Raw genomic sequence first — 54,598 nt, 5'->3', positions numbered from 1 at the left:
AATATCCGCTGATGATCCCGGTCGCTTCCGCGCCGTTCTCCAGCTCGGTCGCCCCGGTTCGTCCCGGCGCCTACATGTCGGCGCGCCAGCTTCTCGAACTGATGATCACCCGGTCCAACAACTACGCGACCGATGCGCTTCTCAAGGTCGTCGGCGGCCCGTCCGCCGTCAATGCCTGGGTCCGCCGCGCCGGGATCGACGACTGGCACCTCGATCATGACATCGCCACGATGGTCCGCGACGATGGCGCGATCAATCCCGCCAAAGTGGTCGACAAGCGTGACAGCGCCACCCCGCTCGCCATGGTCCAGCTGCTGACCGGCATCTACCAGGGCAAGTGGCTGACCCCCGAAAGCCGCGACGTGCTGATGGGCGCGATGGGCCGCTGCCTCACCGGCCGCAACCGCATCCGCGCTGGATTGCCCAGCGGCGTGAACGTCTCGCACAAGACCGGTTCACTCAGCAACACGTCGAGCGACGTAGGCATTATCGAGACTGCTGACGGGCGCGCCTATGCCGTGGCCATCTACGTCACCGGTCAAGGCAACCGCCCCGCCCGCGAGGCCCGGATCGCCAGCATCACGCGCACGATCTACGAAGGCTACCTCGCCGACGCCGGAAGCTACAGCCGCACGGCCTCCGCCCAGCGCTGATCCGCAGGCTCCAAAAACGAAAAGCCCCGCCGGAGACGATCCGGCGGGGCTTTTCGTTTGGGAAGGCCCGAACCGAAGCCCGGGCCCTGCTCAACCTCAGTGCTGCGGAGCAGAAGAGTCGTGCGGCTCGTTCTCGGCATTGGTGACGTCGCTGGCGGCAGCGGCGGCATCGGCGGCGGTATCGTCCACGGTCTTTTCGGCGGACTTTGCCGCTTCGCTGGCCGCGTCCTTGGTATCGTCGGCAGCCCGCGCGGCCTTGTCGCCGGCAACGCCCACTGCATCGCCCATGTCGTCGGCGGCCTGCGACACGTCTTCGGCGGCCGAAGTCACGGTGTCCGAAGCGTTCTCCTGCGTCTTCTGCGAGCAGGCGGCGAGCGAAAGTGCGGCGGCGGCGGCAGTCACGGCGATCAGGGTCTTGCGCATGTTTTCAGTCTTCCCTCTTTGCTGAAGTCGAATCCGGGTGCCACTCGCGGGGGTCGCGTGGCCGGCCGCTCCCATCAGGTCGCGCAGAATTAGGCCCCCACAAGCCGCGATTCAAGCATTCGCAGCGAAACCGAGAGATCGGCGGAAGGTTCCCGGGGGAAATCACGTCCCCACGAAATGCAGGCCCCAGGAAATGCACTGGCCCTGCTGACGGCCCGCCCCGGCACTGCTACGGGTTGCGCCATGGATTCCAAGCAGCATCTCTATCTCGTCGACGGCTCGGCCTACATCTTCCGCGCCTATCACCGCCTGCCACCCCTGACGAACCCGGAAGGGACGCCGGTGGGCGCGGTCTACGGCTACACGACGATGCTGTGGAAGCTGGCGGACGACCTCAACAAGGCCGACGGCCCGACTCACCTTGCGGTGATCCTCGATGCCGGCAGCCACTCGTTCCGCAACGATATCTACGACGATTACAAGGCCAACCGCCCGCCGCCGCCCGAGGATCTGGTCCCGCAGTTCCCCTTGATCCGCGACGCCACGCGCGCCTTCTCGCTGCCCTGCATCGAGGAACCGGGCTTCGAGGCGGACGATCTCATCGCCTCCTATGCCCGCGCCGCCACGGCGCAGGGTTGGGACGTGACGATCGTGTCTTCGGACAAGGACCTCATGCAGCTCGTCGGCAAATGCGGCATCGGTGGCGGCTGCGTCGACATGCTGGACACGATGAAGAACCAGCGGATCGACATTCCCGAAGTGGTCGAGAAATTCGGCGTCCCGCCCGAGAAGGTGGGTGACGTGCTGGCGCTGATGGGCGACTCGGTCGATAACGTGCCGGGCGTCTACGGGGTCGGCCCCAAGACCGCGAGCAAGCTGATCCAGGACTATGGCGACCTCGAATCCGCGCTCGCCGCCGCGCCTTCGATGAAGAAGTCGAAGTTGCAGGAACGGCTGATCGAGCAGGCAGAGATGGCGCGCCTGTCCAAGGTGCTCGTCACGCTCAAGGAAGACTGCACGCTGCCAATGGAGCTGGAGGACTTCAAGCTCGACGCCATTCCGCCCGCGCCGCTGGCCGAATTCCTGGGCAAGCATGGCTTCACCAGCCTGCTCAAGCGGCTCGACCTTGGCAACGGCAGCCCCGAGCGGGCCACCCAGCTTCACCCCGCCAAGCCGGCGACCGCAGGCAGCGGCCCCTCCGAAGGCGCCGCGCGCCAGTCGCTGCCGGAATGGCCGGCGGTGGACTACGCCGCCTACGAATGCGTGCAGACCGTCGAGGCGCTGGAGCGTTGGATCGCCCGCGCCCATGCCGCGCACGTGGTTGCCGTCGACACCGAGACCTCGATGCTCGATTCGATGCAGGCGGACCTTGCCGGGATCAGCCTCGCGCTCGGGCCGAACGATGCCTGTTACATCCCGCTCGGCCACGGCGGCACCGACATGTTCGCGGAAAAGCCGGAGCAGGTGCCGCTGGCTACCGCGCTGGCGCTGCTCAAGCCCATGCTGGAAAGCGATGCCGTCCTCAAGGTCGGCCAGAACATCAAGTACGACCTCAACGTCCTCGCCCGCCACGGGATCGAAGTCGCGCCGGTGGACGACACCATGATCGAAAGCTTCTGCCTCGACGCGGGCCGTTCGATTGAGGGTATCGGCGGCGGCCACGGCATGGACGAACTGGCCGAGCGCCACCTCTCGCACAAGACCATGCTGTTCAAGGACGTCTGCGGCACCGGCAAGAAGGCCATCCCCTTCGGCGAAGTCCCGCTGGACCGCGCCACGCCCTATGCGGCCGAGGATGCCGACGTCACCTGGCGGCTCCACGCCCTGCTCGCCCCGCGCCTGTCGGAAGAAGGCGGCACGCGCATTTACCAGCGCGTCGACCGTCCGCTGATCCCCGTCGTCGCCCAGATGGAGCGCCACGGCATCAAGGTGGACCGCGAGAAGCTGGCCGGTCTCTCCAGCCAGTTCGCCGAGGCTATCGGCACGCTGGAAGCCGATATCTATGCCAAGGTCGGCCAGGAATTCACCATCGGCAGCCCCAAGCAGCTGGGCGATATCCTGTTCGACAAGCTCGGCTACAAGGGCGGGCGCAAGGGCAAGTCCGGCCAGTACTCGACCGACCAGTCCATCCTCGAAGGCCTCGCCGCGCAAGGTGCGGAAGTCGCGACCAAGGTGCTCGAATGGCGCCAGCTTTCCAAGCTGCGCTCGACTTATACCGAGGCGCTGCAAGCCGCGATCAACCCGAAGACCGGCCGCGTCCACACCAGCTACAGCCTTGTCGGCGCGCAGACCGGGCGCCTTTCGTCCACCGATCCCAATCTCCAGAACATTCCGGTGCGCACCGAACTCGGCCGCCAGATCCGTGACTGCTTCGTGGCCGAGCCGGGCCATGTCCTGCTTTCCGCCGACTATTCGCAGATCGAGCTGCGCCTTGCCGCGCATATGGCCGACGTGCCGAGCCTCAAGGAAGCCTTTGCCAATGGCGAGGACATCCATGCGCGCACGGCGATGGAGATGTTCGGCACGGTGGACCGCGACACGCGCGGGCGCGCCAAGACCATCAACTTCGCGATCCTCTACGGCATCTCGCGCTGGGGGCTTGCCGGCCGTCTCGGCACCGAGGCGGACGAGGCGCAGGCGATGATCGACCGCTATTTCGAGCGCTTCCCGGGCATCCAGCGCTACATTCACGAAACGCTCGAATCCGTGCGCGGCAAGGGCTATTCGGAAACGCTGTTCGGCCGCAAGACGTGGTTCCCGCGCATCGGTTCGAAGCATCAGGCCGAACGTCAGGGCTCCGAGCGCGCGGCGATCAACGCCCCGATCCAGGGCACCAGCGCCGACATCATCAAGCGTGCCATGGCCCGCATGAACCCAGCGCTGGCCGAAGCGGGCCTCGGTCATGTCCGCATGCTGCTGCAAGTGCACGACGAACTGGTGTTCGAACTGCCCGAGGCGGATGTCGAAGCGGCCTCGGCCGTGATCCGGCACGTGATGGCGAGCGCGGCGGAACCGGCCGTGAAGCTCGATGTCCCGCTTGGCGTGGAAGTGGGCTCCGGCCTGAGCTGGGGCGCGGCGCACTAAGCCCAAGACAAGGGGCCAGCCAGCCGTCCGGAAGCTGGCCCCAACATACTTCCCGCAAAAAAGCACCCCCGCCAAAAACACTTCGTCGCCCCCGCGCAGGCGGGGGCCCCGCTTCCTTCTCGCCACGTCTCAAGAACAAGCGGGGTCCCCGCCTTCGGGGAACGACGGAGGTGTTAGGATGAAACCCTCCGCCAGCCGGGCCAAAACCCCGACGAGACGAAGGATTAGAGGAAACTGTTGCAGTGCAACACGGTTTCCCTCTCATGACAGAGCTGATCGACCGCTACGTCGGTGCCCTGCCTGACTGGGCGGCACAAATCCTCATCGCCGTGATTGCCGGTGCCATCGGCGCGGCCATCGCACTGGCCGTGCACTTTGTGTTGTTCCGCATCCTCAGGCGCATCGTCCGCGCGAGCGTGAGCCAGTCCGACGACATCCTCGTCGCCCGCCTTGCCCGGCCGACGCGCTGGGCCTTCGTGGTCATGGGCGTGGTGCTCGCCGCGCGGCAGACCCCGGCCCTCAGCGCGTTCTGGGAGCGGGTCGCGGGCTTCGTCATGCCGCTGCTGGTGGGCTGGATCGCCATCGCCATCCTCCACTCGCTGGTGGAGGCCATGACGCTGCGCGCGGATATCACGGTGGAGGACAACCGCAGCGCCCGGCGGCGGCGGACGCGGCTCGCGATCCTCAGCCGCATCGCCACTTTCGCCATCGTGTTCCTGACGGTGTCGCTGATGCTGTTCTCGATTCCGGGCGTGATGAAGATAGGCGCCACGCTGATGGCCTCGGCAGGGCTGGCCGCACTGGCGGTCGGCGCCGCCGCGCAGCCCGCGCTCAAGGCACTGATCGGCGGTTTCCAGATGGCGCTGACCGAACCGATCTCGATCGACGATGTCGTCGTTCTCGACGGCGAATGGGGCCGCATCGAGGAGATCCGCACAACCTATGTGGTGGTCAATCTCTGGGACCAGCGCCGTCTTGTGGTGCCGACCACGCGGTTTCTGGAGGACACCTTCCAGAACTGGACCAAGACCACGTCGCAGCTTCTCGGCACTGTGATGATCTACCTCGATCCGGGAATCGACGTGGCGCCGCTGCGCGAGGAATATACGCGCGCCGTCACCGCCCACCGCCTCTTCGACGGGCGCGCGCAAGTGCTGCAAGTGACCGACCACAAGGCCGAGGCCATGGAAGTGCGCCTGCTGATGAGCGCGCGCGACGGATCGACGCTGTTCGACCTGCGCTGCGCCATGCGCGAGCACATGCTCGACTGGATCCGCCGCGAGATGCCCGAGGCACTGGTTCGCCGCCGCACCTTGCAAGTGGCGCCGGTGGAACTTGCCCCCGGCCCCGCGCTGGCCGAAGCCGTGGCCGAGTTCGGCGACCGTCGGGCCAATTCGAGTTGAAGCTTAGAGCCGGGTTGCCATGACCCGGTTACGGCCATCCTGCTTGGCCAGGTAAAGCATGTCGTCCACCGCGCGGATGAAGTCGCGCGGATGATCGGCGTCGGTGGGGACAATCGTGCCCGCGCCGATGCTGACGGTGACGCAGTCGCTGCACTCCGATCCCGCGTGGGGCACCTTGAGCCCGGCAATGGCACTCCGGCAGCGTTCGGCAAGGGCCTTGGCCTCTTCCCCACCGGTTTCCGGCAGGAGCAGCACGAACTCTTCGCCGCCGAAACCGGCCACCACGTCGCGCGGGCGGCCACCGGCCTGCTTTAGCGCTTCGGCCACTTCCACCAGGCATTCGTCGCCGGCGACATGGCCATAGTTATCGTTGAACTGCTTGAAGTGGTCGAGATCGAGCAGGACGAGCGAAAGCGGCTGGCCGCCCCGGCAGGCCGCCTTCCACTCGGTGTCGAGGTGCAGATCGAACATGCGCCGGTTGGACACGCCGGTAAGGGCATCCTCGAAGGACAACGTCTCCAGCCGCTTGTGCATGTCGACCAGTTCCTGCTCGGTCTTCTTGCGTTCGGAAATGTCGAACATGAAGCCGATCAGGCTGTCCACCTCGCCGTTTTCCTTGCGCATCACATGAACGACATCGCGGATCCAGACGTAGCCGTTGTCCTTGGTCAGCGCGCGATAGTCGGCCTCGTGATCGACGCCCGCCATCGATTGCGAGACGCAGAATTCCACCACCGTCTCGCGGTCCTCGGGATGCATGCGCGCCACCCAGTCGTCGATGGTTTTCCAGCTATCGCGCTGCCAGCCGAGCAGCGGTTCGATCTGCGGGCCGATATAGGCGAACGTCATGGTCGCCCAGTCGATCCGCCAGGGAATCGCCAGTGTCGATTCGAGCAGGGTCTTGTAAACGGCGGGATCGCTGGCGAAGGCATCAGCCTCGGCGGCGGCGCTTGCCTCGTTGGCGGCGGACAGGGTCATGACGGAAATCCTCACGCCGTGGTTAACAGTATATGCCCGAATTACCCTGAGATTATGCCTCTCTCCGTTGCCAGATGGTTAATCGAAAGCGCAGCCGGTCGCACTTTGTGGCCTCAAACCGCGCTCGGGGGCTTGCGGGGCGCAAACGAGTACGGCAGTCGCTGGCGCATGGTCCGTTCCGCAGCCGTCGCTCGCACCCGCAAGGTTCCCGGTATTTTCGTCGCGCTGGCCGCGCTGGCCGGGCCGGCGGCGACCGCGCATGCGGAGCCGGTGCCGACTTGCAGCTACCGCGTGGACGCCACCTTCCCGCACGATCCGGGCGCCTTTACCGAGGGGCTCTTCTATTCCAACGGGCTGCTTTACGAGAGCACCGGGCGCGAGGGCGCCTCGCGCATCGTTGTGCGCACGCTGGAGGATGCCACGCCGATCACGCAAGCGGCGATCGATCCCTCGCTGTTCGGCGAGGGCATCATCGATTGGAAGGACCAGATCATCAGCCTGACCTGGCGCGGCGGGCAGGGTTTCCGGTGGGACCGCAAGACGCTGAAGCCGGTCGGTTCCTTCAGCTACGAAGGTGAAGGCTGGGGCATGACGCGCAACGGCAATGTCATCTATCAGAGCGATGGATCGTCCAGCCTGCGCCTGCGCGATCCCGCCACCATGCACCAGACCGGCACTCTGGCCGTCACCGCCGATGGCCAACCGGTCGACAACCTCAACGAACTCGAATGGATCGACGGCGAGATCTGGGCGAACGTCTGGATGACCGACCGCATCGCCCGCATCGATCCGGCAACCGGCCATATCAAGGCCTGGGTGGACTTTTCCGGCCTGCGCCGGGGCGACGGCGCGTTCGGCATGGATTCGGTGCTCAACGGTATCGCCTGGGACGCGAAGAAGAAGCGCATTTTCGTGACGGGCAAGAACTGGAACGGGATCTACCAGATCACGCAAGTCTGTCCCTGAGACGTTGTCCGATACTGGACTGGACTGATCCCAGCCTCCGCGGGGATGACGGGAAGTGTTGAGATTAAGGGAAGTGTTGGGATTAAGAGTGCAGGGTGAGCAGGGGGCGGTCGTCACCCCCTGCCCGCTCATCACTCGCCGTGCTTTTTCGGCCGGGTCGGCTCCACCATCCCCGGCGTAATGAAGCCGAGCGGGGCAACTTCCATCGCCCGCTTCTTCAATTCGCCCTTCATGCGCGAATATTCGTCCTCCATCTCCTCGGTCACGGTGGCGCGGCTATCGTCGAGCGCATCTTCGAAGTCGGCCCTGGTCACCGCTTCCACGTCGGCCCCGCGCTTGCGGATGGCGATCAGACCGGCGCGGCGCACCACGTCTTCCAGATCGGCACCGGTAAAGCGCTGGGTGCGCGCGGCGATGTCCTTGAGCGAGACATCGTCCGCCAGCGGCATCTTCGCGGTGTGGATGCCAAGGATATGCACGCGTCCGGCCTCGTCCGGCGTACCGACATAGACCAGCTCGTCGAAACGGCCGGGTCGCAGCAGCGCCGGGTCGACCAGCGTCGGCCGGTTGGTGGCGCCGATGAGCACTACCGATTGCAGCTCCTCCATCCCGTCCATCTCGGCGAGGATGGTGTTCACCACGCGGCCGGTCACTTGCGGCTCACCCATCGAACCGCTGCCGCGCGCGGGCACGAGGCTGTCGATCTCGTCGATGAAGATGACGCAAGGCGCCACTTGCCGCGCGCGGGCGAAGAGCCGGGCGATCTGCTGCTCGCTTTCGCCATACCACTTCGACAGCAGGTCCGAGGACTTGATCGAGATGAAGTTCGCCTCGGCCTCCTTGGCCACGGCCTTGGCGAGCAGCGTCTTGCCGGTGCCCGGAGGTCCAAAGAGCAGGAAGCCCTTGGCCGGGCGGATGCCCAGCTTGCGGAACGCTTCCGGATTCTTCAGCGGCAGTTCGACGCCTTCCTGAAGCTTGAGCTGCGCCTCGTCGAGCCCGCCGATATCGGACCAGCCGATGTTCGGCACTTGCACCATCACCTCGCGCATCGCCGAAGGCTGGACACGCCGCAGCGCTTCCACGAAGTCCTCGCGTGTGACCTGCAGGCTTTCCAGCAGGTCGGACGGGATCGTCCGCGCCTCAAGGTCGAGCTGCGGCATGATCCGCCGCACCGCCTCGATCGCCGCCTCGCGCGCGAGCGCGGCAATATCGGCGCCGACGAAGCCGTGCGTGGTACGGGCCAATTCCTTCAGGTCTACCTGATCGCCCAGTGGCATGCCGCGCGTGTGGATGCCCAGGATCTCGCGACGACCGCTCTCGTCCGGCACGCCGATCACGATCTCGCGGTCGAAACGGCCGGGCCGGCGCAGTGCCTCATCAATGGCATCGGGCCGATTGGTGGCGGCGATGACGACCACGTGGGCGCGGCTGTTCAGCCCGTCCATCAGCGTGAGCAGTTGCGCGACAAGGCGCTTCTCCGCCTCGCCGTGGACCTGATCGCGCTTGGGGGCGATGGAGTCGATCTCGTCGATGAAGATGATCGCGGGCGCGGCCTTGGCCGCGGCGTCGAACACCTCGCGCAGCGCCTTCTCGCTGTCGCCATAGCCGGAACCCATGATTTCCGGCCCGTTGATCGAGAAGAAATTCGCCTCGCTCTCGTTGGCGACCGCCTGCGCGAGACGGGTCTTGCCCGTCCCCGGCGGGCCGTGCAGCAGCACGCCCTTGGGCGGCGCCACGCCCAGGCGGGTGAACAGCTCGGGATAGCGCAGGGGCAGCTCCACCATCTCGCGCAATTGGCGGATAGTGTCGCTCATCCCGCCAACGTCATCGTAATTGACGTCGCCGCGCGCCGCTTCGGCTTCCTCGAACAGTTCGCGCAATTCGACTTCGGTGTGCTCGTCGATATGGACGATGCCGCGCGGCGTGGTCGAAACGACATTGAGACGTATCTGCGTCAGTGCGAAAGCCGGCGCATTGAACATGCGGCGCAGTTCGGGCGGAATGTCCGCGACCTGCTGCTGGCCGGTGGTGGCGACGATATCCCCCTGCACCATGCTGCGGCCGAAGAAGTTACGCTTGAGCGCGGCGGACGGGCCCTGCAGGCGCATGTCCTTCTGCGCGGGCGCGAAGACCACGCGCTGCGCGGCGCGCGATTCCGCCTTGCGAACAGTGACATGATCGCCCGAGCCGACTTCGGCATTGACGCGCTGAAGACCGTCGAGGCGGATTACCTGAAGCTCTTCGTCCTCGGGATAGGCCAGGACTGCGCGTGCCACGGTGACGGCCTTGCCGGAGATTTCCAGCACATCGCCTTCCATCGCGCCGATCGCCGAAAGCGACCCGCGCGACAGCCGGGCGATGCCCTGGCCGCTTTCCTCCTGCCGGGCCGCCGCGACTTGCAGCTTGACCACGCGTTCGTCCACCTGAGTTGGGGCTTCCGCCATGAGATTCCTTTCCGGCTCCCGATGCCGATGGGGGGCGCCCGCTTTGCGAAACGGACGCGATGGGAACTTGATCAAGGAACTAGGTATGCGTCTGTCGGATTTCAAACGGGTCAGACACCGGAATGCCGCGCGGAAAACCCGGAGGCGACGGGAAGCGCGTCCATTTCGCCCATCTTCGATGGACAAAAAAAGGCCCGGACGTTGCCGACCGGGCCGTGGAAGTTTTGGGAGAGGATGCCTGAAAGGCAAGTTCTGTATGACTCCCCGGCGTCGATTGTGCAAGTGCGAAAGCCCGAAACTGATGTTGCAAATTATGCAATCGCTGTTGCAAACCATCGAACTACACCGCGTAATATCTATAAAATGACGGAATTACTGTGAGTTACAAAGTGAATCGGGGTTCAACGTTGATGGAAGGGCAATCGGCTGGGCGATGGATCGGGCCACTGCTGCGCCCGTTTTCTGCTGCGCCGCGATATCTCCTCACCCAGGTTAGCAATTTGCGCGGAGTCGGCGCGCCCGTTTCAGGCGGTCGAACCGATTTGGGGGTAATCTTGCCGGACAGAAACGCGCGCCCCCTTTAACGACGCGATAAAACTGGCCGGCCCCGTAGTGACGGAGCCGGCCATGGGTGAATTTGCCGTGAGATTTGCGGGCGATCAGTGTGCGAAAAGCAGGGCCGGCGCCTCGGCATTGGACAGGAAGTAGGCGGTCACGCCGCCGAACAGGAACTCGCGCATGCGGCTCTTGCCATAAGCCCCCATGACCAGCAGTTCGGCGTGGGCCTGTCGCACGGCCACGGCCAGCGTCTCCTCGGTCGAGCCGCGCCGTTCGAGTTCTTCGAGTTCCGCGTGAATGCCGCTGCGCGACAGATAGCGCAGCGCGTCGGTGGCGGGAAAACCGCCGGGCTTTTCCGTCACCGTCACGACTTTCACAAGCTGGCAACTCGCCAACAGCGGGATCGATGCCTTGAGCGCGGCGGCCGATTGCTCGCCGCCGTCCCAGGCAATCACCGCGCGGCGGATCGGCAGGCTCAGCCCGCCCTCGTCCGGCAGCGCCAGCACCGGCGCCCGGGCCGACAAGGCCACATCACCGACAATCCCGCTCGACCGCGAGAGCACCACCAGATCGACCAGCCGCGCCGCCGAAGACAGTGCCGGCACCGGATCGTCCTCGCTGCGCACGACTTCGAAGGGCACGTCACCGCGTGCAAGCCGCGCTTCGATCGCTTCGGCTGCAGCGTCATCATCGGCCCGGGCCTTGTCCAGCGCCTCGCTGATGACATAGCTGCCGCCCATCGGATCCATCGCGATATAACGCGAGACCGGAGTGTCCACGAGGACGGTGACATGACCGCCAAGCAGCCGCGCCAGTTCGAGTGCGATATCGACGCGCGCGTCGCTTGCGGGCTTGCGGTCGGCGTTCACGAGTATCGAGCGCATGGCATTCCTCCGTCTATCGGATCCACCCTAGTGCGCAGGTATGCAGCCACCATGATCCAGATCAAAGCCCCAATTGCCCCTGCGCATTTTACCGCATCCACCTGAGGGCATGAAGTTTTCAGAGGCCGGTACCGTGGCCGATGCTGTCGATGGAGAGCCGCGCGGCTCGTTCGAACAGGTCCAGCACCACGGCCTCCCGCTCGCGTGTGCGGATCGCTGCTTCGAAGTGGATGCGCCGCGCGGGGCGAGGCAGGATTTCAACCAACGTGCCCACGCCAAGTTCCCCCCGCACCATGATTTCGGGCAGGACCGCCGCGCCCTGCCCGCAAGCGACGATCTCGATCAGCGTGCGCACTTTGTTGCAGGTGTTGAACGAGCGCGGCACCGGCCCGCCGGTTTCGAAAGCGGCCATCGTTACCGCATGGAGCGGCGAATGGTCGGGCAGCGACCACACCGGCAAGGGCTGCACGAACCCGCCCGCGGCGGCTACGGCCGGGCTCGCCGCCCAGACCAATTCAACCGCGCCGATCGGTGCGGTGCGGATGCCGGGGCTGGCCACGGGACCGGCGAGAAACACGATATCGCGCGTGCCTGCCAGCAATTGCTGGAGCAGGCGCGCGGTCAGGTCGAGTTCGATCTCCATGGTAACGCCTGGCCGCTCGCGCTCGATGGCGGCGATGAAGCCGGGAAGGCAACTGGCCGCCGCAATCTCGCCCGAGCCGATCCGCACGCTGCCGGTCGCGCACGCGAAGTCGCTGGCTTCGAGCAGGGCCTGTTCCAGCCCCTGCCGCAGCGGTTCCGCTGCCTCGACCAGTCGCCGCCCTCGCGCGGTCAGCACCATGCGCCGCCCGTCGCGCTGGAACAGTGGTACGCCGAGTTGTTCCTCGATCTCCCGCACGCGGGCCGAGATGGCAGGCTGCGTGGTATTGAGTCTTTGTGCCGCACCTGCGAACGTGCCGAGCCTATCGATCCACATCAGCGTTTCGAGGTGGAAGAGGGCAATGCGTTTCATAATGTCTGATTATCGAATCCGATAAAAAACAATCGCTATTCGTAATGGGATTGGCTGTCTAGGTTCGCTTCCAAACGGGAGAACAGCATGAACAAGATCTACCCCAGCGCCTCTGCCGCGCTGGACGGACTGCTGAAGGACGGCCTGCTGATCGCCGCCGGTGGCTTCGGCCTTTGCGGCATCCCCGAACGCCTGCTCGACGCAGTACGCGATTCGGGCGTGAAGGACCTGACTTTCGCCTCCAACAACGCCGGCATCGACAACGAGGGTATCGGCAAGCTGCTGCGCACCAAGCAGGTTTCGAAGATGATCTCGTCCTACGTGGGCGAGAACAAGGAGTTCGAGCGCCAGTTCCTCTCGGGCGAACTGGAAGTCGAATTCTGCCCGCAAGGCACCCTGGCCGAGCGCATGCGCGCGGGCGGCGCCGGCATTCCGGGCTTCTATACCAAGACCGGCGTCGGCACCCAGATTGCCGAGGGCAAGGAAGTGAAGACCTTCCGGGGCGAGGAATATATCCTTGAGGAAGGCATCTTTGCCGACCTGTCGCTCGTGAAGGCATGGAAGGCGGACGAGACCGGCAACGTCGTGTTCCGCAAGACCGCGCGCAACTTCAACGTGCCCGCCGCCACCTGCGGCAAGGTCTGCGTGGTCGAGGTAGAGGAGATCGTCCCAACCGGCTCGCTCGATTCGGACGGCATTCACCTGCCCGGCGTCTTCGTCCAGCGTCTGGTGTTGGGCGCGCCTTACGACAAGAAGATCGAATTCATGACCACCCGCGAGAGGGAGACCGCCTGATGTCCTGGAGCAGAGACGAAATGGCCGCCCGCGCGGCACAGGAGCTTCAGGACGGGTTTTATGTGAACCTTGGCATCGGCATCCCGACTCTGGTGGCCAACCATGTGCCTTCGGGCATGACGGTGACGCTCCAGTCCGAAAACGGCATGCTCGGCATCGGGCCCTTCCCTTACGCCGATGAAGTCGACGCCGACCTCATCAATGCGGGCAAGCAGACGGTAAGCGAACTGCCGCAATCGGCCTATTTCGACAGTGCCACAAGCTTCGGCATGATCCGCGGCGGGCACATCGATCTGGCCGTGCTGGGCGCGATGGAAATTGCCGAGAACGGAGACATCGCCAACTGGATGATCCCCGGCAAGATGATCAAGGGCATGGGCGGCGCGATGGACCTCGTGGCCGGCGTGAAGAAGATCATCGTGGTGATGGAGCACAACGCCAAGAACGGCGATCCCAAGTTCATCCCGGCCTGCACCCTGCCGCTGACCGGCAAGAACGTGGTCGACATGATCGTCACCGACCTCGCCGTGTTCCAGCGGCCCGACCACCAGAGTCCGTTCAAGCTGATCGAACTCGCTCCGGGCGTGACGCCCGACGAAGTCGCCGCTAAGACCACGGCGCACTACATAACCTGACGCCCGCAAAGGAGAGTTCCGGATGGCTTACACACTGATCACCGCCAATCGGAACTACTCCAGCTGGTCGCTACGGCCATGGGTGCTGATGAAGGCGCTCGGCATCGATTTCACCGATCGGATCGAGCCCTTCACCTCCCCCGCCAATTACGACGCGTTCCGCAGCTTCTCGCCCACCGGGCAAGTTCCCGCGCTGCTCGACGGCGAGCGGACGGTGTGGGATTCGCTCGGCATCACGCTTTATCTGGCAGACCGCCACGCCGGTATCTGGCCGCAGGACGAAGCGGCGCGGGCCTTCGCACAATGTGCCGTCGCCGAAATGCACGGCGGCTTCTCGGCCCTGCGCAACGATTGCACGATGAACGTCGGCGTACGCGTGCGCCCCAAGACGATGCGCCCGGCGCTGGTGCGTGACGTCGCCCGCCTGCGCGAGATTTTCAGCGAAGGCCTGTCGCGCTTCGGCGGCCCTTGGCTGGCAGGCGAAAGCTTCACTGCGCTGGACGCTTTCTTCGCGCCCGTGGCCTATCGCATCCGCACGTATGGCCTTGATGTCGGCACGTGCCAGACCTGGGTCGATACCGTGCTCGATCACCCGGCGATGAAGCAGTGGGAAGCCGAAGCCCTCGCCGAAACATGGCGCGAGGAGGGGCACGAAGCCGAACTGGCCGAGTGCGGCGACATCATCGCCGACTATCGATCCGCTGCTGGGGCCTGATCGCAACGGGGGTCGACGCGCTTCGCCGGGGCGATCCTATTTCCTGTGCCGATGATCTCGAATGGATTTCGTCCATAACCGGGCAACCGTCGTGAACGCGGCGTCTTGCCCGCGTCATCGAGCTGGCGCAGTCTCCCGCACCAAACCACCCGATCGTTTCCAAGGGAGAATCCCCGCATGACCGAGATCGCCGCTATCCCGCTGACCCGCATCGACGGCAGCACCGACAGCCTTGCCAATCATGAGGGCAAAGTGCTGCTGGTGGTCAACGTCGCCTCCAAGTGCGGGCTCACGCCGCAGTACGAGGGCCTCGAAAAGCTCTACGAAGAGTACAAGGGCAAGGGCTTCGAAGTGCTCGGCTTCCCGGCCAACGACTTCGGCGCGCAGGAGCCCGGCACGAACGAGGAAATCGTCGAGTTCTGCCAGCTCAATTACGGCGTCTCGTTCCCGTTGTTCACCAAGGCGGACGTTACCGGCGAAGCCAAGCAGCCGCTCTATGCCGCGCTGACCGATGCCATCCCGACCAAGCAGGGCGATGTCGAATCGATGAAGGAGCGCTTCAAGGGTTACGGCATGACGCCCAACGACGATCCCGAAGTGCTGTGGAACTTCGAAAAGTTTCTGATCGCGCGTGACGGCTCGGTTGTCGGTCGTTTCGCGCCGGGCACGGCGCCGCAGGATCCACTGCTGGTGGACGCGATTCAGGCCGAATTGGCGAAGTAAGCCACTACCGCTTCAAATTGGCGCCGTCCCTGCGAATGCAGGGGCGGCGCTTTCGCGTGGATCAGTCCGCGCCGGTCGCCACCGGGCGTATGGGATCGGCAATCCACTCGCTCCACGAACCCGGGTAGAGTTGGGCTCCAGCAAGCCCCGCATGCGCCATGGCGAGCGCGTTGTGGCACGCGGTCACGCCCGAGCCGCAGGACAGGATCGCCGGCTTTCCGCCCAGCAACGCGGCGAATTCGCTCGCCAGCTCATCCGCCGCGCGGAAGCGTCCATCCGAGCCAAGATTGTCACGGAAGAAGCGATTGCGGGCGCCGGGAACATGCCCTGCCACCGGATCGAGCGGATTGGGATCGCCCCGGAAACGCGACGGATCGCGCGCATCGAGCACTTGCGCGGCCCCGACCTCGATATTCGCCAGCACATCGCCGGCACTCACAGGTGCCGCCACCAGCGCATCACCGGCGACAAAGTCTCCCAGCCTCGCGGGGGCGGGTTCTCCGCTCTCCAGCGGCAGTCCCGCTGCGGTCCAGGCCTGCTTACCGCCATCGAGCACGGCAACCGGCGCATGGCCCATCCAGCGCAGCAGCCACCACGCCCGCGCCGCCCAGGCACCGCCGTTTGAATCGCAGGCGACCACCTGCTGGCCCTGCCGCAGCCCCACCGAACGCAGGTAGGCCGCAAAAGCCACGCGCGAAGGGAGCGGATGACGACCGTTCCGCCCGTCCGGAGGAGAGGCAAGGTCATCGTCGAGATGAGCATAACGCGCGCCCGGCAAATGCCCGGCGCGATAGGCCTCGCGGCCCTTGTCCGGCATGCCCAGTTCGAATTCGCAATCGAGAATCAGCACGTCCTCGCCCGCGGCGAGCAGCGCGTGAAGATCGGCAACCGCGATCAGCGTTTCATAAGCCATGGCGTAGCTTAGCCGAGCAGGCGGGCGAAAAGGAATTCCTCGTCGCGCTGTTCGCCGACCATGAAGTGGATGTCGGCCACTTTGGCAAAGCCGTAGCGGCCATAGAACTTCTGCGCGCCGTCATTGCCGCTCCAGACCGAGAGCTGGATCTCGTCCGCGCCGTGATCCCGCGCCGTATCGAGCGCCCAGTCCATCAGCCGCGCGCCGATGCCGCGGCCGGTCACGTCCGGGTCGGTATAGAGCTGCTTGAGTTCGATCACCCGCGCACCGCGCGCATGCTCGGCCCAGCCGCAAGTCATGACCAGCTTGCAGAAGCCAAGCAATTGCCCGTCCGCCTCAGCCAGCATCACCCGCATCGCCGGATCGGCGATTTCCTTGGCGATCTTGGCCTCGCTATGCGATTCGGCCAGGAAGTTCGACAGGTCTTCCGGGCGGTACATGTCCCCGAACTTGACGATGAAGCTGCGGGCACCGAGTTCGGCCAATGCGGCGGCGTCGGCCGGAGTGGCGAGGCGCAGGTTCAAAGTGGCGTCCATCACAGTTCTTTCGTCATGCAAATCGAGAAATCGTCGGAAACATAGTCCCCGAATGGCGGGCATTCGCTGAAGCCATGCGCGCGGTAAAGGCCCTGCGCGGGGTGGAACGGTTCGGGCTTGCCGGTCTCCAGGCTGACCCGAGTGTAACCGCGTGCCCGGGCCTCTTCCAGCAGGTGCAGCAGCAGCGCCTTGCCCACGCCCTTGCCCCGATATTCGGGCGCCGCGCGCATCGACTTCAGCTCGCCGTGGCCCGCATCGAGGTGTTTGATCGCGCCGCATCCGGCCAGGTGCTCGCCATCCCAGGCCGAGAAGAACGTCACGTCCTTCTGCTGCAGGCGCTCGGCGGGCATGGCGTGGACGCTCTCAGGCGGGGACCACTTGTGCATCTCATCAAGGTGGAACTGGAGCAGGTCCAGCACCGCCCGACCCGTCAGGTCATCCTCGACGATGGTCAATGCGAGCGTCAACGCGGATCCCCGGAATGCTTGTCGGCCTTGCGGCGGCCCATGCGCATGCCCGCTTCGAGCCGGGCACGCAACTGGGTGTAATAGGCTTCCAGGAAGGCGTGCTCGTCATTCCAGCCATCGTTGCGGCCGATCTTGTGGGCGATCGTCTGGTAGACGCTTTCCGTCGCCGGAGCCCGCTTCTCGCGCAGCACGCGTTCCAGCGCCTGAAGCTCGTATTCGCCGTAGACCGCCAGTTCCGCCTCGGAAAAGCGGTATTCGCGCTGCGGCGCGGCGCCGAAATGCGCGTCCTCGTCCGGGTGCATCGCAGTGCCGACCGACAGCGCCGCCTCCAGCTTGCGGCGCGGCCGTTCGACCACCCACGATCCGGCAATCACGTCGCCCGCGCGCAAGCTGTCGCGGTTGAACAGCGGGAACAGCAGGAAGATCGCAAACCAGCCCGCCGCCGCCAGCCAACCGAGACCGCTGGCAACCCCGGCCATGGCAATGAACACGATCGGCAGGAACAGTTCGACATCCCGCAGCAGGTTGCGCGCGATCACCATTTCCGCCGTCAGCCGTCCGCCATCGCGCGCGGCGATGCGGATACCGGCCAGCCGCTTGCCCGGCGTCGCGCCGCGCGGGCCCAGCTCGAAGAACAGGAAATAGGCATTGCGCAGCAGGAACATGGCAATGATCCACAGGACCGCCAGAAACTGCATGGCATGGCCCGCCGCATTGTTCTGGCTGACCGCGTGGTCGACTTTCTCCAACCCGCCGGCGACCGACGCGAGGATCAGCAACATCCCGACAATTACCAGGATAATGACGATGAAATCGAGGATCAGCGCCCCCAGTCGCGAGCCCCGGCTGGCGACGGTGATCGGCAGCGTGATCCCTTCCGGCGTCACCAGCAGACGATCGCGCGACGATCCGCGATGGCGCGAGGGCGAGCGGCTCATGCCCGGCGCACTCCGGCATGATTGCCGCGGAATGCGAAGAAATAGGCGCACCAGAGGGTCAGCATGAAACCGCCGATGACGAAGCGTCCGAACGTCTGGTCCACCAATTGCCGCGCGAAGCCTTCCAGCAGTGCGGCAACCATCAGCATCAGCACCACCCCGGTCATGACCACGGCCGCGCGGCACCCTGCCTCGGACGCCGCCTGAAGCACCGGACGGTTGCCGGGAAAGGCGATCGAGCGGCCCACGTGGAGCCCGGCCGCGCCCGCCAGCAGGATCGCGAACAGCTCGGTCGTCCCGTGCACCGCCAGCCAGCCGATGAAGTCCACCAGCAGGCCCTGCCCATGGAACAGCCAGAGCATCGCGCCCAGCGAAGCGGTGTTCTGCACCAGCAGCAGCAGCGTCGGCACGCCCAGCGCAAAGCCGAAGGCGAAGGCCATGATCGAGACCTGGGCATTGTTGCTGAACAGGCCCGCGGCAAACACGCTCATGCCCGATTGCCCGGAATTCCCGAAGATCGCCCCGTGCAGCACCTCACGCGTGGCGCCGGGTACGCGGTTGCCCGCCATTCCCGGCGAGACCATGGCGAAATACCATTCGGTATCGTGCGCGACCAGCAGCCAGCCAACCACCGTGCCTGCCACCATGACGGCAAACGCGATCAGCACATCGACCCAGATCGACCGCACCGCCGCGCTCAAGCCGCCGCCCAGGAAGCCGCGCAGCCAGTCCCATAGAGACGAGCGCGGACCGTAGACCACGAACCAGGCCCGCTGCACCAGCGCTTCGAGATAGGCGAGCGTCGCCGCGTCGAGCGAGGTTTCGCGCGCGATCGACAGGCTGGAGGCGACCGTGCGGTAGAGCCCGGGCAGTGCCAGCAGATCCTCGTCGGAAAGGCGGCGCAACCGCCCCTTCTCCATCCGCGTGACGATGGCTTCAAGCCGCTGCCAGTCAGCCTCCCGCTCCAGCCGGAAGCGGTCCGAGCGCAGCGCCGCGCGGGCGATTGCGGTGGCTTCGGTCGATGGGGCGTTCATCCGATGGATCCTGCGCGCTTGATGGCGAGATAGGCGTCGATCAGCCGGGTGCCGATACTGGCATGGGAAGCCTCGATCACCTCGACCCCGAGCTGGCGCAACTGGCGCGTTACCAGCGCGCGCTGGCGTAGCAGCAGATCGGCCGAGACCGCCATCGACAGCGTCTCCATGTCATCGGGTGCGGCGGCCGAAATGCCCTCCAGCTCCTCGTCGGCAATGGTGACGAACAGCACGAGATGGCGCGCGACCAGCCGCCCGATCGATTCGATCATGAGCTGCGCGCTCGTCGGGTCGGTGAATTCGGAAAAGACCACGATCAGCGAGCGGCGCTCCAGTTGCGCGGCCAAAGTCGCCAGCGCCAGCGTGAAATTGGGCTCTTCCGAGCGGTATTCGAGCCCGGCGGCGGCGCGCTGGAGGCGGTGGAAATCGCGCGAGGCGGCGACGAACGGCGTGGAGACTTCGGGCTTCGAGGCAAAGCCGAACAGCGCCACCCGGTCCCCGCCCTTCAGCGCGACGTAGCCGGTAGCCAGCGCCGCCGAAACGGCGCGGTCAAGGCGGGGCATCCCGTCCACCGGCTCGCACATCGACTGGCCGCAGTCGAACGCGAAGACGATCTGGTTGTTGCGCTCGACCTCGTATTCCTTGGCATAGAGGTGGACGTGGCGCGCCGACGATTTCCAGTCGATCCGGCGGCGGTCCATGCCCGGTTCGTATTCGGCGAGCGCTTCGAACTGCGTGCCCTCACCCCGGATGCGCCGCGCGAGCACGCCGAACTGCGCGTCCTTCAGCAGGATCTGCAAGGCCGGCGAGCGCACGGCGGAAACATTGGGCCAGACCCGCACCTCCTCATCGAGATCACCCGCCAGCTGCCGCGCGCCAAGCCCGAGCGGGCCGGTCCAGCGCAGCCAGCTGCGGCTGACCTTGCCGGTGCCCCGGCGCGAGGGGCGGAACGCCAGATCCCCGCGCCAGCCCGTTTCGCCCCGCGCCAAGGCGAACGTCGCGCGCCCGCCGGCAACCAGCCGGGGATCGCAGGCCAGTGCGACATCGACGCGCGAGGCACGTCCGCCCCGCAGCACGACCTCCGCCGCCAGCGAGGCCTCCGCCCCCACTTCGACATCGCCCGGCACGGTCACGCGGAACTGCTCGGCCCGTCCGGCCAGCAGCGCATCGACGAAGACCAGTGCGAAAACCGCGAGCCCGACGATCGGCGCCGCGATCCATGCCTCCGGCCGCGTCGAACCGATCACCAGCGCGACCGGCGCCGCCAGCGCCAGCAGCGCGGCGGCGCGCACGGTCGGAACCATGGGGGCGAAACGCAGGCTCATCGGGTCAGCGCGGTGCCTCGGTCTGCTCGACAAGGTAGGATACGAGCGCCTCGACCTGCTTGCCCTCGATCTCGGCCGCCGGGCTCAGCAGCAGGCGGTGGCGCAGCACGCTGGGCGCCAGCGCCTTGACGTCGTCGGGCACCACGTAGTCGCGGCCGTCGAGCGCGGCGCGGGCACGGGCAGCGCCGGCCAGCAACACTGCCGCGCGCGGGGAGGCACCGCCAGCAAGGTCCGGGCTCTCCCGCGTGGCACGCACGAGGCGCACGACATAATCGGTCACGCTCTCGGCCAGCTTCACTTGCGACACCGTGCGCGAGGCGGCATCGAGCAGGGCCCGGTTCGCCACCGCCGTCACGCCGCATTCGGCCGGAGTGGGCGCGCCGCGATTTTCGCCGAAGCGCGCGACGATCCGTCGCTCTTCCTCAAGACTGGGATAGGCGACGTCGAGCTTGAACAGAAAGCGGTCGAGCTGCGCTTCGGGTAGCGGATAGACTCCCTGGCTCTCGATCGGGTTCTGCGTCGCCACCACCATGAACTGCGCGGGAAGTGCATGCGCGGTGCCGTCAAGCGTCACGCGGCGCTCCTGCATCGCTTCGAGCAGCGCGGCCTGGGTCTTGGGCGGCGTGCGGTTGATTTCGTCCGCCAGCAGCAGATCGCAGAAGATCGGGCCGCGCGTCAGCGTGAACTGGCTGGTCTGGAAGTTGAACAGGTTCGAGCCGAGGATGTCGCCCGGCATCAGGTCCGGCGTGAACTGGATGCGCCCGAAATCGAGCCCCAGCGCCGCCGCGAAGCACTGCGAGAGAAACGTCTTGGCCGTGCCCGGAGGCCCTTCGAGCAATACGTGGCCGCGCGCCAGCAGCGCGATCAGCATATGCTCCACAACCTCGCGCTGACCGACCACCGCCTTGGCGATCTCCTCGCGAATGTCGGCCGCGAGCGCGGCGACCTGCGCAAGGTCGCCCTCGAAACCAAGGGTCTGGGCATCGGTCATCGGGTCAGCATCCTTTCGAGCGCGTGGAGATCGCGCGCAGCCTTGACGAGGTCTTGCGGACGCCGGGCCTGCCTGAGGCGCGCGGCGATCGCGGAAAAGGGTTCGGCACCAGGATCGCGCGAGGCCAGCGCGCGGTCGATCGCGGCATCGGCGTCCGGTCCGTCAAGCGTGCGCGGCAGCGCCAACGCCCGGACCAGCCGCTCGCGGGCATGGTCCGCATAGGGCCGCGCGATCAGGTGCAGGCGCCCGGTGCGGCGCACCAGTCCCGCCGCATTGGCGACCAGCGCGCGCTTGCCGAAAGCAATGGCCCGGCCCTCCGCAAGCGGCGGTCCGAACCGCAGGAAGGCGCGCCAGCCGAGCACCAGCGCGGCCAGCAGCAGGCACAGCGTCGCCGCCAGGAACGGCGGCGTGAACGCCAGCGTCAGCAGGTTCTGCGCATTGCCGAAGCCGTTAAGAGTAAGATCGAAGGTGATCGTATCGCCGGGCCGCGCCCCGCTCGCCGCCACCAGCGCGTCAATCAGCCGCGCCGAATTCTGGTCGGCCATGCCCCAGTTGTTGACGAGATCGGGGTCGAAAACCATCACGATCGGCTGGAGACGGTCCTGCGGATCCACATCGTCCGGGGCGACCCCGGCGACCTGCTCCAGCACCGGATAGTGGCCGCCGTCTGCCATGAATCCGGCAAGGATATTCCCATCGCCATCGCGTACCAGCGGCACCAGATCGCGGCCCTTGCCCCACAGCACGGGCTGGCGACCGGGCAAGGCGCCCTGAACGCCCATCCCGCTCCAGCGCACGCGCGCACCGTGCGGATCGGTCGGGTTCAGGCCGACGGTAAGGTCGTCGAGGAAGCCCCTCCATTCGGGCGGCCTCGGCCCGGCGAGATTGACCCAGCCCGTCTTCGCGCCCTTCTGCTGCTGTTCGCGCGACGCGGCGAAAGCGAACCACTTGGGCGAGATCACCAGCGTCGGCCCAACGTAGCGCCGCCGCGAGACGATCTTGTCGATCTCCTTGCCGCTGGCGAATGCCGGCGGCGTCAGCACCAGCAGGCCCGGCTTGTCCAGCGCCCCCTCGTTGCGGGAGCGGCGCACCACATAGCCGCGCCGTTCGAGGTATGTGGCCATCGCCGCATAGCCGTTGAGGCCGCGTCCCTCGGCATGGGCCTGTCCGTCATTGGTCTCGCCGAAACCGGTTCCGGTGCCGATCATCCACAGCAAAGCAACGAAGAGAGCGCAGCCGAGCAGGACCACGGCCAGCACCGACCAGCGCGAGAACGGATTGGCGCCCACCGCGACGGTTCCGGAAGGGAGGTCGCCGTTCATGCTGTGAGCCTGATCTGGGCGAATTCGGCATAGGCCCCGCGCGCGGCGGCCCAGTCCTGCGCGTTGAGGTCACGCAGTGCAAAGCGGCTGCGCTCGACGCGCTGCGCGATCGTGGCGAAAGCGTTGCGCCCGGTTTCGGGCAAGGCGGGAAGCGTCGCGATCTCGCGCGCGGTGCTGGCCGGGTGGAGCCATTCGGGCCGGGTCGCGCGGATCTGCTGGACGCTGCGGCGAAGCAGGAGATGCGTCGCCTCCGCAAACTGGCCCTCGGCGGCCAGCCGGTCGGCATCGCCAAGCAGGGCCATGGCCTCGTCCCGGTCGGGCAGCCAAGCTTCCGCCGGATCCTCCGCGCTTTTGGCCGGGCGCTGCAACAGTGGGCCCAGCAAGCGCCACAGCACGAACAGCACCAGCAGAACGGCAAGGCCGATCAGGACATATTGGAACACCGGCCACGATATGCCGAGCAGCCGGCCGATCGGTCCGAGCAGGGCTTCAAGCCATTCACCCAGCACACGCAGCCATCCGGGCATGTGCACGGGCGGCGCGGGGACCTTCGGGAGCGGCGCGTATTGGATATCGGCCGCGCCCCGCACGGCTTCCCAGTCGCTCGCCGCGTCCCGGGATGCGGTTGCACCCGCCATTTGAGCCCCACCATCTGCCACGGCGGGGATGCTTGGCACGCCCCGCCGGCACAGGCAAGGCGCGCCGCATTAACGTTCTGTCCGACCGGCGATTTTCCCCCGGACGGATAAGGCTCGGGCTATTCCGCCGTTGCCCCTGCCATCATCCTCTGGGACGGGCCTGGCGATAGGTACCCAGCGGCCGCACGTACTTGCAGTGGAACGCCAGTTCCTTCAGCGCCGAATCGACGCGCGGATCGCCCGGGGCGCCTTCGATATCGGCGTAGAACGTCGTCGCCGCGAAGCTCGCGCCGATCTGGTAGCTTTCCAGCTTCGTCATGTTGACGCCGTTGGTCGCAAACCCGCCCAGCGCCTTGTAGAGCGCGGCGGCAATGTTCTTCACCTCGAAGATGAACGTGGTCATCGCCTTCTCGCCCTGAAGCGCGAAAGGATCGAGCGGTTCACGGGCCAGAACGACGAAGCGCGTGGTGTTGTCCGCCGCGTCCTCGACGTTCTCCTCGATGATCTTGAGATCGTAGAGTTCGGCCGCCAGTTTCGGCGCGATGGCGCTGGCGGCAGGATCGCCCTGTTCGCGCACGAAGGCTGCCGCGCCGGCAGTATCTGCGTAAGACATCGGCACGATGCCGCGCTCGCGCAGGTAGCGGCGCGACTGGCCAAGGCCCTGCGGATGGCTGTAGGCCACCGAGAACGGCCCGTCGCCCAGCGCCATCAGCGCATGCTCGATCGACATGAAATGCTCGCCGACGATCGACAGGCCGCTTTCGGGCAGCAGGAAGTGAATATCGGCCACGCGCCCGTGCTGCGAGTTCTCGATCGGAATGATCGCGCGCTCCGCCTGGCCTTCCTTCACCGCATCCAGCGCATCCTCGAACGAAAAGCACGGCAGCGGCAGGCAGCCGGAATCGTATTCGAGCGCGGCCCGGTGCGAATTGCATCCGGGCGCCCCCTGAAGCGCCATCGCCCGGGCGGGATCGACAGCGGCAGCCTCCACCATCCGTGAAACGAGGTCGAATGCGGGTTTGGGATAGGAATTCATAGTGCTGGCGCGATTAGTCGGCATTGGCCTCAACCGCAATGGCTCTTGCGCTAACTTGCGGGCAACATTAGAGCCTCCAAGCTAAGAGGATCATCATAACAATACCCGGGGCAATCAGGACATGGACGATCGTTTCAACACAATTGTCGGTTGGACGCTGTTCGCCGGCATCGTCGGTCTGGGTCTTGCCAGCGTCAGCTCGCATTACTTTCGCGCGGACAAGCCGCATCGTCCCGAGACCATGGGTTATGCCATCGAAGGCGTCGAAGAGACTACCGAAGGTGCTGCGGAAGTTCCGATCGAGACGCTGCTGGCCAAGGCCGATCCCGCCAAGGGTCAGGCGACTTTCGCCAAGTGCCAGTCCTGCCACACGATCACCCCGGGCGGCGCCAACGGCATCGGCCCCAACCTCCACGGCGTTGTCGGTGAAGACATCGGCAAGGGTGTGGGCGGCTTTGCCTTCTCCGACGCGCTCACGGGCGTGGGCGGCAAGTGGGACTTCGACAAGCTGAACCAGTGGCTCAAGAGCCCGAAAGCCTTCGCTCCCGGCACCAAGATGACTTTCGCGGGCCTCCCCAAGGGTGAAGACCGCGCCAATGTCATCGCCTATCTGAATTCGCAGGGTTCGAACCTGCCGCTTCCGACTGCGGCGCCTGCGGCTGCTGCAGCCGACGCTAAGGCTCCGGCAGATGCCAAGACCGCGGCAGATGCCAAAGCTCCGGCAGGGGCTGCTCCCGCCGCAAAGGCGAGCGCGGCGCCCGCCAAGTAAGCATTTTCGCTTTACCCAATCCGGCTTCGGTCGGCAGAAAACGGCCCGCAGGCGTCACCGAGTCGCGCTGCGGGCCGTTTTCGTTTCTGCTCAGATTTGGGTGACGGGAGGGCTCTGCACAAAGCCGTCCAACTGCGTGCGGCCCCAGGACCAGTCGCCCAGCCCGCTCGCACCGTTGATGTGGCCGAGCGCACCGGCTTCGATCAGCGGGCACTCCCACTGCCGCGGACGCAGGCGCGCATGACCTATCGGGCCATAGGGATCGTCTGTGCTGGCAACGATCAATGCCGGAAATCGCAGAGGCGATGTCGGTGGTTCGGCGAACCCGCGCGCCTCGGCCGGGAAAGCGCTGCCGTCGGGATCCGGGACCGCCACCAGCAAGGCTCCGCGCACCGGCAGCGCCGAACGCGCGCTCCAATGCGCAACCAGCAGGCAGGCCAGACTGTGCGCGATCAGGACCGGCGGCTCCTCTGCCGCCGCCACGGCGCGGTCGAGCGCGGCGATCCAGTCGTCCAGTTCGGGCTCGTCCCAGCTCGATGGCGCGAAGCGGCTCATGGCCGGATCGCCCTGCTCCAACAATGTCTGCCAGTGCGCCGAACCGGAGCCGCCGATGCCCGGCAGCACGACATAAGTGCTCATGTTTCTTCGCGCCCCTTGAAACCCTTCGCGATCACGTACCACTCGGAGGAACCCTTGCGGCTTGCGGGCGGCTTGGCGTGCTTCACGCTGGCGAAGCGCCGCTTGAGGATGCCGAGCAGTTCGGTGTCGGTCCCGCCCGCGAAGACCTTGGCGACGAACGTGCCGCCGGGCGCGAGATACTGGATCGCGAAATCCGCCGCCGTTTCGACAAGGCCCATGGTCCGCAAGTGGTCGGTCTGCTTGTGGCCCACCGTATTGGCGGCCATGTCGGACAGCACGAGGTCGGGCGGCCCGTCCAGAGCGCCTTCCAGCGCGGCGGGGGCCTCGTCCGACATGAAGTCCATCTCGAAGATCGTCACGCCCTCGATGGGGTCGGTGGGCAGCAGGTCGATGCCGACGATCTTGGTCTTCGGGCTCTTGAGGCGCAGCACCTGGCTCCAGCCGCCCGGCGCAATGCCAAGGTCGACCGCGCGGTTGACGCCCTTGAACAGGTCGAACTTTTCGTCCAGCTCGATCAGCTTGTAGGCCGCGCGGCTGCGATAGCCGTCGGCCTTGGCCTGCTTCACGTAAGGGTCGTTGATCTGGCGCGTGAGCCAGCGCGCAGAACTGGTCGTGCGTTTCTTGCCTGTGCGAAGCCGCTCGTTGGGGTCGCGTCCGGAACGGCTCATGGCCGGCTCTCCAATGGTTGTACGTCGGCTGCGGCGATCAGGCTGCGGCCGGTAGAGTGCGAGGCGATCAGGCTCCGCAGAATGCCCTCACGAATGCCGCGATCGGCGACACCCAGACGGGCTGCGGGCCAGAGGTCGAGAATCGCCTCCAGAATGGCGCAGCCCGCGACCACAAGGTCTGCGCGCTCACGCCCGATGCAGTTGAGTTCGCGCCGCTCCGCGAGGGACATCGACGAGAGACGCGTGCTGATATCGCGCATCGATTCGGCAGGCACGATCAGCCCGTCGACCATACGGCGATCGTACTGCGGCAGTTCGAGGTGCAGGCTGGCCAGCGTCGTCACGGTGCCGCTGGTGCCCAGCAGGCGCAGCGGGCCGGTCTGCGCGGCGCTTTCCCGCGCGGGCGAAACCCGCTTGGCGAAAGCCGCGAAACTGTCCGCGACAAGGCCGTGCATGTGGCTGTAGCGGGCCAGCCGCTCTTCGAGCGTCGTGCCTTCCGGCCCGCAGCTCTCAGTGAGCGAGACGACGCCCCAGGGCACCGACTGCCAGTCGAGGATGCGCGGCACGGTACCCGTGCTCTCGATCAGCACGAGTTCGGTGGAGCCGCCGCCGATATCGAAGATCATCGCCGGGCCAAGCCCCGCTTCCAGCAGGACGTGGCAGCCAAGCACCGCCAGCCGCGCTTCTTCCCGCGCGCTGATGATATCGAGCGCGATGCCGGTTTCCTTGCGCACGCGCTCGATGAACTCCGGCCCGTTGACGGCGCGGCGGCAGGCCTCGGTCGCCACCGAGCGGGCGAGGTAGACGTTGCGCCGCATCAGCTTGTCCGCACAGACGCGCAGCGCCGCCAGCGTGCGCTCCATCGCCTCGTCGGACAGGCGGCCGGACTGGGCCAGCCCTTCGCCCAGACGCACGACGCGGCTGAAGGCGTCGATCACCGTGAAGTTCTCGCCCGAAGGCCGGGCGATCAGCAGGCGGCAGTTGTTGGTGCCAAGGTCAATCGCCGCATAGGACTGCCGCCCGCCCGGACGCGGCATGGTCGGAGGCCCGGCAGTGACGCGCGCCTCAGACCTGCGCGCTTCAGCAGCAGGAACCTCGAAATGCGATTCGGGGATCTGTACTTCCGGAGTGCGTGCCTCTGCCGGACGCGATTTCGCCCGCGCCGAATTGCGCCGCACCGCCTTGCGCGACTTGCCGGTTTTCCGGGCCGTACGTGGCTGGTCACGGCGAGGCGGCGCCGCCGATCCGTTAGATGATTCTTCGCGCGGCGCTCCGCCTGCCGCGACGGCGCCGCCATCCTTGGCCTGCACCTTCGCTTTGGCCGTGCCTGGACCGGACGGGCGCGATTTGCCCCTCCTTGCCTTGCGCCGCCTTCCTGGGCGGCCCGACACGTCGACTCTTGCTGCCGGCGGATCGTGCTCCGCCATGATTTCAAATCTCGTTCAATAAATCTGCCGCCATGCGTGGCGGATACCTGCCCTGATGCTAACGCCCCCACGACAAAGGAGCAAGGGCAGTAAAAAAGGGTGTTGACCCGAATCACGACCGCTACTAGAGGGGCGCCTCCCGATGCCCCGTCGTCTAATGGTAAGACTACGGATTCTGATTCCGTCTATCGAGGTTCGAATCCTCGCGGGGCATCCAATTCTCCATACATCGCTGGAATAGCAGGGCATTGTGCCCTCACGCGCGAAGGCGCGGACCGCGCTGGCTGCCGGCATTTGCACGCCTTGCGCCCGCCACGGGGCGATATGGGGGCTTTCTTTCGACCCGAATAGAAATGCTGCGGCGGACGAACGCCGTTACCGTACGGCGCGTGCGCAAAGGGCCTGCGCGGCCCTATTCATCACCGAATCGGCAATGCCCTTGAAAGTGGCTCCGCGCTTCCTTGCATGCCGTCGCCGAAACGCGGTCCGGCACAAGAAACGCCGGCGCGATTGGCTCCCCGGTTTGGCGATGCCATCCTCTGCCGCCGCCACGCAGAGGCACAAGAACCATGCACCAGCCCGATCCCGCACCGCGCATTCCGCCCTTGGAGCCCGAACGCTTCACCGAGGAAACCGACCAGTTCTTTAACCGCTGGACCGGCGGCTTCTTCAAGAATGCGGATCGCAACCCGGTGCTGATGACCTTTGCGCACCATCCGCAGCTTGGCGACCTGTTCTCGCAATTCAACGTCCACTTGCTCTCCACCAGCAGCCTGCCGGTCAAGGAGCGCCAGATTGCGATCATGCGCACGGCGTGGCTGTGCAAGGCGCGCTACATGTGGTCGAGCCATCTCAACACCAGCATGCTCTGCGGCCTCTCGCCCGAGATGTTCCGGCCGCTGCAAGTGGGCGCCGATGATCCCTATTTCACGGAATTCGAACGCGCGGTGATCCGCGCCACCGAGGATCTGGTGGAACGCCACGAAGTTTCGCCCGAAAACTGGACGGCCCTGCGCGAAGAGTGGGACGAGCGGCAGATGCTCGACTTCCTCTTCACCGTGGGCGCCTATGTGGCGCTGGCCGGCGTCATGCGCTCCACCGGCGTGCAGCGCGATGACAACCTGCGGGCGCTCGCCGCCGAATATGGCGCGCCGGATTAGCGCGCCCTATTAGCCCGCGAAATTGGCCTCGGTGTGGCGCGGTACCCAGAGCAGGCCGACAAGGCTGAGCACGGCCGCCACCGAGATATAGAGCCCGACGAACAGCACACCGCCCTTGTCCACCAGCCCCTGCGCGATGGCCGGCGCGAAGCCGCCGCCCAGGATCCCGCCGACATTGAAGGCGATCGACGAGCCGGTATAGCGCACCCGCGCGTCGAACAGCTGCGGCAGCAGCGAGGCCAGCGGCCCGTAGACGAAGCCCATCGTGAACAGGCCGAGCGACAGGAAGGCGGCGATGGCGGTAAGCGATCCCGCCGCGAACATCGGCCCCATCAGCAGGCCGACGACGATCGAGCCCGCGCTGCCGGCGATCAGCACCCCGCGCGAGGACCAGCGATCCGCCGCATAGCCGGCCAGCACGATGCCCACCGCCATGAACAGGATCGCGAAAAGCTGCACGCCAAGGAAGGCCTGCCGCCCATAGCCGAGCGTCTTGGTGCCGTAGCCCAATGCGAAGGCGGTGGTTAGGTAATAGATCGCGAAGCAGGCGACGACAGCGAAGGTACCCGCCAGCGTCTGGCGCATGTGGGTCCGGAACAGTTCTACGATGGGGATCGATTTCGGTCGCTCGCCGTGCATCGCCGCGAACGACGGCGTCTCGGCAAGACGGAAGCGGATCCACAGGCCAAGGCCGACCAGCACCGAACTGAGCAGGAAGGGAATGCGCCAACCCCAGCGCACGAAATCGCCTTCGGACAGGGTCATGCTCAGCACCAGGAACAGCCCGTTGGCGGCGATGAAGCCGACCGGGGCGCCCAACTGCGGGAACATGCCGAAGCGCGCGCGCCAGCCCGGCGGTGCGTTCTCCACCGCCAGCAGCGCCGCGCCGCCCCATTCGCCGCCAAGGCCAAGGCCCTGCGCGAAACGCATCAGGCAGAGCAGGAAAGGCGCGACCCATCCGGCACTCTCGTAGGTCGGCAACAGACCGATGGCGACGGTGGCACTGCCCATCAGCAGCAGCGAAGCGACCAGTGTGGACTTGCGGCCGATCCGGTCTCCGAAGTGGCCGAACAGCGTCGCGCCCACCGGGCGGGCGACGAAGGCCACGCCGAAGCTGGCATAGGCCGCGAATTGCTGGGCCGATGCGGAATCGGATGGGAAGAACAGCGGCCCGAACACCAGCGCGGCGGCCGTGGCGTAGACGTAGAAGTCGTAGAACTCGACCGCCGTGCCGACGAGGCTGGCGGTGAGAATACGGGCATTGCGGCGATATTCGTTCACTGGCCCGCCCTCCGGCCCAAACACCGGCCTTCGCGCGTTTCACGATATGCCGTCACTGCCTGCCCTTTTCGAAAATTGCGAATCGGCGTGGACTTACGGCAATCCGCGCGCGAGTACACTGCCCCCGCGCGCATTTTTCGGGGAGCGCGGCCGGTCCGCGCTCCCGGTCGGCAAGGACGTCAGCCCGCGCCGAGGAACCGGGCGACGCGTGCTTCTGCCGGGCGCCAGTCCAACCCGCGTTCGGCCAGCCAGCCGTCATCGTAATATGTGCAGCCATAGCGCGCGCCGCCGTCGCAGAGCAGCGTGACGATGCTTCCCTGCTCCCCGGCGGCATGCATCTCCTCGGCAATCGCGGCGCAGGCCCAGAGATTGGTGCCGGTCGACCCGCCGACGCGCCGCCCCAGCCGGGCCGAGAGCGCGCGCATGGCGCCGATGCTCTGCGCGTCCGGAACCGCGATCATGCGATCGACCACGCCCGGCGCGAAGCTCGGCTCCACGCGCGGGCGGCCGATGCCCTCGATCAGCGCCGCGCAGCCTTCGGGCAGCGTGGCCTCGGCCCGGTCGGCGAAGTGGCGGTGGAAGACCGAATGCTCGGGATCGGCCACGCAAAGCCGCGTGGCATGGCGGCGATAGCGCAGGAACCTGCCGATCGTGGCCGAAGTGCCGCCGGTGCCCGCACCGCAGACGACCCAGGTGGGCTCCGGATGCTCTTCCTCCGCCATCTGGTGGAAGATGCTCTCCGCGATGTTGTTGTTGCCGCGCCAGTCGGTCGCCCGCTCGGCATAAGTGAACTGGTCGAGGTAATGCCCGCCGGTTCGCCGCGCGAGGTCATGGGCCACTGCATAGACCGTGCGGGGATCGTCCACCGCATGGATCTCGCCGCCGTGGAAGCGGATCTCGTCCAGCTTGGGCTGCGCCGTGGTGGCCGGCACCACGGCGATGAAGCGCAAGCCCAGCATGCGCGCGAAATAGGCCTCGCTCACCGCCGTCGAGCCGGAACTGGCCTCGATCACGCAAGTATCCGGCCCGATCCACTCGTTGCACAGCGCATAGAGGAACAGCGAGCGCGCCAGCCGGTGCTTCAGGCTGCCGGTGGGGTGCGAGCTTTCATCCTTGAGATAGAGCGTGATGCCCGGAAAGCGCGGCAGGTCCAGCCGGATAAGATGCGTATCGGCGGACCGGTTGTAGTCCGCCTCGATACGCCGCACCGCCTCGCGCAGCCAGAGGCGCCGGTCGCTCGCACCGATGGCGTTCATCCCAGCAGGCCGCGCCGTTCCAGCAAGGCGGTGACTTCGGCGTCGCGCCCCCGGAAGGCGCGGTAGCTCTCGGCCGCCGGGCGCGTGGCGCCGCGTGCCAGCACTTCGTCGCGGAAGGCATCGCCCGTGGCGCGGTCCACCACGCCCGCTTCGACGAACTTGCGGAAGCCGTCGGCGGCGAGCACTTCGGCCCAGAGATAGCTGTAATAGCCAGAGGCATAGCCGCCCGAGAAGACGTGGGTGAAGGCATGCGGGAAACGGTGCCATTCGGGCGGATGGACCACGGCCACTTCCTCGCGCACAGCCCCGATCACTTCCATCGGATCGCTGCCCATGGTGCGGAGGTGGAGCAGGAGGTCGAACAGGCCGAATTCAATCTGGCGCAGCACGAACAGGCCGGACTGGAAGCGCCGCGCAGCCAGCATCTTCTCGAAGAGATCGACGGGAAGCGGCTCGCCGGTGCGGTAATGGCCGGACATGCCGGTCAGCACTTCACGGTCCCAGGCGAAGTCTTCCATCAGCTGGCTCGGCAGCTCGATCGCGTCCCACTCGAAGCCGCTGGTGCCTGCCACGTTCGGCCGGTTCACGCGGGTGAACAGGTGGTGGAGGCAGTGCCCGGTCTCATGCAGCAGCGTCTCCACCTCGCTGTGCGCGAGCAGCGAGGGCGTATCGCCGCCCTTCGGCGCGAAATTGCAGGTGAGGTAGGCAACCGGTACGCGGCCCGCATTGCTGCCCGACGCACCGGCAGAGAGACGCGGGCGGGCCTGCGCCATCCACGCGCCGCCTTGCTTGCCCGCCCTCGCATGAAGATCGAGGTAGACACCGGCAATCACCGTGCCGTCATCGTCGGCAACGTCGTAGTAGCGTGCATCGGCATGCCAGAGCGCCACGTCCGTCCGCTCCACCAAGGTGATGCCGAAGAGGCGGCCGAGCAGCACCTGCCAGCCGGCCAGCACGCGCTCGACCGGGAAGTAGGCGCGCACCGCCTGCTCGTCGACCGCGAAGCGCGACAGGCGCATGCGGTTGGCAACGTGGGTCAGGTCCCACGGCTGGAGATCGTCGATGCCGAGTTCCCGCGCCGCGAAAGCGCGCGCATCGGCCAGATCGCGCTCGGCGCCGGGGCGGGCACGCGATGCCAGATCGCGCAGGAAGTGCAGCACTTCCCCCGCATTGGGCGCCATCTTGGTGGCGAGCGACCATTCGACCGGATCGGCAAAGCCCAGCAGGCCCGCAGCCTCACGCCGCAGTTCGAGGATGCGGGCGATGCGCTGGGTATTGTCGAACTTTCCGGCATCGGGGCCCTGATCCGAGGCGCGGGTGCCGAACGCGGCATATACGCGCTCGCGCAGGCCCCGGTTCTCGGCAAAGGTCAGCACGGCATTGACGCTCGGCCACTGAAGCGTGACCACCCAGCCCCCGTCCAGCCCCTTGGCCTCGGCGTTCGCGGCGAACATCGCCATGGCCGCTTCGGGGATGCCCGCGAGCACTTCGGCATCGGTGACATGTTCGGACCAGGCGTCGGTGGCGTCGAGCACGGCGGCGGAGAACTCCGTCGACAGCCCGGCCAGCTCGACCGATATCTCGGCAAAGCGCGCGCGCGGCGCGGCATCGAGCGCCACGCCCGAAAGGCGGAAGCTGCGCAGCATATGCTCGACCGCGGCGCGGTCCGCCGCCGAGCGCTTCGCGAATTCGGGAGCCGCCTCCAGCGCGGCGATCACTTCGTAGAGGTCATGATCCTGGAACACCGCCGTCATGGTCTCGACGATGCGCTGCTGCCCGGCGGCATGCGCCTCGCGCAGTTCGGGCGTATTGGCCACCGACTTGAGGTGCGAAACCGCCGACCACAGCGCCTCGATGGCGACATCGGCCTGTTCGAGCGGCAGCCAGGCCGCGTCGAAGTCCTTCGGCTTTTCGGCGATGATCCGGTCCACGACCGCGCGCATATCGGCCAGCGCAAGGTCGAGCGCCTCGCCGATCGCGTCGGGGGTGAGCGCCGCGTAGTTGGGCAGCGGCAGGGGATCGAGCAGGTTGCGGGTCATCGGCGGGGTCCGGATGCTGGGGGATGTGTTACCAGCACTAGCCGCTGGCGCGCCGGGGTTAAAGCCCTGCGGAATACCCTTAGCCGGGCGGAAAGGCCCGCTAAGGGAAGCGCGCCTATCTTTCCTGCTAAGACAGCCGGTTAGCCTGTTCAGGATGGTGCACATGGATAGACACGATATCGCCCCCGTCATCCGGGCCACTCCGGATCACCGCGATACGCGCGAGCCGGTCGAGATGATGGCGAAGTTCCGGAGCGCTTTCGTGAGATGCACCGTCGTGCTCAAAGACCTCTCCCGCTTCGGCGCCCGGATCGAGGGCATCGATGCGCTGGAGATCGACGAGGCCATCAACCTCAGCCTGCCCGGATGCCGCCCGGCGATGGCCTTTGTCGCATGGAGCGCCCTGCACGGGACCGGGCTGGAATTCGCGGAGCCGCTGGACGCGCGGGTCTATGCGGACCTTGTCGCGCGGCACGGACTCGGCCGCCAGCATGATCCGCTGATCGCGCCTCCTCGGCCCATCAACTGACGGCCGGTTCCAGCAGGCGCATCGTCCCGGCATCGGCGTCGATCTCCACCGGCAAGCCAACCGGCACGCTCGCCTGCGCGGCGATATGGCCGATCTGCAAGCCTTGGAAAGCAGGCACTTTCAGGCCGCCGAACTGGCGGTCCAGCACTTCGTAGATGGTGAAGTTCGAAAAGCCGCCGTCCGGATTGGTGCAATTGGTGCACTGGCCGAAGACCACACCCGCCACTTTGTCGAACACGCCCGCCAGCGCGAGCTGGGTGAGCATGCGGTCGATCCGGTATTCGGATTCGTTGGTGTCTTCCAGGAACAGCACGGCGCCAGTGAAATCGGGCAGGTAAGGCGTGCCGACCAGCCCCGAAAGCACGCTGAGATTGCCGCCGAGCAGCCGCCCACGCGCGGTGCCGCCGTGAAACGTGCGCAAGTCCTTGCCGCGCCCGGACAAGTTCGCGCCCGCCCCTTCGGGCACTTGCCAGGTCGGCGTCGCCGCTTCGAACGCGAGCGCGTGGAAATTCGCCCATGCGGCGGGCGGCCACGATGCACTGGCATTGGGCCCGTGAATGCTGGCCACGCCGGTGCGAGCCGCGAATGCGAGGTGGAGCGCAGTATTGTCGCTGAAGCCGACGAACAGCTTCGGGCTCCTCGCGATCTTCGCATAGTCGAGCAGCGGCAGGATCCGCGCGCAGCCCCAGCCGCCGCGCACGGCCATCACGCCGCGCACGTCCGGGTCGGCGAACATGGCCATGAGATCGTCGGCCCGCGTGCGGTCAGAGCCGGCCAGATAGCCCTCCCGCTCCAGCATGTGCGGCGCGGGCTTGGGCACCAGGCCCATCGCGCGGACCGTCGTCATGACTTCATCCAGCCCGAAACGATCGCCGATGAACCCGGCGGGCGCCACCAGCCCGAGCGTGTCGCCCTCGCGCAGGCGCGGCGGCTTCACCAGCCGGGGCGCAGCGGGGGCCGAAAGCACCGGAAAGACCGGCAGGGCCGCCGCTACCGCCGCAATGCCGATACCGGCAAGCGCCCCACGGCGGGTAAGGATCGAATTCGCCATGGATTCGAGATTAGGCGAGCGCATCTCTTGCGTGCAACCACAAGCGTCCTAGATATTTGTGCTTTCTCACGCCGCGTCCTGCGGCCATGGTACCCCGATGAACGATACTGAAGACGCCAAAGTCACCAAGCGCCGGTTCTACAAGGCCGAGCAGGAAGCCTCTTTCGCCGATGCGCAGGAAGGCACGCTGCAAACGCAGAACCCCTCCTACCGCCTTGCCTTCCAGGACACCGAATTCCTCCTGCGCGACGAACTGCGCCCGGTGCGTTTCCAGCTTGAACTGCTCAAGCCCGAGATGCTGCTGGAAGAGGCCAACATCGGCTCCACGCTGGTGATGTACGGCTCCGCCCGCATCCCCTCGCCCGAACAATGCGAAGCCGTGCTCGCCCGCGCCACCACCGACGAGGAAAAGGTGGTTGCCGACCGCCTTGTCGCCAAGGCCAAGTATTACGAGGAAGCGCGCAAGCTTGCCCGCATCGCCAGCAAGTGTGCGGTCGTCGAAAAGGGCATGCGCCAGTTCGTGGTCTGCTCGGGCGGCGGCCCTTCGATCATGGAAGCGGCCAATCGCGGTGCCTATGAAGTGGGCGCGGAGACGCTGGCGCTCAACATCGTGCTGCCGCACGAGCAGGCGCCCAATCCCTATGTGACGCCGCGCCTCTCGTTCCAGTTCCACTACTTCGCGCTGCGCAAGATGCACTTCCTGTTGCGCGCCCGCGCGGTGGCGGTGTTCCCGGGCGGCTTTGGCACGTTCGACGAGTTCTTCGAGCTTCTGACGCTGGTGCAGACCGGCAAGATGAAGCCGATGCCGATCCTGCTCTACGGCCGCGAATTCTGGGAACGCGTCATCAATTTCGAGGCGCTGGCCGAGGAAGGCGTGATCAACAAGGCCGATCTCAAGCTGTTCCACTGGTGCGAAACCGCCGAGGAAGGCTGGGACGTCGTGCGCCAGTTCTACGATCTCGAATGCGGCTGAGGTAAGGCGAGATGGCGCAGCTTCGCACCGAAAGGCTGCTGCTGCGCCCCGCGCTGCCGACCGACGCCGAGGCGCTCCACGCCATCTTCGTGCAGCCGGAGGCGATGGCCTACTGGTCGCGGCCCCCGCACAAGGACATGGCCGAAACGCGCGAATGGCTGGACGGCATGATCGCTATTCCGGATGGCGCGGGCGAAGACTTCATCGTCACGCTGGATGACCGCGTGATCGGCAAGGCCGGGCTTTGGCGATTTCCGGAGATCGGCTTCATCTTCGATCCCGCATTCTGGGGCCGGGGATTGGCCCGCGAGGCGCTGGAAGCCGTGATCGCCCGTGCTTTCGCGGTGCACCGGCTGCCGCAAGTTCACGCGGATGTGGACCCGCGCAATGACCGCTGCCTTGCCCTACTGTCACGGCTGGGTTTTCGCGAAACGGGACGCGTCGCGCGCACCTGGCAAGTCGGCGGCGTCTGGTGTGACAGCGTCTACTTGCGGCTCGACGCTGCCGATTGGTCTCAGCGCACGGCCTGATGGCCCAGTGGACCATGCCCGGCGCCGAAGCCGGGCGCGGCCAGCAGCGCGGCACGCACGAACTGGCGGGCCTGTTCCACGGCCGAAACCAGACTCTCGCCCCGGCCCATGAATGTCGCGATAGCGCTGGAGAAGGTGCAGCCGGTGCCGTGGGTGTGCCGCGTCTCGATACGCGGCGCGTTCCACGACAGCGGCGCCTCCCCCGGCAGGACCAGCCGGTCCTCGACCACCGGGCCCTCGGCATCGCCGCCCTTGGCGATATAGGCGACTCCGCGCGCCGCCAGCCCCGCATCGCCGCCCAGCGCGGCCAGTTCGGGCACATTGGGCGTCGTGAGCGTGGCCAGCGCCATCAACCGCTCGAAGGCGGCGATCGTCGCGGCGTCCGCCAGCACCGAGCCGCTGGTGGCGATCATGACGGGATCGAAAATCACCGGCACGTCCAGCGCTTCCAGCCGCTCGGCGACAATATGGGCGATCTCCGGACTGCCAAGCATGCCGATTTTCACGGCGTCGACGCCGATGTCGCTGACGCAGGCATCGATCTGCGCTGCGACCATCTCCGGTGCGAGCGCCACGACGTCCGTGACGCCGCAGGTGTTCTGCGCAGTGATTGCGGTGATCGCGGTCATGGCATAGCCGCCGAGCACGGTGATGGTCTTGATATCGGCCTGAACTCCCGCGCCGCCCGAGGAATCGGAACCGGCGATGGAGAGGATGCGGGGCGGTGTGGTCATGGGTTGGGCTGATGACAGCAGCGGCGGGCTTCGACAAGCGCCGTGCTGTTTTGGATTCGCGCAAAGGCGCAAAGGCGCAAAGAGGTCATCCTGCGCCGCAGGCTCCCTTTCTCATTTCCACCGAGGCTATGAATGAATGGAAGCGCGGCTTCGCCGCAGGCACGACCTCTTCGCGCCTTTGCGCCTTTGCGCGAATCCATTCCTTCCTGAAGCGCCACTTCGGCAGCATGGGCACCATTTTCGGGTTCACGCGGAGGCGCGGAGATGCGGAGGAGTTTTGGTTGCGCCGCAGGCTCTCCATTCCATCGGCGGCAACAACCGCGAACGAAGGAATGGAGGGCCTACGGCACGGCAAACTTTCTCCGCGTCTCCGCGCCTCCGCGTGAATCCTTTATCCCTTGAAGTGACGTTCCTTCGACGGCGGCGCGGAATCGAAGTGCTGCTTCGCCCGCGTCGGCCGGTCGACCAGTTCGCCGCCGCAATTGGGGCAGATGTCGTCCAGCGCTTCGGCGCATTCGACGCAGTACGTGCATTCGAAGCTGCAAATGAAAGCGCCGGGTGCCTCGGCAGGCAGATCGGCACCGCAGCGTTCGCAATCGGGGCGCATTTCAAGCATTCAAAATCTCCCGCTCACCCTGAGCCTGTCGAAGCGTCAGGCAGCAGCCTCTTCCACGGCAGCGCAGATCGAGGCAACGGCCGCCTCGACCTCGCCGGCATTGTCACCTTCGGCCATCACGCGAATGACAGGCTCAGTGCCGGAGGCGCGGATCACGAGGCGGCCCTTGCCGTTCAAGGCGGCCTCGGCCTCCGCAATCACGGCCTTCACACGGTCCGCCTCAAGCGGCTTGCCGCCCGCGAAGCGGACATTGCGCAGCAGTTGCGGCACCGGATCGAACAGGTGCAGCACCTCGCTCGCCGGCTTGCCCGACTGGACCAGCGCGGCCAGCACCTGAAGCGCCGCCACGGTACCATCGCCGGTGGTAGCATGGTCGAGCAGGATCATGTGGCCCGACTGCTCGCCGCCGACATTGAAGCCGCCCGCGCGCATGCGTTCCAGCACATGGCGGTCTCCCACCTTGGTGCGCTCCAGCGTCAGGCCCTGTCTGTTCAGATAGCGTTCGAGGCCGAGGTTCGACATCACCGTCGCCACCACGCCGCCGCCACGCAGAGCGCCACGCGCGGCAAGCTGGGTGCCGATCAGCGCCATGATCTGGTCACCGTCGACGGTCTTGCCCTTCTCGTCGACCACGATCAGACGGTCGGCATCGCCATCGAGCGCAATGCCGATGTCCGCACCCGAGGACACCACGGTTTCCTGCAAGGCTTCGACATGGGTGGAGCCGCACTTGGCGTTGATGTTCTTGCCGTTGGGCGTAACGCCGATCGACACGACTTCGGCGCCTAGTTCCCAGAAGGCGGAAGGCGCCACCTGATAGGCCGCGCCATTGGCGCAATCGACCGCGATCTTCAGCCCGTCGAGACGCACGGCCTCGGGCAGCGAGCGCTTCACGGCGTGGATATAGCGGCCCCGAGCGTCATCGATGCGGCGGGCCCGGCCGATTTCCTCGGAAGGCGCGAGCGGGATTTCCTGCGCCAGCATGGCCTCGATCGCCAGCTCATCCTCGTCGGAGAGCTTGAAGCCGTCGGGGCCGAACAGCTTGATGCCGTTGTCCTCGTAAGGGTTGTGGCTGGCGGAGATCATCACGCCCACGTCGGCGCGCAACTCGCGGGTCAGCAGGGCGACGGCCGGAGTCGGCATCGGGCCGAGCAGGACAACGTCCATGCCGACGCTGGTGAAGCCCGCGACCATCGCGTTTTCCAGCATGTAGCCGGACAAGCGCGTGTCCTTGCCGATCACCACACGGTGCCGGTGGCTGCCGCGCAGGAAGCGGGTGCCGGCCGCCTGGCCGACTTTCATGGCGATGGCGGCGGTCATAGCGCCCTGATTGGTGCGGCCGCGAATGCCGTCTGTGCCGAAGAACTGTCTGCTCATGACCTGCCCTCTTGGAGACCATTTCGTGAATGGCCGATGACGCGCGCTCTTACCCAAGCCTTCGGCAAATTGCCATGCGCCACTGCGCTCAGTATGGAGAAGAAGACCAAGGTCGCAATTCCCCAGGAGCCCGATGAATACCCCCAGCCCGATGGCCATCGAAAGTAGTGCCTCCCGCATTCCCGAAATCCGGGTTCCCGGCACGCTGACCCTGATCGGCCTCGTCGTGGGGCTGTTGCTGGGGCTTGTTCTTGCCGGCAGCCCGAAGGCGGTGCCGGTGCTGCAAGTGGTCGGGCCGATCGGTTCGCTCTGGCTTCAGGGCTTGCAGATGACGATCCTGCCGCTGGTCGCCGGCCTGCTGTTCACCGGCATTGTCGAGACCATTGCCGTCGCGCAGGCCGGGGCCATGGCGCGGCGCACGCTGGGCACCATTGTCGGCTTCCTTGCCTTCAGCGCCGTGCTGGGCGCGGTCGCCATGCCGTTGCTGCTGAAATTCTTCCCGATTCCCGCCGGCGTCCAGTTCGCCCATGCCGACGATCCGGGAAAAGTGCCGGGCATCGCCGACTTCCTCTCCTCGCTGATGCCGGAGAACGTGATCTCCGCCGCCGCGGCCGACGCCATGCTGCCGGTGATCGTGTTCGTCGCGCTCTTCGCCATTGCCTCGACGCGTCTTGCCGACGAGCCGCGCCGCCTGCTCGCCGTGCTGTTCGAGGGCGTGGCGGGCGCGATGATGGTGGTGATCGGCTGGGTGCTCACGCTCGCCCCCATCGGCGTGTTCGCACTGGGCTTCGGCCTTGGCGTCCGCAGCGGCGGCGCGGCACTGGGCGCGCTGGCGCACTATATCGTGCTGGTCACGGCGGTCGGCACCGTGGTGATGATCGCGGGCTATGTGATTGCCGTTTTCGGCGGACGCCGCCCCCTGCCCGCCTTTGCCGCCGCGATCCTGCCGGCACAGATCGTCGCCATCTCCACCCAGTCCTCGATCGCGACGCTTCCGGCGATGCTGGCCTCCAGCCGCAAGCTTGGCGTTTCGGGCACGACTGCCGAGTTCGTCCTGCCGCTGGCCGTCACCCTGTTCCGTGCGACAGGCCCGGCGATGAACATGGCAGTCGCGGTCTATGCCGCGAAGCTGGCCGGGATCGAGCTGACCACCGGCGCGCTAATCGCGGGCACATTGGTGGCTTTCGCGACGACGTTCGGCGCGGTTTCGCTACCGGGTACGATCAGCTTCGTTTCCTCGATCGGCCCCATTGCGGCCGCCATGGGTGTGCCGCTCTGGCCGCTGGGCGTGCTGGTGGCGGTGGAAGTCCTGCCTGACCTCATGCGCACGGTGGGCAATGTGACGATGGACGTAGCGCTGACCGCCTCGGTCGACGGCGGCACCCGGGCCGAGGCCGAAAGCGTGCCCGAAACGCTCCACTGAAGGAACGAGTGCCGCGCGGCAAACACTTGCCGCAAGTCCGCTATTCCGGTCGGAGATGTTGGAGATTTGAAGAGATTGTGTTCGTCGGCGCCGTCATTCCGGCGTCTTGCGAGTAGGATAGAACACGCTCCATGAAGTACGAAATCTCTCCGCTTTGTAAACGACGTACCTCATTCATTCCAGACGACTTGCGCTACTTCGGAACGCATTTCATCTGTGAGCCAATGAAAGAATCTTGGGAACTTCCGCGCGTTACGCCTTATGGCATCAGCTATAAGCCTGCGGATTTTGTCGCGTGGATGCTGTGCGCACCGGTAATTTCACAAAAAGCGAAAGATGCTCTGGAGCACATTTGCCGCAATCTTGTAGAATTTCTCCCCTTTCATTCTATTAAAGGCAGAAATTATTACGCTATTAATGTTCTCAATACAGATCCGGACATGCCCATCCATAAACCGTCCCCCAATACCGTTCCACTAGTAGACGAACGCTTCGGAGCGATCGTTCGTGATTACGAACTTTCGGGGGTTGCGCTGTCCGATCCGAGCAACTGTATCGGACGCAGGATTGTGCGCGATGAAAGCCTGCACGATTTTCCTGGCCTAGTCGGCTAACTCGGACGCCATCCTTGGCCCAGTCGTATAATGAAGGAATGCGGCGGAGCTAGGCAGACAACCCGCCCTCAAGCCTCCAGCTCGATGTCCCAATAGAGCCAGTCCCGCCACGTCTCGTGCAGGTAGTTGGGCGGGAACGCCCGGCCGCGTTCGAGGAGTTGCCAGCTTGTCGGCCGGATCGGCGCCACCAGCGGCGGCATATGCGCCTGCTTGGGGGTGCGCCCGCCCTTCTTGAGATTGCAGGGCGCGCAGGCGGTGAGGATGTTTTCCCAGCTCGTGCGCCCACCCAGCCGGCGCGGCACCACATGGTCGAATGTGAGCTGGTGGGGAGAGCCGCAGTATTGGCAGCTGAACCTGTCACGCAGGAACAGGTTGAAACGGGTAAAGGCGGGAAACTCGGAAGGCTTCACATATTGGCGAAGCGCGATCACCGAGGGGATCTGCATCGACCAGCTCGGGCTGTGGACCACCCGGTCGTAGCTGGAGATGATGTCCACCCTTTCCAGCACGATCGCCTTGATCGCGGTCTGCCAGGGCCAGAGGCTGAGAGGGTAGTAGGAAAGCGGCGTGTAGTCCGCATTGAGCACTAGAGCAGGGCAGTCTGAAAGACTTCGGGAGGGATCATCCTCCGCGCTGCGGAACCGGGCCGCGCGCTCTATCAGCTCCGACTTGAGCATGGCCTCCTGTCGCAGGCCCTGATTGCGGTTTCATGGCAATGCATGTGTTTCTTTGCAGCATTTACGCGAGTCGGCGTCAAGCCGAGACCGGGGTGGCCCCATACAACAATCCACAGCTTGCACACAACCATTCCACAACCTGTCCGCCTAATGCACACAGGCCACGCACATCTTCTCCCGAAGTTATGCACAAAGTTACGGGGCCTTGCGGCAAGCGGTCCAACAGGTAGGAGCAGAGGGAGATGATCCTCACCCGCTTTGCCCCCAGCCCCAACGGCCCACTTCACCTCGGCCACGCCTATGCGGCGGTTGTGGCGCACGATCTGGCGCGTGCGCGGGGCGGCGAATTCCTGCTGCGGATCGAGGATATCGACGGCGAACGCAGCCGCCCGGAATTCACCGAGGAATTCTTCCGCGATCTCGAATGGCTTGGCCTTGGCTGGGACGGGGAGGCAGGCTTCCAGTCCCACCGGCTGGAGACCTATGCCGAAGCGGGAGAGCGTCTGAAAGCCATGGGCCTGCTCTACCCCTGCCGCTGCACGCGCGCCGAGATCGCCGCCGCTGCCACCGCGATGGGGCCCGACGGCCCGGTCTATCCCGGCACTTGCCGTCAGCGCCTTGGCACGTCCGACCGCGTCGATCCCGAGGGCGCGGCCTGGCGGCTTGACGTCACCCGCGCGCTGGACCTGACCGGCGCGCTCACCTGGACCGACGAACTGGCCGGTCCGCAGGCCGCCACGCCGGAGGTGTTCGGAGACGTGGTGCTGCTCCGCAAGGACTTGCCCGCCAGCTACCACCTTGCCGCCACGCTCGACGATGCGGCGGACGGCATCACGCTCGTCACGCGCGGCATGGACCTGTTTCCGGCCAGCCACGTCCACCGCCTGCTGCAAGCCCTGCTCGGCCTGCCGGTGCCGATCTGGCACCATCACCCGCTGCTGTTGGAGCCGGACGGACGCAAGCTCGCCAAGCGGCGCGGGTCGTCCTCGCTCGGCGACCGGCGGCGCGCGGGCGAGGACGGCAAGGCTATCGCCGAGGCGCTTCGCGAGCACCGCTTACCGGCTGGCATTTCGCTTTCCTCGGGCGTAGACCATAGGCCATGACCTATATTCTCGTCCCCATCATCGTCCTGCTGGTGATCATGGTCGTCGTCAGCCTCGTGCGCGGCATCGCCGCTTTCATGCAGAGCACGAAGGAAGACCTGAACCGCGATCCGGGCGCCACGGGGCCGACTGCCAACCAGCTTCTCCAGAACAAGATGATGTTCAACCGCATCAAGTATCAGGCCGCCGCCGTGGTGGTCTGCGCCATCCTGATCGCGATGGCGCGCTAGGCTTTTGCCGCCAAAATCCGCCCACGGCGGATTTTCAAAGGACTCCACCTTGGTAAAGCTCAACAAGATCTACACCCGCACGGGTGACGATGGCACCACGGGCCTCGTCGACGGCTCGCGCCTGCCCAAGTACGCCGCCCGCATGGACGCGATCGGCAAGGTGGACGAGGCGAACTGCGCGATCGGCCTTGCCATCTGCGCGCTGACCGGCACGCCGCACGCCGCGATCCTCACGCGCATCCAGAACGACCTGTTCGATCTCGGCGCCGATCTTGCCACCCCCGGCGACGATTTCACGCCGGGCGAGATGACCCTGCGCATCGTGCCCGCGCAAGTGACATGGCTGGAAGGCGAGATCGACGCGATCAATGCGCATCTCCAACCGCTCAAAAGCTTCATCCTGCCCGGCGGCAGCGAGGCCGCCGCGCGCGTCCACATCGCCCGCGCCTCCGCCCGCAGCGCGGAGCGGGCCGCCGTCGCCATGGCGGCAGAAGTGCCGGCCAATCCGGCCGCGCTGGCCTACATCAACCGCCTCAGCGACTATCTCTTCGTGCTCGCCCGGGCGGTGAATGCGAACGGGGCCGACGACGTGCTTTGGGTACCCGGCCAGAACCGCTAGGCATCTGCTCCGTAACGAGACCAGCAGAGGAGTTTGGCAGTGCGGAAAGTCGGAATCATCGGTGCGGGCATCATGGGTTCGGGCATTGCCCAGACCGTGGCGAGCAAGGGCATGGACGTGGTCCTGTCCGATATTGCGATCGACATTGCCGAGAAGGGCAAGGCCGGCATCGCCAAGGGCCTCGCCAAGCTGGTGGCCAAGGAAAAGATCGCCCAGGCCGACGTCGACGCGCTGCTCCCCCGCATCACCACGGCAGGCGACTATTCGACGATGGGCGATTGCGACCTCATCATCGAAGCCGCGACCGAGCGCGAGGACATCAAGCTCAAGATCTTTGGCGCCGTGGGCGAAGTACTGGGCGCCAATGCCATCCTGGCCTCCAACACCAGCTCGATCCCGATCACCCGCATGGCCGCCAGTTCGCCCGACGCGGCGCGGTTCTGCGGGCTGCACTTCTTCAACCCGGTGCCGGTGATGGGTCTTGTCGAAGTGATCCCCGGCCTTGCGACATCGCCGGAAACCACCGCGCGGATGAAGGCCTTCGGCGAAGCGCTGGGCAAGACCGTGGTGCTGGCCGGCGATGCCCCGGGCTTCGTGGTCAACCGCATTCTCTGCCCGCTGCTCAACGAGGCAATCTTCGTGCTGGGCGAGGGGCTGGCTTCGGTCGAGGATATCGACGCCGGCATGCGGCTTGGCGCGAACCATCCGATGGGGCCGCTGACTCTGGCCGATTTCGTGGGCCTCGACACGCTCTACGAGATCATGAAGGTGTTCCTGGCGACCACCGGCGATCCCAAGTACCGCCCCGCTCCCCTGCTGCAAAAGTACGTCGAAGCCGGCTGGTACGGCCGCAAGTCGGGCCGGGGCTTCTACGATTATTCGGGCGAGACGCCGGTTCCGACGCGCTGAGAGGGAAACGCGACGGAAGTCTCTTTTCCGTCGCGTCCTTCCAATACCGGAACCCGGGCGTTCCCCTAGCCGTTAACCCGGCAAAGGAGACACGCCATGATCGAACGTCCCGACGATTCCGCGCCCGAAAACTTCAATCCCGAGCAGGATGATGAGGAAGCGCAGGCCCAGTCCGTTGCCGAAGAGGCGCATGAGCGCGCGACCGGCGTGTTCGGCCTCGAAGACAGCGAGAAAGTGAAGGGCGGCATCGACGACGAGGACGATGTCGAGGATCTGGTCGATCACCTGAACCAGATGGATTCGAGCGGCGTGATCGACATGTCCGCCTATCGCGGCGAAGAAACGATGGACGACCTTGAAAATCGCTATGGCCGCGAAGGCGTGGCCGATGAGGATTTCGAGGACGACGATAGCTGATAGGCGCTGCCCCCGCTTAGGCTCCATACGCAACACTCCACCAAACACCGTCGTCCCCGCGAAGGCTGGGATCCCGCTTGTTCTTGAGGCAGGGCAAAAGGAAGCGGGGCCCCGGCTTCCGCGGGGGCGACGAGAGTTGTGTTGGAGCGGCTGCTTATGCTGCGAACCGGTGGGCCGCCGAGGCGCTAGTTAGCCGCCGGATCCTTGGCCCAGGGGTTCTTATGACCTGCCTCATGCCCCGCAACATGCGCCGCCACTTGCTGGGCCAATTGCGTGGCGGAATCGTCCTTCCCGCCATCGTCATCGGACGACGGGATCGAGCAATAGGCCGTCAGCAACATGCTGGCGGACCAGAACACGGCCTGCCAGCGACTCTTGAAGACGTTCCTGATCTTGGGTCCGAACATGACCGCAACCTAGCGCGGCTTGGTTAAGACTCCGTGCCCGCCTCGCGCTTCAGGTCGTAGAGAATCTCCAGCGCATCACGCGGCGAAAGCGCATCCACGTCCATGTCGCGCAATTTTTCGCGCAGGACGTCGCACTCTTCCTCGCGGGCTTCCTGCGCCGCCGCGAACAGCGGCAGGTCGCCGAGCCCCGCCGCAAGGCCGCCGGTCTCCGCACGGCCCTTTTCCAGCTTTTCCAGAACCGACTTGGCGCGGCTGATGACCTTGGGTGGCACCCCGGCCAGCCGCGCAACAGCAAGGCCATAGCTGCGGTCCGCGGGACCTTCGGCCAGTTCGTGGAGCAGCACCAGATCGCCCTTCCACTCGCGCGCGCGGACGTGGTGAAGCGATAGCGCCTCACAGGTTTCCCCAAGCCGCGCCATCTCGTGATAGTGCGTGGCGAAGAGGCAGCGGCAACGGTTGGTCTCGTGGACCGCTTCGGCCACCGCCCATGCCAGCGCAAGGCCGTCGTAAGTCGAGGTGCCGCGCCCCACTTCGTCGAGAATGACGAAGCTGCGGTCGGTCGCCTGCGCGAGGATGGCCGCGGTTTCCACCATCTCGACCATGAAGGTCGAACGGCCGCGCGCAAGATTGTCCGAAGCGCCGACGCGGCTGAACAGCCGGTCCACCATGCCGATCCGCGCCGACTTGGCCGGTACGAAACCGCCCGCCTGCGCCAACAGCACGATCAGCGCGTTCTGGCGCAGGAAGGTCGATTTACCGCCCATGTTGGGGCCGCCGATCAGCCAGAGCCGGTCATGGCTGGCGAGGCGGCAATCGTTGGCGACGAAACGCTCGCCCTGAACCTTCAGCGCGGCCTCGACCACCGGGTGGCGGCCGCCTTCGATATCGAGCGAAAGGCCGTCGACCACTTCGGGCCGCGTCCAACCGCCCTCGGCCGCGCGCTCAGCCTGTCCGGCCGCCACGTCGAAACGGGCGAGCGCGGCGGCGGTGCGGGCGATCTCGTGGCGAGCGGCGACAGCTTCGGCCACCAGCCCCTCGAAATGCGCTTCCTCGGCGGCGAGCGCATGGGCGCCAGCCTCGGTAATGCGGCTCGCCTCCTCATGCAGCGCCAGCGCGTTGAAGCGCATCGCGCCGGCCATGGTCTGGCGGTGCGAGAAGCCGCTGTCGGGCTCCAGCAGCTTGTCGGCATGGCGCTGCGGCACTTCGATGAAGTAGCCGAGCACGTTGTTGTGCTTGATCTTCAGCGCGGAAACGCCGGTTTCCTCGCGGTACTTCGCTTCCAGCGCGGCAATCGCGCGGCGGGCATTGCCGGACGTGACACGCAGTTCGTCCAGACCGGCGTCGTAGCCGCTGGCGATATAGCCGCCCTGCCCGCGCTCGGTCGGCGGGGTTTCCACCAGCGCCTGCGCGAAGTGATCCACCAGCGCCGCATGTCCGCCCAGTTCGGGCATCAGCCGATCGAGCAGCACCGGCAGGTCATCCATCTGCGCCAGCCGTTCGCCGATGCGGCGCGCACCCGAAAGGCCGTCGCGAAGCTGACCGAGGTCGCGCGGAGAGCCGCGCCCCGCCACCACACGCCCCAGCGCGCGGCCGACATCGGGCAGCGCCCGCAGCGCCGCGCGCATATCCTCGCGCAGCAGATGATCGTCGTGAAGCCATTCGACCAGTTCGAGCCGCTCGGCAATCGCATGGCGATCCATCAGCGGCGCCGAGAGGTCCTCTGCCAACTGCCGCGCACCGGCACCGGTGACGCAGCGGTCGATCGCCTCGACCAGACTGCCCTTGCGTCCGCCTTGCGACGATTCGAGAATTTCGAGGCTCGCACGCGTCGCCTCGTCCATCGCCAAGGTCGCATCGCCCGCGCGGGCAACCGGCGGCAGCAGCAGCGGCAGCTTGCCGCGTCCGACATGATCGAGATAGGCGATCAACCCTCCCGCCGCCGCCAGCATGGCGCGCGTGAACGTGCCGAACCCATCGAGCGTGGCGACGCCATGGACCAACTTCAGCCGCCCATCGCCGCCGTCGGAAGAGAACTCGTGCCCCGAACGCGCAATCGCGCCGTCAGGCGCCAGTTCCCACCCTTCGGGCACCACCAGTTCCCGCGCGCCCAGCCGCGCGAGCGCGGCACCCAGACGATCAGGCGCACACTCTTCCAGTTCCATCCGGCCGGTCGAGATGTCGCAAGCAGCCACGCCCACAGTGCCGCGCAGATCGCAGGCCGCCGCCAGCACATTGGCCCGGCGCGGCTCCAGCAGCGATTCCTCGGTGAGCGTCCCGGCCGTGACGAAGCGCACGATATCGCGCCGGACCAGTGCCTTGGACCCGCCGCGCTTCTTGGCTTCGGCGGGTGTTTCGCTCTGCTCGGCAATCGCCACGCGGCAACCTGCCTTGATCAGGCGGGCAAGGTAGCCCTCCGCCGCGTGGACGGGCACGCCGCACATCGGAATCGGCTTACCACCGTGCTCGCCGCGCGTGGTGAGTGCAATGTCCAGAACCTGGCTTGCGATTTTCGCATCGTCGAAGAACAGCTCGAAAAAATCGCCCATTCGATAGAACAGCAGGCAATCGCCCGCGACCTCACGCAAGGCAAGGTACTGCGCCATCATCGGGGTCACGCCGGAGGTCTCGGAATTGCTGGTCATGGCGCAGAGCGTTAGCCCCGCGGCTCGGTCCTTGTGAAGCGGCCGCCACGCGCCTTTCCCCTATCGCGTCGCGCAAACATTCGATAGGGCCCCTCCCAAATCCGGGAGAAAAAGCTTGTCCGAGAAGCCCAAGGTCCAGTTTACCGAGCGCGAGGCGCTGTTCTACCATTCGACGATCCGGCCGGGTAAGATCGAGATCATCGCCAGCAAGCCGATGGCAACGCAGCGCGATCTCAGCCTCGCCTATTCTCCCGGCGTCGCCGTGCCCGTTCAGGCCATCGCCGACGATCCCGCCACTGCCTATGACTATACGGCCAAGGGCAACCTGGTCGCGGTGATCTCGAACGGCACCGCCATTCTGGGCATGGGCAATCTGGGCGCGCTGGCATCCAAGCCGGTGATGGAAGGCAAGGCGGTCCTCTTCAAGCGCTTCGCCGACGTCGATTCCATCGACATCGAACTCGCCAGCGAGGATACCGACGCGCTGATCGAGGCCATCGCCATGATGGAACCCAGCTTCGGCGGCATCAACCTTGAGGATATCAAGGCGCCCGAATGCTTCATCATCGAGCAGGCCCTGCGTGAGCGGATGAACATCCCGGTCATGCATGACGACCAGCACGGCACCGCGATCATCGCCGCCGCCGGCCTGATCAACGCCTGCCTCATCACCGGCCGCAAGTTGGACGAGATCAAGGTGGTGGTGAACGGCGCCGGCGCCTCGGCGCTGGCCTGCACCGCCCTGATCAAGTCGATCGGCGTCAAGCATGAGAACGTGCTGGTCTGCGACACGCGCGGCGTGATCTATCCGGGCCGCGAGAAGGTGGACCAGTTCAAGTCCGCCCACGCCGTGAAGACCGACAAGCGCACGCTGACCGAGGCGCTGGTCGGGGCCGATGTGTTCCTGGGCCTTTCGGCCAAGGGCGCGCTGACGCCGGACATGGTGAAGGCAATGGCGCCGGAACCGATCATCTTCGCGATGGCCAATCCGGACCCTGAAATCACCCCGCCCGAAGCCAAGGCGGTGCGCCCCGACGCGATCGTCGCCACCGGCCGTTCGGACTATCCGAACCAGGTCAACAACGTGCTGGGCTTCCCCTTCATCTTCCGCGGCGCGCTGGACGTTTCGGCCACCGCGATCAACGAAGAGATGAAGATCGCCGCCGCCAAGGCCATTGCCGAACTGGCGCGCGAGCAGGTCCATGAAGACGTTGCCGCCGCCTATGGCGAAGCGCAGCAGTTCGGCCGCGACTACATCATCCCGGCGCCGTTCGATCCGCGCCTGATGGAAGTGGTGTCGATGGCGGTCGCCAAGGCGGCGATGGATTCCGGCGTTGCCGGCCGCCCGATCGAGGACTTCGAAGCCTATCGCGATCAGCTGAAGGCGCGCCTGAACCCGACCACTTCGGTGCTCACCCGCGTCTACGAACAGGTCCGCGCCAATCCCAAGCGGATGATATTTGCCGAGGCGGACAACGAAGTCGTCCTGCGCGCCGCGATCCAGTACCGCGACTTCGGCTATGGCGAACCGATCCTGGTCGGCCGCACGCAAGTCATCCTCGACAAGATGGCCGAACTGGGCGTGCCCGATCCGGAAAGCTTCCATATCGAGAACTCGATGGTGTCCGACCATGTCGGCCCGATGGTCGAGATGGTCTACGAGCGCCTGAAGCGTCGCGGCTTCCTGCAGCGCGACGTGCAGCGCATGGTCAATACCGATCGCAACATCTTCGCCTCCGGCCTGCTGAAGCTGGGCGTGGGCGATGCTATGATCACCGGCATGACCCGGCCTTTCGCGCAGACCATCAAGGAAGTGCGGCGCGTGCTGGACCCGGCCGAGGGCAAGCTGGCGTTCGGCATCCACCTGCTGGTCGGCAAGAACCACACCGTGTTCATGGCCGACACCACGATCAACGAGCGCCCGACGGCCGAGCAGCTTGCGGTGATCGCCAAGGAAACCGCCGCCGTTGCCCGCCGCCTGGGCCACGAACCGCGCGTGGCCTTCCTCAGCTACTCCACCTTCGGCAATCCGTCGGGCAAGTGGCTGGAGCAGACGCGTGAGGCGATCCGCATTCTCGACGAGGAAAAGCCGGACTTCGAGTACGAGGGCGAAATGGCCCCCGACGCCGCGCTGAACCCGAAGATCATGAAGCTCTATCCGTTCAGCCGCCTTTCGGCGCCTGCCAACGTGCTGATCATGCCGGGGCTGCAGTCGGCCAATATCTCGGCCAAGCTGCTCAAGGAAATCGGCGGTACTACCTCGATCGGGCCGATGCTGATCGGTGCCGAGAAGCCCGTGCAGATCGTGCCGATGACCGCGATCGCGCCCGATGTGCTGACGCTGGCCGTGCTCGCGGCAGCAGGCATCACCGGCTGATCCCGGTCAGAGCGCTGAAATAGAAACGGGGGCTTGCGGACATCCGCAAGCCCCCGTTTTTCGTTTGGAGCTACAGCCCAAGCCGCATCGGCCCAAACCACCCTGCACCAAACCACTCCGTCGCCCCCGCGCAGGCGGGGGCCCCGCTTCCTTCGCGCTACCTCGCAAGAACAAGCGGGATCCCCGCCTGCGCGTGGATGACGAGGTTTGTTTGAAGGCGGGGTTTAAGCCTCAGCCCTGACGCGCAACCTGGAAGCCGGCAAAGGACTGGCTGACCGGCATCAGCTCCAGCGTGTTAATGTTGAGGTGCGCCGGCAGGGTCGCCACCCACAGCACGGTCCCCGCAATATCCTCCGCCGTCATCGGGTTGGCGCCGCCGTAGAGATTGTCCGAGGCCTGCTGGTTGCCGCCGGTGCGGACCAGCGTGAATTCGGTCTCCACCATGCCCGGCTCGATCGAGGTGATGCGCACGCCCGTGCCGGCAAGGTCCGAACGCAGGCCCAGCGAGAACTGGTGCACGAAAGCCTTGGTGCCGCCGTAGACGTTGCCGCCGGTGTAGGGATACGTCGCCGCCACCGAGGAGAGGTTCACGATCCCGGCCTTGCGCTCCACCAGCGCAGGCAGCAGCTTGTGCGTGAGCGAGACCAGCGCGGTGACATTGGTGTCGATCATCGTCTTCCACGCATCGAGCGAGGCGCTCTGTGCCGGTTCCGTGCCCAGCGCGAGGCCGGCATTGTTGACGAGGCAGTCAATGCCCGCGAACTCGGCCGGCAGCGCCGCCAACGCGGCATCGCGCGCGGCTTCGTCACGCACGTCGAAGACGGCGGCGTGGAACTTGTCCGCGCCCAGTTCGGCCTTCAGGGCGTCGAGCCGCTCGGCCCGGCGGCCGGTACCGACCACGCGCCAGCCCGCGGCCACGAACGCGCGGGCACAGGCTTCGCCGATACCGGACGTGGCGCCGGTTACGAGTGCGGTCTTCATGAAATTTCTCCTTAAATTGAACCGGCCGCAACGGCAGATCGCGGGGATACCAAAACACAGCTTTTCAGCGCAGACTTTTCACGTTCGCGAAGCGGTCGGCCTTCAGGCGTCCACATCGTTACGTGCGTCGTAGTCGCGACTTGGGAGATTTGAACCTTTGTCTTCCAAATCGGATGCCAATCGACCCGGGTGTTCACCCCTTCCCATCCGCGCGGATCAAGCCCCAACTGTTCTGTAAGACAGCGTTCGACATCGCGCATGTCCGCATCGGTCGAAGCCTCGAAGACCGGATGCGCATTGCGTTCGCGCTCCCGTTCGGAAGATTGGCGTGCAAAACCGAGAAGCATCAATAATGCGGCCAACAGGCAAACCCCAACAGCCGCAGCTATTGCAGGTGTACGGGTCGCTGCGCCCTGCCTGAAAACTGCTTTTATGCGCCTTGTCACTCAGTCGGCAGTCAGAACGGTCACGTCCATGCGAAAGCGGCGGCTGGCGCCCGGCGCCAGCGAGAGCATGCCCGGCTTGGCTCGGAAGTCGCCGGAATAGCCCAGCGGATCGGCGTGGCCCTGCCAGGGCTCGATGCAGAGGTAATGCGCACCCGGCTTCTGCCAGATGCCCAGCATCGGCATGTCGGGAAAGGCCACGGCCAGTTGCGATCCTCCCGGTGTGCCGAAAGTCAGCGCGCGGCTGGCGAGGTGGTCCCAGATCAGCGCGTCCTCGACGAACTGCGATGCGTCCGGGTGCAGCAAGTGGCCTTCCACCGGAGTCGGCACCGGCTCGGGCAGGACGAGGCCGGTTGTAACATCGACGCGGCGGATCGGCTGGGGCTCGGCCTGTTCGAAGGCGATGGTGTGTTCGTGCTTGGGCGCGCCGCCAGGCAGCGGCCATGCGAAAGCGGGGTGGAAGCCAAGGCTGAACGGCATCGGCGCATCGCCCGGATTGGCAACTTCCGCCTCGACGTGGAGTGTCGCCCCTTCGATTCGGAACATGAGGTCCAGAACGAAGGCGAAAGGATAGGCGTTGCGGGTTTCCGCCCCGTCGCGCAGCCGCAGGCGCGCCGCGCTCTCGCTCGCTTCCACCACTTCGAAAGCCGAATGACGAGTGAAACCGTGCTTGGGGAGTTCGTACTCGTGGTCGTCCAGCCGGTAGCGATTGCCGTTCAGCGCGCCGACGATCGGGAAAAGGATCGGCGCATGGCCCGTCCAGAACGCCGGATCGGCATCGGTCATGTACTCGCGCCCGGCCCGGTCGGTCAGCGACCACAGCTCGGCCCCGTAAGTGGCAACGCGCGCGGTAAGATCGCCGGCGGTGATGGTCACGAATTCCATGTCAGTCACCGGCGATCTTCCCTTTTTCCCGAGCAGCCTCTTCAGCCGCGTCCTCAGCCGCGCAGCACGGCTCCGAGCTTGGCGGCAGCGGCGGTCACCTTGTCGCTGATCGCCTTGAGGTCCTCTTCCTTGTAGCTCTTTTCGAGCGGCTGGAGAGTGACTTCAAGCGCCAGAGACTTCTGCCCTTCCGGAACGCCCTGACCACGGAAATCGTCGAACAGGCGGGCCGAGACGATGTTCACCTTGTCCGCGCCCGCGACCATGCGGATCAGATCACCGGCTGGCAGTTCCGCAGACACCAGGAACGCATAATCGCGCGTCACCGCCTGCAGCGCCGGGGGCGCGTAGCGGGTGCGGGCGAAGGTGGCGGCTCCCTTCTTGCCGGGGATGGCGTCGAGATAGATCTCGGCAATCGCCACCGGGCCGTCGATGTCGAACTGCTTGGCGACCGTGGGGTGCAGCATGCCGAAGCGCGCCAGCACGTTCTTGGGCCCAAGGCGCAGTGTGGCCGACTGGCCGGGATGGAACTGCGAACCAGCTTCACCCATGACCTGCAGCTTCTCGACCGGAGCGCCCGCTTCAGCCAGCAGGGCAGTGACTTCGGCCTTGGCGTCGTAAGCGTCGAACGCCACAGCCTTGCCAGTCGCCCAGCCGCGCGAGACCTTCTCGCCCGCCAGCACGAAGCCCAGCGCCAGACGCTCGTCGCTCGCACCACCCTCACCGCGCAGATAGCGACGGCCGAGTTCGAACAGACGCAGCGACGAGGCACCGCGATCGAGGTTGCGCTTGGCCGCCATCAGCAGGCCCGGCAGCAGCGACGGCCGCATGACCTTCATGTCCTCGCTGATCGGGTTGGCGAGCGACCACAAAGCATTGCCGTCCGCAAAGGCATCGGCCTCGGCCGAGGGCAGGAACGACCAGGTAACCGCTTCATGCAGACCGCGCGCAGCGGCAGCGCGGCGAACGCGGCGCTCCAGCGCCTGCGTCGGCGTGGCGGTCGGACGGGCGACGCCATCGGCGCGCGGCAAGGCCACGCTCGTCACCTTGTCGAGACCGTGAATGCGGACGACTTCCTCGACGATGTCAGGCGCGCCATCGACGTCCGGACGCCAGCCGGGAACGGTGACGGTCCAGGACATGTCGAATCCGGCCTCCTGCGCGATGACCTTGAAGCCAAGGCTCTCAAGGATGCGCTGCTGTTCGCCGGGTTCGATCGCCACGCCGCCCAGCTTCTCGGTCAGCGCCGGATCGAAGTGGACAGTCTTCGGCGTGCTCGGCGCCGCACCGCTGCGCACCGCCTGCGAAGCTTCACCGCCGCACAGCGTCTGGATCAGCTTGGTCAGGTGGTC

At 66.0% G+C, this 54,598-nt stretch carries 54 protein-coding genes and 1 tRNA gene (2 of these 55 running past the window's edge); 23 read left to right on the top strand and 32 right to left on the bottom strand.

The annotated features are described in order from the left end of the window. Window positions 1–653: the 3' portion of a class A beta-lactamase gene (gene bla, locus AC1VVM_RS05155; protein ID WP_132388074.1), read on the top strand. It extends 385 nt beyond the left edge of the window; the window shows 653 of its 1,038 coding nt (coding positions 386–1,038); its start codon lies beyond the left edge, outside the window; its stop codon occupies window positions 651–653. Between the two features lie 96 nt (window positions 654–749). On the opposite strand, the gene AC1VVM_RS05150 is transcribed toward bla, so the two are convergent. Beyond that, window positions 750–1,076 (bottom strand): hypothetical protein, encoded by a 327-nt coding sequence (locus tag AC1VVM_RS05150; RefSeq protein ID WP_132388072.1) that lies wholly within the window; start codon window positions 1,074–1,076, stop codon window positions 750–752. A gap of 243 nt (window positions 1,077–1,319) precedes the next feature. Here AC1VVM_RS05150 and polA point away from each other — a divergent pair, with 243 nt between their 5' ends. Together polA and AC1VVM_RS05140 are read left to right on the top strand one after the other, a co-directional pair. Then, window positions 1,320–4,160: a DNA polymerase I gene (polA, locus tag AC1VVM_RS05145; RefSeq protein WP_482956020.1), complete on the top strand. Its 2,841-nt coding sequence runs from the start codon at window positions 1,320–1,322 to the stop codon at window positions 4,158–4,160. Between the two features lie 263 nt (window positions 4,161–4,423). Further along, window positions 4,424–5,563 carry a mechanosensitive ion channel family protein gene (locus AC1VVM_RS05140; RefSeq protein ID WP_482956019.1) on the top strand — a complete coding sequence of 380 codons (1,140 nt, stop codon included), beginning with the start codon at window positions 4,424–4,426 and terminating at the stop codon, window positions 5,561–5,563. A gap of 3 nt (window positions 5,564–5,566) precedes the next feature. Here AC1VVM_RS05140 and AC1VVM_RS05135 read toward each other — a convergent pair whose 3' ends face one another. After that, complete coding sequence (locus AC1VVM_RS05135; RefSeq protein WP_482956018.1) at window positions 5,567–6,541, bottom strand: GGDEF domain-containing protein; 975 nt, start codon at window positions 6,539–6,541, stop codon at window positions 5,567–5,569. 168 nt (window positions 6,542–6,709) lie between these two features. Between AC1VVM_RS05135 and AC1VVM_RS05130 the strand changes: the two genes are divergently transcribed. Then, complete coding sequence (locus AC1VVM_RS05130; protein ID WP_482956017.1) at window positions 6,710–7,507, top strand: glutaminyl-peptide cyclotransferase; 798 nt, start codon at window positions 6,710–6,712, stop codon at window positions 7,505–7,507. Window positions 7,508–7,638: 131 nt separating this feature from the next. Here AC1VVM_RS05130 and AC1VVM_RS05125 read toward each other — a convergent pair whose 3' ends face one another. The 3 genes from AC1VVM_RS05125 to AC1VVM_RS05115 form a co-directional block, all read right to left on the bottom strand. Beyond that, a complete protein-coding gene (locus tag AC1VVM_RS05125; RefSeq protein ID WP_482903008.1) occupies window positions 7,639–9,951 on the bottom strand; it encodes a CDC48 family AAA ATPase in 2,313 nt (770 codons plus the stop codon). 659 nt (window positions 9,952–10,610) lie between these two features. After that, window positions 10,611–11,393, bottom strand: a complete 783-nt coding sequence (locus AC1VVM_RS05120; protein WP_482956016.1) for a universal stress protein — start codon at window positions 11,391–11,393, stop codon at window positions 10,611–10,613. 118 nt (window positions 11,394–11,511) lie between these two features. Beyond that, window positions 11,512–12,405: a LysR family transcriptional regulator gene (locus AC1VVM_RS05115; RefSeq protein ID WP_482956015.1), complete on the bottom strand. Its 894-nt coding sequence runs from the start codon at window positions 12,403–12,405 to the stop codon at window positions 11,512–11,514. Between the two features lie 87 nt (window positions 12,406–12,492). On the opposite strand from AC1VVM_RS05115, the gene AC1VVM_RS05110 reads away from it, so the two are divergent. The 4 genes from AC1VVM_RS05110 to AC1VVM_RS05095 all read left to right on the top strand — a co-directional run bounded on the left by AC1VVM_RS05110 (window position 12,493) and on the right by AC1VVM_RS05095 (window position 15,273). Further along, a complete protein-coding gene (locus AC1VVM_RS05110) occupies window positions 12,493–13,200 on the top strand; it encodes a CoA transferase subunit A (protein WP_482956014.1) in 708 nt (235 codons plus the stop codon). Beyond that, window positions 13,200–13,835, top strand: a complete 636-nt coding sequence (locus AC1VVM_RS05105; RefSeq protein WP_482903005.1) for a CoA transferase subunit B — start codon at window positions 13,200–13,202, stop codon at window positions 13,833–13,835. Before AC1VVM_RS05110 ends, AC1VVM_RS05105 begins: the two co-directional genes overlap by 1 nt. Window positions 13,836–13,857: 22 nt before the next feature. Continuing rightward, window positions 13,858–14,550 carry a glutathione S-transferase family protein gene (locus AC1VVM_RS05100; protein WP_482903004.1) on the top strand — a complete coding sequence of 231 codons (693 nt, stop codon included), beginning with the start codon at window positions 13,858–13,860 and terminating at the stop codon, window positions 14,548–14,550. A 177-nt stretch (window positions 14,551–14,727) separates the two neighbouring features. Then, complete coding sequence (locus AC1VVM_RS05095) at window positions 14,728–15,273, top strand: glutathione peroxidase (protein WP_482903003.1); 546 nt, start codon at window positions 14,728–14,730, stop codon at window positions 15,271–15,273. A gap of 61 nt (window positions 15,274–15,334) precedes the next feature. Here AC1VVM_RS05095 and AC1VVM_RS05090 read toward each other — a convergent pair whose 3' ends face one another. The 10 genes from AC1VVM_RS05090 to AC1VVM_RS05045 form a co-directional block, all read right to left on the bottom strand. After that, a complete protein-coding gene (locus tag AC1VVM_RS05090) occupies window positions 15,335–16,186 on the bottom strand; it encodes a sulfurtransferase (protein WP_482956013.1) in 852 nt (283 codons plus the stop codon). An 8-nt stretch (window positions 16,187–16,194) separates the two neighbouring features. Beyond that, entirely contained in the window at window positions 16,195–16,722 is a 528-nt protein-coding gene (locus AC1VVM_RS05085) for a GNAT family N-acetyltransferase (RefSeq protein ID WP_243652572.1), read from the bottom strand. Then, on the bottom strand, window positions 16,722–17,189 hold the full coding sequence (locus tag AC1VVM_RS05080; protein ID WP_482956012.1) for a GNAT family N-acetyltransferase: 468 nt from the start codon (window positions 17,187–17,189) through the stop codon (window positions 16,722–16,724). Before AC1VVM_RS05080 ends, AC1VVM_RS05085 begins: the two co-directional genes overlap by 1 nt. After that, a complete protein-coding gene (locus tag AC1VVM_RS05075) occupies window positions 17,186–18,127 on the bottom strand; it encodes an RDD family protein (protein ID WP_482956011.1) in 942 nt (313 codons plus the stop codon). The genes AC1VVM_RS05080 and AC1VVM_RS05075 overlap by 4 nt, the downstream gene beginning before the upstream one ends. Beyond that, entirely contained in the window at window positions 18,124–19,161 is a 1,038-nt protein-coding gene (locus AC1VVM_RS05070; RefSeq protein WP_482902999.1) for a stage II sporulation protein M, read from the bottom strand. The genes AC1VVM_RS05075 and AC1VVM_RS05070 overlap by 4 nt, the downstream gene beginning before the upstream one ends. Then, on the bottom strand, window positions 19,158–20,486 hold the full coding sequence (locus tag AC1VVM_RS05065) for a DUF58 domain-containing protein (protein WP_482956010.1): 1,329 nt from the start codon (window positions 20,484–20,486) through the stop codon (window positions 19,158–19,160). The genes AC1VVM_RS05070 and AC1VVM_RS05065 overlap by 4 nt, the downstream gene beginning before the upstream one ends. A gap of 4 nt (window positions 20,487–20,490) precedes the next feature. Beyond that, the gene (locus AC1VVM_RS05060; RefSeq protein ID WP_482902997.1) at window positions 20,491–21,477 is read right to left on the bottom strand and encodes an AAA family ATPase; all 987 of its coding nucleotides are present in this window, start codon (window positions 21,475–21,477) and stop codon (window positions 20,491–20,493) included. After that, window positions 21,474–22,799: a DUF4350 domain-containing protein gene (locus AC1VVM_RS05055; protein WP_482956009.1), complete on the bottom strand. Its 1,326-nt coding sequence runs from the start codon at window positions 22,797–22,799 to the stop codon at window positions 21,474–21,476. Before AC1VVM_RS05055 ends, AC1VVM_RS05060 begins: the two co-directional genes overlap by 4 nt. Further along, a complete protein-coding gene (locus AC1VVM_RS05050; protein WP_482902995.1) occupies window positions 22,796–23,437 on the bottom strand; it encodes a hypothetical protein in 642 nt (213 codons plus the stop codon). Before AC1VVM_RS05050 ends, AC1VVM_RS05055 begins: the two co-directional genes overlap by 4 nt. 142 nt (window positions 23,438–23,579) lie before the next feature. Continuing rightward, window positions 23,580–24,473, bottom strand: coding sequence for a prephenate dehydratase (locus tag AC1VVM_RS05045; RefSeq protein ID WP_132388579.1), 894 nt, complete (start codon window positions 24,471–24,473; stop codon window positions 23,580–23,582). 121 nt (window positions 24,474–24,594) lie between these two features. On the opposite strand from AC1VVM_RS05045, the gene AC1VVM_RS05040 reads away from it, so the two are divergent. Further along, window positions 24,595–25,242 carry a c-type cytochrome gene (locus tag AC1VVM_RS05040; RefSeq protein ID WP_482956008.1) on the top strand — a complete coding sequence of 216 codons (648 nt, stop codon included), beginning with the start codon at window positions 24,595–24,597 and terminating at the stop codon, window positions 25,240–25,242. Between the two features lie 90 nt (window positions 25,243–25,332). Here AC1VVM_RS05040 and AC1VVM_RS05035 read toward each other — a convergent pair whose 3' ends face one another. Genes AC1VVM_RS05035 through AC1VVM_RS05025 form a run of 3 tightly spaced genes read right to left on the bottom strand, consistent with a single transcriptional unit; the run spans window position 25,333 to window position 27,976 of the window. Beyond that, entirely contained in the window at window positions 25,333–25,881 is a 549-nt protein-coding gene (locus AC1VVM_RS05035; RefSeq protein ID WP_482956007.1) for an RBBP9/YdeN family alpha/beta hydrolase, read from the bottom strand. Continuing rightward, window positions 25,878–26,549, bottom strand: coding sequence for an RlmE family RNA methyltransferase (locus AC1VVM_RS05030; RefSeq protein ID WP_482956006.1), 672 nt, complete (start codon window positions 26,547–26,549; stop codon window positions 25,878–25,880). Before AC1VVM_RS05030 ends, AC1VVM_RS05035 begins: the two co-directional genes overlap by 4 nt. Continuing rightward, window positions 26,546–27,976: a Ppx/GppA phosphatase family protein gene (locus AC1VVM_RS05025; RefSeq protein WP_482902992.1), complete on the bottom strand. Its 1,431-nt coding sequence runs from the start codon at window positions 27,974–27,976 to the stop codon at window positions 26,546–26,548. The genes AC1VVM_RS05030 and AC1VVM_RS05025 overlap by 4 nt, the downstream gene beginning before the upstream one ends. Before the next feature lie 143 nt (window positions 27,977–28,119). Between AC1VVM_RS05025 and AC1VVM_RS05020 the strand changes: the two genes are divergently transcribed. Both AC1VVM_RS05020 and AC1VVM_RS05015 read left to right on the top strand, forming a co-directional pair. Then, a tRNA-Gln gene (locus AC1VVM_RS05020) sits at window positions 28,120–28,193 on the top strand. A gap of 352 nt (window positions 28,194–28,545) precedes the next feature. After that, window positions 28,546–29,136, top strand: coding sequence for a carboxymuconolactone decarboxylase family protein (locus tag AC1VVM_RS05015; RefSeq protein ID WP_482956005.1), 591 nt, complete (start codon window positions 28,546–28,548; stop codon window positions 29,134–29,136). Window positions 29,137–29,145: 9 nt separating this feature from the next. Here AC1VVM_RS05015 and AC1VVM_RS05010 read toward each other — a convergent pair whose 3' ends face one another. The 3 genes from AC1VVM_RS05010 to AC1VVM_RS05000 all read right to left on the bottom strand — a co-directional run bounded on the left by AC1VVM_RS05010 (window position 29,146) and on the right by AC1VVM_RS05000 (window position 33,712). Then, window positions 29,146–30,417 (bottom strand): MFS transporter, encoded by a 1,272-nt coding sequence (locus AC1VVM_RS05010; protein WP_482902990.1) that lies wholly within the window; start codon window positions 30,415–30,417, stop codon window positions 29,146–29,148. A gap of 179 nt (window positions 30,418–30,596) precedes the next feature. Continuing rightward, window positions 30,597–31,673 carry a PLP-dependent cysteine synthase family protein gene (locus tag AC1VVM_RS05005; RefSeq protein ID WP_482956004.1) on the bottom strand — a complete coding sequence of 359 codons (1,077 nt, stop codon included), beginning with the start codon at window positions 31,671–31,673 and terminating at the stop codon, window positions 30,597–30,599. Next, on the bottom strand, window positions 31,670–33,712 hold the full coding sequence (locus tag AC1VVM_RS05000; protein ID WP_482956003.1) for a M3 family metallopeptidase: 2,043 nt from the start codon (window positions 33,710–33,712) through the stop codon (window positions 31,670–31,672). Before AC1VVM_RS05000 ends, AC1VVM_RS05005 begins: the two co-directional genes overlap by 4 nt. 163 nt (window positions 33,713–33,875) lie before the next feature. Here AC1VVM_RS05000 and AC1VVM_RS04995 point away from each other — a divergent pair, with 163 nt between their 5' ends. Then, window positions 33,876–34,241 (top strand): hypothetical protein, encoded by a 366-nt coding sequence (locus AC1VVM_RS04995; protein ID WP_482956002.1) that lies wholly within the window; start codon window positions 33,876–33,878, stop codon window positions 34,239–34,241. Here AC1VVM_RS04995 and AC1VVM_RS04990 read toward each other — a convergent pair. Next, window positions 34,234–35,292, bottom strand: coding sequence for a S66 peptidase family protein (locus AC1VVM_RS04990; protein WP_482902986.1), 1,059 nt, complete (start codon window positions 35,290–35,292; stop codon window positions 34,234–34,236). The genes AC1VVM_RS04995 and AC1VVM_RS04990 overlap by 8 nt on opposite strands. Window positions 35,293–35,389: 97 nt before the next feature. Between AC1VVM_RS04990 and AC1VVM_RS04985 the strand changes: the two genes are divergently transcribed. Further along, entirely contained in the window at window positions 35,390–36,265 is an 876-nt protein-coding gene (locus AC1VVM_RS04985) for an LOG family protein (RefSeq protein ID WP_132388013.1), read from the top strand. Window positions 36,266–36,276: 11 nt separating this feature from the next. Next, a complete protein-coding gene (locus AC1VVM_RS04980; RefSeq protein WP_482902985.1) occupies window positions 36,277–36,795 on the top strand; it encodes a GNAT family N-acetyltransferase in 519 nt (172 codons plus the stop codon). Here AC1VVM_RS04980 and thiD read toward each other — a convergent pair. Next, a complete protein-coding gene (gene thiD / locus AC1VVM_RS04975; RefSeq protein WP_482902984.1) occupies window positions 36,780–37,529 on the bottom strand; it encodes a bifunctional hydroxymethylpyrimidine kinase/phosphomethylpyrimidine kinase in 750 nt (249 codons plus the stop codon). The genes AC1VVM_RS04980 and thiD overlap by 16 nt on opposite strands. An 11-nt stretch (window positions 37,530–37,540) precedes the next feature. On the opposite strand from thiD, the gene AC1VVM_RS04970 reads away from it, so the two are divergent. Continuing rightward, entirely contained in the window at window positions 37,541–37,915 is a 375-nt protein-coding gene (locus AC1VVM_RS04970; RefSeq protein ID WP_482902983.1) for a hypothetical protein, read from the top strand. Between the two features lie 5 nt (window positions 37,916–37,920). Here the strand turns inward: AC1VVM_RS04970 and AC1VVM_RS04965 are convergent, their stop codons facing one another. Both AC1VVM_RS04965 and glmM read right to left on the bottom strand, forming a co-directional pair. After that, on the bottom strand, window positions 37,921–38,145 hold the full coding sequence (locus AC1VVM_RS04965; protein WP_482902982.1) for a DUF1272 domain-containing protein: 225 nt from the start codon (window positions 38,143–38,145) through the stop codon (window positions 37,921–37,923). A gap of 36 nt (window positions 38,146–38,181) precedes the next feature. Beyond that, entirely contained in the window at window positions 38,182–39,522 is a 1,341-nt protein-coding gene (gene glmM, locus AC1VVM_RS04960; protein ID WP_482902981.1) for a phosphoglucosamine mutase, read from the bottom strand. Between the two features lie 133 nt (window positions 39,523–39,655). Here glmM and AC1VVM_RS04955 point away from each other — a divergent pair, with 133 nt between their 5' ends. Together AC1VVM_RS04955 and AC1VVM_RS04950 are read left to right on the top strand one after the other, a co-directional pair. Then, the gene (locus AC1VVM_RS04955) at window positions 39,656–40,945 is read left to right on the top strand and encodes a dicarboxylate/amino acid:cation symporter (protein WP_482956001.1); all 1,290 of its coding nucleotides are present in this window, start codon (window positions 39,656–39,658) and stop codon (window positions 40,943–40,945) included. Between the two features lie 131 nt (window positions 40,946–41,076). Further along, window positions 41,077–41,559, top strand: coding sequence for a hypothetical protein (locus AC1VVM_RS04950; RefSeq protein WP_482956000.1), 483 nt, complete (start codon window positions 41,077–41,079; stop codon window positions 41,557–41,559). Window positions 41,560–41,627: 68 nt separating this feature from the next. On the opposite strand, the gene AC1VVM_RS04945 is transcribed toward AC1VVM_RS04950, so the two are convergent. Further along, complete coding sequence (locus tag AC1VVM_RS04945; protein WP_132387999.1) at window positions 41,628–42,236, bottom strand: HNH endonuclease; 609 nt, start codon at window positions 42,234–42,236, stop codon at window positions 41,628–41,630. A gap of 242 nt (window positions 42,237–42,478) precedes the next feature. Here AC1VVM_RS04945 and gluQRS point away from each other — a divergent pair, with 242 nt between their 5' ends. The 5 genes from gluQRS (at window position 42,479) to AC1VVM_RS04920 (ending at window position 45,514) form a co-directional block, all read left to right on the top strand. Further along, window positions 42,479–43,339 carry a tRNA glutamyl-Q(34) synthetase GluQRS gene (gene gluQRS / locus AC1VVM_RS04940; RefSeq protein WP_482955999.1) on the top strand — a complete coding sequence of 287 codons (861 nt, stop codon included), beginning with the start codon at window positions 42,479–42,481 and terminating at the stop codon, window positions 43,337–43,339. Then, on the top strand, window positions 43,336–43,569 hold the full coding sequence (locus AC1VVM_RS04935; protein WP_132387995.1) for an HIG1 domain-containing protein: 234 nt from the start codon (window positions 43,336–43,338) through the stop codon (window positions 43,567–43,569). Before gluQRS ends, AC1VVM_RS04935 begins: the two co-directional genes overlap by 4 nt. 49 nt (window positions 43,570–43,618) lie before the next feature. Continuing rightward, window positions 43,619–44,188 carry a cob(I)yrinic acid a,c-diamide adenosyltransferase gene (locus tag AC1VVM_RS04930; RefSeq protein ID WP_482902977.1) on the top strand — a complete coding sequence of 190 codons (570 nt, stop codon included), beginning with the start codon at window positions 43,619–43,621 and terminating at the stop codon, window positions 44,186–44,188. Window positions 44,189–44,227: 39 nt separating this feature from the next. Then, window positions 44,228–45,097: a 3-hydroxyacyl-CoA dehydrogenase family protein gene (locus AC1VVM_RS04925; protein ID WP_482902976.1), complete on the top strand. Its 870-nt coding sequence runs from the start codon at window positions 44,228–44,230 to the stop codon at window positions 45,095–45,097. Between the two features lie 96 nt (window positions 45,098–45,193). Next, the gene (locus AC1VVM_RS04920) at window positions 45,194–45,514 is read left to right on the top strand and encodes a hypothetical protein (protein WP_482955998.1); all 321 of its coding nucleotides are present in this window, start codon (window positions 45,194–45,196) and stop codon (window positions 45,512–45,514) included. Window positions 45,515–45,699: 185 nt separating this feature from the next. Here the strand turns inward: AC1VVM_RS04920 and AC1VVM_RS04915 are convergent, their stop codons facing one another. Both AC1VVM_RS04915 and mutS read right to left on the bottom strand, forming a co-directional pair. Beyond that, window positions 45,700–45,921, bottom strand: a complete 222-nt coding sequence (locus tag AC1VVM_RS04915; protein WP_482955997.1) for a hypothetical protein — start codon at window positions 45,919–45,921, stop codon at window positions 45,700–45,702. A 23-nt stretch (window positions 45,922–45,944) separates the two neighbouring features. Continuing rightward, window positions 45,945–48,563 (bottom strand): DNA mismatch repair protein MutS, encoded by a 2,619-nt coding sequence (gene mutS / locus AC1VVM_RS04910; RefSeq protein ID WP_482955996.1) that lies wholly within the window; start codon window positions 48,561–48,563, stop codon window positions 45,945–45,947. Between the two features lie 115 nt (window positions 48,564–48,678). Between mutS and AC1VVM_RS04905 the strand changes: the two genes are divergently transcribed. Then, complete coding sequence (locus AC1VVM_RS04905) at window positions 48,679–50,940, top strand: NADP-dependent malic enzyme (RefSeq protein ID WP_482902972.1); 2,262 nt, start codon at window positions 48,679–48,681, stop codon at window positions 50,938–50,940. A 231-nt stretch (window positions 50,941–51,171) separates the two neighbouring features. Here AC1VVM_RS04905 and AC1VVM_RS04900 read toward each other — a convergent pair whose 3' ends face one another. The 4 genes from AC1VVM_RS04900 to pheT all read right to left on the bottom strand — a co-directional run. Then, window positions 51,172–51,921 carry an SDR family NAD(P)-dependent oxidoreductase gene (locus tag AC1VVM_RS04900; protein WP_482902971.1) on the bottom strand — a complete coding sequence of 250 codons (750 nt, stop codon included), beginning with the start codon at window positions 51,919–51,921 and terminating at the stop codon, window positions 51,172–51,174. A gap of 11 nt (window positions 51,922–51,932) precedes the next feature. Next, complete coding sequence (locus AC1VVM_RS04895) at window positions 51,933–52,283, bottom strand: hypothetical protein (protein ID WP_482902970.1); 351 nt, start codon at window positions 52,281–52,283, stop codon at window positions 51,933–51,935. Window positions 52,284–52,367: 84 nt separating this feature from the next. Next, entirely contained in the window at window positions 52,368–53,249 is an 882-nt protein-coding gene (locus AC1VVM_RS04890) for an aldose 1-epimerase family protein (RefSeq protein WP_482956330.1), read from the bottom strand. Between the two features lie 53 nt (window positions 53,250–53,302). Then, window positions 53,303–54,598, bottom strand: partial view of a phenylalanine--tRNA ligase subunit beta gene (gene pheT, locus AC1VVM_RS04885; RefSeq protein WP_482955995.1) — the 3' portion only. The gene runs 1,113 nt beyond the window's last position; 1,296 of the gene's 2,409 nt are visible here — the last part of the coding sequence; its start codon lies beyond the right edge, outside the window — the gene reads right to left on this strand; it ends in the stop codon at window positions 53,303–53,305.

The sequence above is a fragment of the Novosphingobium sp. BL-S-33 genome (genome assembly GCF_056857025.1).
The sequence above is the reverse complement of the archived record's forward strand: the minus strand, read 5'-3'. Positions and strand labels throughout refer to the sequence as shown.

What these genes read in the sequence shown, in the direction of transcription:
- AC1VVM_RS05150 (WP_132388072.1), bottom strand. Translation starts at nt 1,076, where the DNA reads ATGCGCAAGACCCTGATCGCCGTGACTGCCGCCGCCGCCGCACTTTCG.
- polA (WP_482956020.1), top strand. Translation starts at nt 1,320, where the DNA reads ATGGATTCCAAGCAGCATCTCTATCTCGTCGACGGCTCGGCCTACATC.
- AC1VVM_RS05140 (WP_482956019.1), top strand. Translation starts at nt 4,424, where the DNA reads ATGACAGAGCTGATCGACCGCTACGTCGGTGCCCTGCCTGACTGGGCG.
- AC1VVM_RS05135 (WP_482956018.1), bottom strand. Translation starts at nt 6,541, where the DNA reads ATGACCCTGTCCGCCGCCAACGAGGCAAGCGCCGCCGCCGAGGCTGAT.
- AC1VVM_RS05130 (WP_482956017.1), top strand. Translation starts at nt 6,710, where the DNA reads ATGGTCCGTTCCGCAGCCGTCGCTCGCACCCGCAAGGTTCCCGGTATT.
- AC1VVM_RS05125 (WP_482903008.1), bottom strand. Translation starts at nt 9,951, where the DNA reads ATGGCGGAAGCCCCAACTCAGGTGGACGAACGCGTGGTCAAGCTGCAA.
- AC1VVM_RS05120 (WP_482956016.1), bottom strand. Translation starts at nt 11,393, where the DNA reads ATGCGCTCGATACTCGTGAACGCCGACCGCAAGCCCGCAAGCGACGCG.
- AC1VVM_RS05115 (WP_482956015.1), bottom strand. Translation starts at nt 12,405, where the DNA reads ATGAAACGCATTGCCCTCTTCCACCTCGAAACGCTGATGTGGATCGAT.
- AC1VVM_RS05110 (WP_482956014.1), top strand. Translation starts at nt 12,493, where the DNA reads ATGAACAAGATCTACCCCAGCGCCTCTGCCGCGCTGGACGGACTGCTG.
- AC1VVM_RS05105 (WP_482903005.1), top strand. Translation starts at nt 13,200, where the DNA reads ATGTCCTGGAGCAGAGACGAAATGGCCGCCCGCGCGGCACAGGAGCTT.
- AC1VVM_RS05100 (WP_482903004.1), top strand. Translation starts at nt 13,858, where the DNA reads ATGGCTTACACACTGATCACCGCCAATCGGAACTACTCCAGCTGGTCG.
- AC1VVM_RS05095 (WP_482903003.1), top strand. Translation starts at nt 14,728, where the DNA reads ATGACCGAGATCGCCGCTATCCCGCTGACCCGCATCGACGGCAGCACC.
- AC1VVM_RS05090 (WP_482956013.1), bottom strand. Translation starts at nt 16,186, where the DNA reads ATGGCTTATGAAACGCTGATCGCGGTTGCCGATCTTCACGCGCTGCTC.
- AC1VVM_RS05085 (WP_243652572.1), bottom strand. Translation starts at nt 16,722, where the DNA reads ATGGACGCCACTTTGAACCTGCGCCTCGCCACTCCGGCCGACGCCGCC.
- AC1VVM_RS05075 (WP_482956011.1), bottom strand. Translation starts at nt 18,127, where the DNA reads ATGAGCCGCTCGCCCTCGCGCCATCGCGGATCGTCGCGCGATCGTCTG.
- AC1VVM_RS05070 (WP_482902999.1), bottom strand. Translation starts at nt 19,161, where the DNA reads ATGAACGCCCCATCGACCGAAGCCACCGCAATCGCCCGCGCGGCGCTG.
- AC1VVM_RS05065 (WP_482956010.1), bottom strand. Translation starts at nt 20,486, where the DNA reads ATGAGCCTGCGTTTCGCCCCCATGGTTCCGACCGTGCGCGCCGCCGCG.
- AC1VVM_RS05060 (WP_482902997.1), bottom strand. Translation starts at nt 21,477, where the DNA reads ATGACCGATGCCCAGACCCTTGGTTTCGAGGGCGACCTTGCGCAGGTC.
- AC1VVM_RS05055 (WP_482956009.1), bottom strand. Translation starts at nt 22,799, where the DNA reads ATGAACGGCGACCTCCCTTCCGGAACCGTCGCGGTGGGCGCCAATCCG.
- AC1VVM_RS05050 (WP_482902995.1), bottom strand. Translation starts at nt 23,437, where the DNA reads ATGGCGGGTGCAACCGCATCCCGGGACGCGGCGAGCGACTGGGAAGCC.
- AC1VVM_RS05045 (WP_132388579.1), bottom strand. Translation starts at nt 24,473, where the DNA reads ATGAATTCCTATCCCAAACCCGCATTCGACCTCGTTTCACGGATGGTG.
- AC1VVM_RS05040 (WP_482956008.1), top strand. Translation starts at nt 24,595, where the DNA reads ATGGACGATCGTTTCAACACAATTGTCGGTTGGACGCTGTTCGCCGGC.
- AC1VVM_RS05035 (WP_482956007.1), bottom strand. Translation starts at nt 25,881, where the DNA reads ATGAGCACTTATGTCGTGCTGCCGGGCATCGGCGGCTCCGGTTCGGCG.
- AC1VVM_RS05030 (WP_482956006.1), bottom strand. Translation starts at nt 26,549, where the DNA reads ATGAGCCGTTCCGGACGCGACCCCAACGAGCGGCTTCGCACAGGCAAG.
- AC1VVM_RS05025 (WP_482902992.1), bottom strand. Translation starts at nt 27,976, where the DNA reads ATGGCGGAGCACGATCCGCCGGCAGCAAGAGTCGACGTGTCGGGCCGC.
- AC1VVM_RS05015 (WP_482956005.1), top strand. Translation starts at nt 28,546, where the DNA reads ATGCACCAGCCCGATCCCGCACCGCGCATTCCGCCCTTGGAGCCCGAA.
- AC1VVM_RS05005 (WP_482956004.1), bottom strand. Translation starts at nt 31,673, where the DNA reads ATGAACGCCATCGGTGCGAGCGACCGGCGCCTCTGGCTGCGCGAGGCG.
- AC1VVM_RS05000 (WP_482956003.1), bottom strand. Translation starts at nt 33,712, where the DNA reads ATGACCCGCAACCTGCTCGATCCCCTGCCGCTGCCCAACTACGCGGCG.
- AC1VVM_RS04995 (WP_482956002.1), top strand. Translation starts at nt 33,876, where the DNA reads ATGGATAGACACGATATCGCCCCCGTCATCCGGGCCACTCCGGATCAC.
- AC1VVM_RS04990 (WP_482902986.1), bottom strand. Translation starts at nt 35,292, where the DNA reads ATGGCGAATTCGATCCTTACCCGCCGTGGGGCGCTTGCCGGTATCGGC.
- AC1VVM_RS04985 (WP_132388013.1), top strand. Translation starts at nt 35,390, where the DNA reads ATGAACGATACTGAAGACGCCAAAGTCACCAAGCGCCGGTTCTACAAG.
- AC1VVM_RS04980 (WP_482902985.1), top strand. Translation starts at nt 36,277, where the DNA reads ATGGCGCAGCTTCGCACCGAAAGGCTGCTGCTGCGCCCCGCGCTGCCG.
- thiD (WP_482902984.1), bottom strand. Translation starts at nt 37,529, where the DNA reads ATGACCACACCGCCCCGCATCCTCTCCATCGCCGGTTCCGATTCCTCG.
- AC1VVM_RS04970 (WP_482902983.1), top strand. Translation starts at nt 37,541, where the DNA reads ATGACAGCAGCGGCGGGCTTCGACAAGCGCCGTGCTGTTTTGGATTCG.
- AC1VVM_RS04965 (WP_482902982.1), bottom strand. Translation starts at nt 38,145, where the DNA reads ATGCTTGAAATGCGCCCCGATTGCGAACGCTGCGGTGCCGATCTGCCT.
- glmM (WP_482902981.1), bottom strand. Translation starts at nt 39,522, where the DNA reads ATGAGCAGACAGTTCTTCGGCACAGACGGCATTCGCGGCCGCACCAAT.
- AC1VVM_RS04955 (WP_482956001.1), top strand. Translation starts at nt 39,656, where the DNA reads ATGAATACCCCCAGCCCGATGGCCATCGAAAGTAGTGCCTCCCGCATT.
- AC1VVM_RS04950 (WP_482956000.1), top strand. Translation starts at nt 41,077, where the DNA reads ATGAAGTACGAAATCTCTCCGCTTTGTAAACGACGTACCTCATTCATT.
- AC1VVM_RS04945 (WP_132387999.1), bottom strand. Translation starts at nt 42,236, where the DNA reads ATGCTCAAGTCGGAGCTGATAGAGCGCGCGGCCCGGTTCCGCAGCGCG.
- gluQRS (WP_482955999.1), top strand. Translation starts at nt 42,479, where the DNA reads ATGATCCTCACCCGCTTTGCCCCCAGCCCCAACGGCCCACTTCACCTC.
- AC1VVM_RS04935 (WP_132387995.1), top strand. Translation starts at nt 43,336, where the DNA reads ATGACCTATATTCTCGTCCCCATCATCGTCCTGCTGGTGATCATGGTC.
- AC1VVM_RS04920 (WP_482955998.1), top strand. Translation starts at nt 45,194, where the DNA reads ATGATCGAACGTCCCGACGATTCCGCGCCCGAAAACTTCAATCCCGAG.
- AC1VVM_RS04915 (WP_482955997.1), bottom strand. Translation starts at nt 45,921, where the DNA reads ATGTTCGGACCCAAGATCAGGAACGTCTTCAAGAGTCGCTGGCAGGCC.
- mutS (WP_482955996.1), bottom strand. Translation starts at nt 48,563, where the DNA reads ATGACCAGCAATTCCGAGACCTCCGGCGTGACCCCGATGATGGCGCAG.
- AC1VVM_RS04900 (WP_482902971.1), bottom strand. Translation starts at nt 51,921, where the DNA reads ATGAAGACCGCACTCGTAACCGGCGCCACGTCCGGTATCGGCGAAGCC.
- AC1VVM_RS04890 (WP_482956330.1), bottom strand. Translation starts at nt 53,249, where the DNA reads ATGGAATTCGTGACCATCACCGCCGGCGATCTTACCGCGCGCGTTGCC.